We start from the raw sequence: 57671 nt of genomic DNA, 5'->3' as shown, positions 1-57671 counted from the left end.
GATCTGTTATTGTCCATTCATTTTTATCGTTTGCAGCTGACATTCCGATGGTCTCTGATGTTTTAGGTAATCCATTCTTCTAAGACAACTTCATTATAAAATTCCCAACCAACGCTTTAATCAACCAATGGAATATGTTTCCTTTAATGTGTCATTAATTATTTGTCAAAATGAAAATTAGAAGTTACGAGCTTTTTCAGGTTCCGCCTCGGTGGTTATTTCTTAAAATAGAGACGGATGAAGGCATTATTGGCTGGGGGGAGCCGGTGATCGAAGGGAAAGCGGCAACGGTGAAGGCAGCGGTGATTGAGCTGATGGATACGCTCATCGGAAAAGATCCGATGGACATTGAGGGGCATTGGAATACAATGTACAGAGGTGGTTTTTACCGGGGCGGACCCATATTGATGAGTGCAATCGCGGGTATCGACCAGGCACTTTGGGACATTAAAGGGAAATTCTATAATGCGCCTGTGCACCAGCTGCTTGGCGGGAAATGCAGGGATAAAATCAAGGTGTATTCATGGATCGGCGGCGACCGGCCTTCGGACGTAGCGATTGCGGCAAAGTTGTCACTCGATAGCGGTTTCAAGGCCATTAAAATGAATGCAACCGACGAAATGCAATACATTGATTCTTACGAAAAGATCGACCTCGTTTTGCTTCGCGTTGCATCGATCCGGGAAGCGGTGGGTTACGCTTTGGATATTGGTGTGGACTTTCATGGTCGTCTGCACAAGCCGATGGCAAAGGTTCTCGCCAAAGAATTGGAACAATTCCGGCCGATGTTTATCGAAGAACCTGTGCTCCCGGAGAATAATGAGGCGCTGCGCGAAATTGCGAACCATACCTGCATTCCGATCGCAACCGGCGAGCGCATGTTCAGCCGCTGGCAGTTTAAAGAACTGCTTACGCAGGGTTATGCGGATATTATTCAGCCAGATTTGTCCCACGCTGGGGGCATTACGGAATGTAAAAAAATCCTTTCCATGGCCGAAGCGTTTGACGTTGCCGCTGCGCCGCATTGTCCGCTCGGACCCATCGCGCTGGCTGCCTGTCTGCAAGTGGATGCAACCTGCCATAATGCATTTATCCAGGAACAAAGCCTGGGCATCCATTACAACCAGGGCAATGACCTGATGGATTACCTGGAAGACAAATCCGTTTTTACTTATGAAAATGGCTTCGTAAAAATTCCATCAGGCCCGGGCTTAGGCATTGAGATCAATGAAGAACAGGTGCGGAGAATGGCAGCAGTAGGTCACAACTGGAAAAATCCGCTTTGGACGCATGAGGATGGCAGCGCTGCGGAATGGTAAGAGCTAAAAGTTGCTTTTAACATGTTCCCAAAAGATTATCAGCGTGTCTGCAACATGACAATCTTCCCATCCATCGTAGTCATCAGCACCGTACGCTTGTCCACAGGCGTGATACCGCTGATCAGTGCGTTGGAAATTTTGTGTTTCCAGATCGTTTCGCCGCTGCTCCGGTCAATGGCGCACACCATTCCGGAGTTGCTGGGGACGTACAGGATGTTGTTGGTTTCGACCAATGCGGTGGGGGAGATTTCGTAGGGTAATTTCAATTTCGCTTTCCAGCTCAGTTCCATGGAATCAGCTTTGGTGGAGACGCCGTAAATGTCGCCGTCCATAGTTTTGACAAACACGAGACTGCTGTCTGAGGAAAGCCCGATGGACTCCCTCACGCGAACGGTTGGAATTTGCTTGCGCCAGACTACATTGCCGGTAGCTACATTGAGTGCGGTCATGTAACGGTCGGGGGCGACGATAAAGACGCGGCTACCGGAAGCGACGGGATAAACGGCGGCTGGCGAGAACATTCGGTTAGCAGCACCATTGTTCCACTTCCAAATCAATGCGCCGGTTTTCAGGTCGAGGGCATAGAAATCATTGGCCCAGCAGCCAAAAAAGATCTTTCCCTGATAAATCAACGGCTTGGTAACCACGAATCCTTTTACATCTTTAAAATCCCAGACCAACTCACCGGTTTCCAGGTCTAATGCGCGGAAATGGCCGTCCGAGCCGCCCGTAAACACTTTACCGTCAGCAATCACGGGATTGGCGACGATTGGTTTTTCGGCAGTAAATTTCCATTTCAACTTGCCGTTTTTTACATCGACACAATAGATGTTCTTATCACTGGAAGTCACGACTACACTCGAACCGGACGCGGCAGGCGTGGCGTAAATCTTGCCATTGGTTTTGTATTCCCAAATCTTCTTTCCCTTTTTATTTAAAGCAAACAGCACACCTTTTGTATCAGAACATAAAATGACTTTGTTATGCAAGGTCACACCGGAGCCTATATCGCTGTTGTCCTGGTAATTCCATAGCATTCTGACATTCTTAAACTGATCGTTCACCGCGTAAGTTGGCCTTGGGAATTTTTCAGTGCTTTTTAAAAATTGGTGATCCGTTAATGTTACTTCATTCCATGCTGTCAGACTGTCGGAAAATGGCTTTTTTATTGCAAAAGATGCTTTTCCATTGCTTATGGTCACAATGTTGTAGCCGCCAATATCTTCCTTTGCCCGGAGATTGGAACGGCCCATCACGCCCGGGATCTTTTCAAAATCAAATTCTTTATTACTATGCCCATGGCCGCAGAGGATAAGCTGAACATTATTCTTTTTCAACCTGTCCAAGGCATCGTACCAGTTGTTGAGCGCGGAGTCCTGCGGGTAATGGTTGAGGTAAATAACCGGCATTTTTGGATCGGGCAGCTTGCTTAATGTGCTGTCGAGCCACACCAGATGTTCCCTTGGAACCTGGCCGGGACCCATCCGCATGTTAGGCCCCGACGCTGTTCCAAGAAATGCGTAACCTTTGTGCTGAAAGTAAAAAGACTCAGCACCGAAAATGGTTTTAAAGCTATTACTCCCGCTTTCCGACCAGTTTGAATCGTGATTGCCGGGTATGACATGCCAGGGTTTTTGCAGACTATCCAATATCGCCTTGGCCAATGTCAGCTCGTCATCGGAGCCGAATTCCGTAATGTCTCCGGTTACCACTACGAAATCGAGCGATGGATTGGCATTAATGTCCTTCACCGTGCGCATGAGATCCTCGGCGCCTGTGGAGCCGCCCACGTGTGTATCGCTGACGAAAGCGAATTTGTAATTTTCATTTTGTCCAAAACAAAACGGGGCAATGCAAAGCAACAGGCAAAGTGCGAAGTATCTCATAATGTGATGATTATTCCCAGCCCGGATTCTGTTTCAGTTCAGAACCGGCATCCTGGTAAAGCTTGATCTGATCCAATGGGATAGGGGTCAGGTAAACTTTCGGGCTTTCAAATAAGCGTTGTGATTCGGGTTTAGAAGCGGGGATGATGTAGCCTTCCGCCGCACCGCCTTCGATGATGGCATCCGTGTTGGGATAGTCAGCTTTTTTGATCCATGCACCGCGGTTAATGTCTGCATTAATTTTTGTGTCAGTATATTCCATCTTTTTCCAGCGGGTAAGGTCATTTAATCTGAAACCTTCCATCATCAGTTCCACTCGACGCTCACGACGGATTTCCCATAATAGTGACGAGACTGTTTTGTCCCGTTTCGGGTCGTCATACACCTTTCCGTTAACAGCCGGTGAGCCTCCCAAAACTTGCAATGGGGGCAAAGCAACGCCCGGGCGGGCGCGCAGCAGATTTACCGACTGGTCCAGATCAGCCTGCACCATCGCGCCCAGTTCCGCAGCGGCTTCCGCATAATTTAGCAAAACCTCTCCATAGCGGATCACCGGGCCGTCTGTCTGGTTCAGCGAACCACTTCCTTCGGGCAACTCTTTGGTTTCTTCATTGAGAAATTTCAATGTTGCATAGCCGCTAGACGAAGCGTTAGGCGCATATTTGCTCACGCGCAAGGCATCCACAAATGTTGAGGTAATGCGTGGATCACGATTTGTCATCACATTTTTAATGTTTTTGTCCCCTAAATACAAAGGCGAAACAGCGATAGGCAATCCATCTTTAGACAAATAACTTTCCACGGCACTTTTAGACGCGCCGGATTGCGGTTCTTTGTTGTTATAGCTGTTCAAACTGTGCGTAAGCTGCCCCGTCTCATATTTTCGATACAGGATCATTTCCTTCGAACCCGCCAGCGAAATGGATGTAAACAGGGATCGGTAATTCTCCGAAATGGCATAGCGACCGGATTGAATCACTTCATTAGCAGCCCATTTGGCCGCTTCGAGATACGTTTTTGCCCGAGCCTGATCAATGTTGTGATATTTTAAATAAGTCCCTTCAAACAAGAACACGCGGGACATGAAAGCCAGAACGACCGACTTATTAACCGTCAGACCTTTTTCGCCGTCATCGGCACGAACGTTGGCAGCGGCAAACTGAAAATCTTCCAAAACCTTGTCCATCACTTCGGTACGCGGCTGGCGTTTCTTGTAAAGTCCCGCAGCATCCTTTTCGTCCAGGGCCTTGTCGTAAAATGGCACATCACCGTAAGTCCGCACGAGCTCGTGGTATTCCATCGCCCTGAAAAACCGTACAATCCCCGACCAGTGCGCGATGGCCTCCTGCTCCATGGGAACGATCTGGATGCGGTCCAGGAAAAGATTCGCTTTTCTGACCCAGGTAAAAGTCCAGGTTGTGGAAGTAGCGGGGACGTTTTTGATAAATTGCGTCGGACTCAAAGGGGCAAAATCATCATTTAATGTTTGTCCTGTAAAATATCTGCCGAATGTAAATCCAGAGCCATAAGCAGGAAAATAGTTGGGATAAAAGCCCCAGGCAAAGGTTCTTACATTCTTTTCATTGGTCCAGTAACTGTCATCCGTGAGCGCGTCCTGCGGCTCACGGGTGAGAAAATCCTCCTTACACCCCGTTATAACAAGCAGTGAAATGGAAAGGATGAGCAATATCTTTTTCATAATGACTGTGTTTTTGAATTAGAATGTAAGTTGAAGACCCATTGAAACGCTCCGGCGATAAGGATAAACCCGTCCGAATGTTGCGCGATCGATCGTAGAATTGCGGAAATCCACCTCGGGATCGATCGGGATATTGAGGTTATCAAACTCAAACAGGTTTTCGCCATTCACATAAATGCGCAGGTTTTGCATCTTGATTTTTTGCGTCAGACGCGCGGGCAACCGGTAACCGAAATTCACACTCTTCATTCTCAGGTAGGACATATCCAGCAGATATTTATCCTGGATCAGGAAGTTCTGCGTGTTATTGGACTGTCCGGTGTTGGTAGGTCTTGGATAAAAAGCACCTTGCCGTTCCGGCGTCCAGTAGTTCATCTGATGCGCGTACATGGCATCATTAGGGTTATTTCCTGGAATAAAAATGGAGCCGGAAGCCCAGAGATCGCGCTTACCGACACCTTGCATGAAGACATTCAGGTCGAATCCCTTCCAATCAGCGCCCAAGCGGATTCCGTACTGATAGCGTGGCGTGGAATTGCCGATCACTTTCAAATCACCATGATCGTCGAGGCTGCTGCTGCCGGTGAAAATCGTTCCGTCGCCGTTCAGGTCCTTGTATTTTACGTCACCCGGGCCATAGAAGAATGTGCCAGCTTCGTGCTTGGTCTGGTTGGGGATGCCATCTTTAAGAATGTAGTGACCGGCTGCGTCGGTAATTAATGTGCCGTCGGTATTTTGCTGGAAATCGTCGTTCCGGAAAAAGCGGTCTGTTTCATAACCCCAGATCTCACCCAGAATTTTGCCTCTGTAATTTCCGTTGACCAGATTCCCGTCGAACTTGGTAATTTTTTCTTTGAAATCAGACAATGATAAACCTACGCTGAAATTGAAACCGCTGGCCAGGCTTTGCCGCCAGTCGAGTGCGATTTCCCAGCCGGTTGTCTGCATTTGGCCATAATTTCTTCTCGGCGGCGTTGCCCCGAAGCTGCTGGGGAGCACGATGCCGCCCGTGATCATATCGCTTGTGGTGCGCTGATACCAGTCGTAAGTAACCGCAAGACGATTGTTAAATAGACTTGCATCCAGACCTAAATCCAATGTGCTGATCTTCTCCCAGGTGAGCGAAGGCGGCACAAGCGAAGGCGTTGCCACGGTCACCATATTGCTTGTTCCGATCCACCAGTTGGAAGCGGAAGAGGCCATAGTCGGCCGGAATGTGGTGCTACCCACGTCCGTATTGCCCAGCGATCCCCACGATCCACGGATTTTCAGATTGTCGAGGACAGGTTTGCTGAATGACATAAATGGCTCGGCAGTAAGCACGTAGCCGGCTGAAATAGAGGGGAAAAATGCCCACTGGCTGTTGTTTGGAAAAAATGACGAACCGTCATACCGACCGTTTACTTCCAGCAGAATTTTGTCATTGAATGTATAGTTGACCCGGCCAAAATAACCTTGCGTAGCCCAATGTCCCCTGAAACCATCCACATATTGGTCGCCCGTCGCAAGCGGCAGTTCTCCATGCGTTTGATCCAGTAACCCGCGTCTTTCGGAAGACTGGCCCCATCTTTTGAATAAATCAAGGTCCATACCCGCCAGGAATTTGAGCGAATGCTTTTCTACATCTTTCGAATAAGTTGCAAATGCCTTGAAGGTGTGCATCTCATTCCAGTTGGAATTGTATTTAACACGGTCGTAAGTGGCGCTCGTATAATTTTCATATTTCAAAGGCACACCGTTCCACTGGTTCCAGGCCGTAACGCTTCCTCCGACTTCGCGCACGTGATCGTTGGTGTTGGAATAAGTGTAATTGGCGTCAATAGTCAGGTCTTTTGCCAGCTTAAACTGACCACCTACCGTCGCCCGGATGAAATTGGACGAATAATTAAGCATATTAGCCTGCTGAACCTCCGTAACCACATTCCTGAACGGCTTGCCTTCGTAAGTCCCATACGGGTAGACCGAATGCCACCGATACAGATAGTAAAGCGGGTCATAGGTCGTTCCTCCAAAAGAAAACGGACTTTCCGCAACATTCTTTGAGAGTAATAGCTTGGCATTCAGGCTAAACCATTTGTTCAGATCAGAATTAATGCTGAATGTGCCGCTGTAACGCTTGAAAAGGTCTGTTTTTTCTTTCAAAACACCTTCCTGGCCCATATAACCTAAGCTGACGTTATAGCTGGTTTTGTCATTTCCGCCTGTAAAGCCCAGATTATGATTGCTTTGCGGCGCCCACTTACGCATATACATATCGCCCGCGTCCCACGGCCGGTAAAAGTAAAGGCGACCATCCTTAATGTCGAAATCGCGGCCCAGGACCATTTCATTACCCAAATCCTGACCGCCGTATTGCGCTTCCCAATCCCGGATTTTCTGGATGCTTTCGTCTGTGAAATACATGCCCACCGTCCCGAATGTGGTGGCCGAAGGGTTGTTGCGTTTCGCAGCTAGCAATGCATATTCAGGCCCATCGGCTGCGGGAGCGAGTTTGGGCGTGTTTGTAGGTGTGCTTTGTGAAAAATTGGCGGAGTAGGAGATTTGATTGCGTGTATTTTTCTTTCCGGATTTTGAAGTGATTAAAACTACACCCCAGGCGGCGCGGCTTCCGTAAATAGAAGTCGATGCAGCATCTTTGAGCACAGAAATGGATTGAATGTCGTCGGGGTTAACAAGCAGCAAACTTTGTATCTCAACATTATCCAGCAAAATAAGCGGTTGCGCGCCGTTGCCCGCATTCAGCGAACCAACCATTCCCCGTAGGCGGATCTGCGGGCTGCTGCCCAGATCACCGGTCGTTGTCGTGATCGTCAGGCCCGGAACGGCACCCTGCAAGGCCCGGCCCACGTCTGTTACCGGTCTGGATTGCATGGTTTTATCCACGTCTACAGTGCTCACGGCGCCGGTTAGGTTGGCTTTTTTCTGCGTTCCATATCCCACCACGACGACCTCACTCAGGCTTTTTGTATCTTCTTTTAATGCGATCGTCAGACTTGTGTTATTGCCGACGGGCACTTCCCTGGTTTGAAAACCAATGTAAGAAAAAATCAAAACGTCTGATTCTGAGTCTACACTGATCTTGAAATTACCATTTTCATCCGTCAAAGAACCTTCCGACGTTCCCTTCACGAGCACGCTAACACCAGGCAGCGGACTGTTTTCTGAATCCGTAACCTGACCTTTAATGACAATGTCCTTTTTTATATTTAAAGAAGACGCCTGACCCGTTATAAGTGGACGGTTTGACAGGCTTTCCATTGCTGCCGGCTGGTCTTTGGTTTTGAAAACCACAATGCTTTCATCCGTTTCCCTGAAAGAGTAGGGGGTTTCCGCCAAAACCGATTCCAGCACTTCTTTTACACTGGTTTCCTGGAAGTTACTGCTATGGACTTTTATCTTTCTGGCTTCTTTATTGTTGTAGGAAAAGTCGATCTGACTTGCCTTACTGATTTTTTCAATGGCTTTTTCGAGCGAAACGTCACTGAAACTGACCGTAACCTTCTTGCCCATGAGACGCTGGCTGTAACCATTTTCCGCCAGTAAAGTCCCCGCCGTAGTAATCAACACCCCAAACACGATCAATCCGGCCCTCATGACTCTGATTAGTTTAGTAGTTCTTCTTTTCATAAATTACCTAGGTTTAGTAAACACTTATTAAACACGGCAAAAGCCGGGGAGTGGATCTGTCAAAATCATCCCCCGGAATTGTATTTATTCTTTGCTGGGCCTGTTGGCGCAGGTCCAGCATTTCATGTTACTGACAGCCCTCTCCGCTTACGATCACCTCCTTTCCTTTTATTTCGTAACGGATCCCCTGGATGTCACGCACAAGGTCCATCACACTTTCGAGGCTCTGATGGGTACTAAACCGAATGCTGTTCTCGCATTCTTTAAATTTTTGCCTATCAAAGTGAATGCTCACCTGATAGGCATTTTCCACAGCTAATATCAAATCTTCAAAGCGCACTGACTTTAATATCACATTCCCCGATTTCCAGTCGACCGATTCGGCCGCTTCCACCAGCATTTCTTTTTCATTTCCACTGTTTTTGTCAAAAATTACTTCTTGGTCTTTTTCCAGAAGCGCCAGCGGTTCGGCACCCCGTGAAACGGCCACTTTTCCGCTCACCACAGTTACGATTTCGTGGGATAATTCTTTGTACGCCTTCACCCGGAATGATGTCCCGAGCACCCTTGTGTCGAGGTGGGAGCTGTGAACTGTGAATGGCGCCATTGTGTCCCTTTTAACCTGAAAAAAGCCTTCGCCTTCTTCAAGAAAGACTTCCCGTGTTTTGCCAAAGCTGGCCGGATATCGTAAAACGCTTGCTGCATTCAGCCACACCCGGGAACTGTCAGGCAGGATCACTTCACGGGTTCCGCCGGACGGAGCTGTGATGGTGATCATATCCTCGGACCAAGAATTGTGAACAGTATAATTATAAATGCCTGCTGCTGAAATGATCAGGAAGGCCAGCGACGCCGCAATCGCATACCATTTGCGCCAAAATATATTGCGGGTTTTGTTAAAATTTAATGTCTGGTCAATCCTGGCTTTAATGTGGTCTCCATCGGGTTGATGCTTATTTTCACCATCCGAAGGTCGTTCCAGTCCAAGGCTTTTATAGAGGTCGTCGATATCCATTGAGTACAATTTTTTGATGACCCTTTGATTTGGATCTCAATTGATGCTTACAATGACATGACGAATAGGAAATGCAGTGGTACTATGCCAAAAAGAAAATGTTAAAAAAATTTTTGCGATGTTGCTTTTTGTGCGTCGTTACATCCCTCGAGGGATTTCAAAAATTGCAATCAACCTGATGCTATCTATAAAGATGTCATTCCTCAGGCATTTGCAGTCCTAAGTCGAAGCGCGACGTTACATTGTTAGAAATCATTAGCAGCCGCCATGTTGAAAATGCCGGAGGCATGCAACAACATGCAATCCGCCAAAATTCAGAGATGCAGCTCTTTTAACCGGAGACGCCGGATCGCGTTACTGATCTGATTTTTGACAGTCTGGGGGGATAAGGATAGTTTTTGCGCTATTTCAATCGTAGATAAATGCTCCTGACGGCTTAGCAAAAAGATCTTTTTCATATCTGAAGGCAGGTTTTCCACTTCGGCCATCAACTGCTTTTCAATGTCGTCGGATGCAACGGCATCGAAAAACTGGTTTTCGTTCGCTGAAGTTCGTTCTAAAATGTCTTGCTGCACTTGAAGTTGAAAAGCATTTTTCCGGCTCTGGTCAATGAGCCGGTTTTTCAGCATTGTATGGAAATAGCCTATGAATGTGCTGTGAATGGTAATCTCCTGCCGCTTGTTCCAGATATCTACAAATAAGTCGTGAACAAGGTCTTCTGCAAGTGGGGCATTATGCAGTTTTTTGAAACCAATATCATAAATAACCTTCCAGTAGCGGACATAAAGCTCATTGAAGGCATTCCTGTCATCCCTATCCTTCAACAGATTCATTAACGCTATGTCTGATAAATCCTTCAAGTTATTGTGGCAGATGATGACGAAGTAAGTATTCAGGAAAAGAGGCCTCTAACTTATACAAAATGATTGCATGTTACAAACTGTCTTTTACCGAAAATATGTATTTTTATCGCATTCACTCACCTTCAACATTGGCTGTACGCCTGTTGGTACATTGCCTTGCAAAATCTTAGTTCAAACATTTGCCTGAGCATGGCATAAGCAAGCGTGTCAGAAACATGCCCGTTATCCGTCAATAAGCAGCAACGTTTTTATTCTGGAATTATCAGTTCTTGCAGATATGAAGCGATTTGATCTGCTGCCTGATTGTGTCCATAACAGGTCCAGTGGTGGTCGTAAACGAAAGTCCAGTTGTCCTGTCCGTCGGAGTCGAGGGAGATTGTTTTAAACCCGGCAGCCTTCACCTCATTTTTTATTGCATCGGGAAGTTTGGGATGGAATACTATAATTTTATCTTTCACATCATATTTTTGCTTTACAAATTCAAGAAGTGACTTTATAGAATTGGAGTGATCCGGTTGAACGGTTGGTTTGGCAGGGGCATGTTTTTCTCCGCCAAACTTAATCTGATTTAACGGAAACCGCTGAAACAGATAGTAGGCGAATTTAATGTTGTACAGTATCGTCTTCAACTTCGCTGACTTCATGATGCCTGGAATAACTTTCCTGTTACCAAGATCCACCTGGGTAATATCCGTTTGAACAGCGATATCCCTGATGCTTTCTGTGAAGTCGGCAGCATTTACATATATCAAATGCATTTGGGGGCTTAGCGAGTCCATGCTGGCTGCAATTTCCATGGCCTCAATAAAGGATACACCAGACCGGCCAGCTTCAACGAAATTCATCATAGGGACCCGGGATTTGAGAAGCATATCCTGATGGCAGTCACTGGGATTCATGAAATTCTCAATGAACGAATCCCCGATAATTGTCACAAGGTTATCATAGCTTACTGGTAATGTGCCTGTCCAGCCGAGTTCGTTCGTTGCCCAGCTATGATTTCCTCCTTTCCAACTGCCTTGTTGATCCGGATTATATCGCTGGATACCGTTGTCGTCTAAATATCTTTTAGGCACCTCACTTGTTAAATGGTAAGCCCTGACAATCGCTTCTCCTACGACAAACCCGCCCAGAAGGAAAATAAAAAATTTCAATAGTAATTTACCCATCTAAAACTGGAAATAAATGAATTGTTGCTGTTTTCCTGTGTAAACGAAGAGTGCAATAACCAAGCAATAATAGAATCCCCACTTAACCGTTTTTGGCCAGTTAAAACCGATTCGTGCGATGGCATAAGGATGCTCACGACCTATCCATTCCACGATAATGAATGCTGCGATGAGAAGCAAAAGCTCTTTCCTGAGCAAGTCAGGAACTGTAAAAAGACTTTTGGAGAAGATTTTACCAATGTATTCAGCAGCATGGCGAATGTTCTCTGCCCGGAATAAAATCCACGCAAAGACGGTCAGGGAAAATGTTCCCAGCATACGGAGCAGATCGCTAACTGTGGGAAATAAACGTCCCTTCGCGACGATCTCAATATGCTCCCGATTGCTTTTTGAAATTAACAATGGAAGAAAATAAATGGCATTGAGTGCGCCCCAGGCCAGGAACGTCCAGTTGGCTCCATGCCAGAATCCACTGAGTAAAAATATGATAAAGGTGTTCCTGATCTTCAATAACAAGCTTCCCCGGCTTCCACCCAGAGGAAAATATACATAGTCCCTGAACCAGGAAGAAAGGGATATGTGCCAACGTCGCCAGAATTCTGCAATGTCCCTTGAAAAATAGGGATACGAGAAATTGCGCAGCAGTTCAATGCCCATAATCCGGGCGACGCCCAAAGCAATGTCGGAATACCCTGAGAAATCGCCATAAATCTGCATTGTGAAGAAGAATGCGCCTAAAAGTAATGTGCTTCCGGAGTGGTCTTCATGGTTATTGAAGGCCAGGTTGGCCAGCTCGGCGCAATTGTCGGCTATGACGATCTTTTTGAAAAGGCCCCAGAGAATCTGTCTTAGCCCATCGGTGGCCTGGGCATAGTTAAACACTCTTTTTCGCTGAATTTGGGGCAAAAGGTGGGTCGCCCTTTCTATGGGACCAGCGACAAGAAGCGGAAAGAAACTGACGAAGACGGCATAATCAACGAGGTCTTTTTCCGGCTTGATTTGATTTTTGTAAATATCAATGACATACGACAAACCATGGAAAGTGTAAAAAGAAATGCCGACTGGTAAGACAAGGTTCAAGGTTTGGGGATTGACCGACAGACCCAGCAGAGAAAGTCCGTCTGCAAATGATTCAATGAAGAAGTTGTAATACTTGAGTACGCCTAGCAAAGAAAGGTTTATGCCGATACTAAGCACGAGCCAGAATTTCCGCACACGCGGATCTGTCGCATTCCCCATTTTCAGGCCCGTGAAATAGTCGAGTGCAATGGAGAAAATTAGTAGGAATACGAATCGATAATCCCAGCAAGCATAAAAAAATAAGCTCGAAACTAATAGAATAATGTTCTGCAGTCTTAGACTGTTTCGCGCAAGGATCCAGTAAAAAAATAGAACAACAGGAAAAAAGAGGGCAGAACTCAGAGAGTTAAAAAGCATTGCTCATAAGGGTTATAGTGTGTTTAAAAACAGCGACTTACATGCTGCTATAAACAAAATGAAGTCGGTGTAGGGCGTAAATATAGCTATTCCATGATGAGTTACAACATTCCAATGATTCAGCTCAATTTATTTTTTCACAATCACATAATATTGCCCGTCCAATTTGTCGTTTCCAGCTCAAACCTAAACCTTTGCCCGAACATTCTCCGCTGCTTTTTCTGCGGTCAGTTTCACGCGTTGCTGCCGTGTTTCTGGCCTTTTGGCATCTGAAATCCAGGTTAAAATTAGGCGCTTGGCTGACGAAGGGAAAGCGAGGAAGTTTTTAAGTGCGACCTCATTTTGATCGAGTAATTCCTGCAAATCAGCTGGAATAACGTTGTTTTCCGCGTCCACGAGGGCGTCCCAGGTTCCTGTTTTTTTCGCGAGGTCAATGAGTTCCTGCCCTTTTGGTGTCATCAGCCCGGCTGCTGTTAACCGCTCGACACGTTCCTTGTTCACAGCGCTCCATTTGCCCGCTGCTTTTCGCGGCGTGTACATTTGGTACGTGCTCTCTTTGTCGCGCTTCACGGATTTGGAGTCGATCCAGCCGAAACACAATGCTTCTTCAACAGACTCTGCATAGTATACGCTTGGCGTTTTGCTCGATTTGTGATAAATGATAAGCCAAACGGATTGCGCCGTTTGACCATTTTTTTGCAGCCATTCACGCCACTCCTTTCTGGTAGGTGCGTAGAAGGCTTTGATTTCATTTTTAGTTTCCATGATAGGCAAATGGGCTTGATCAGACATTTTTCTTCTCGTTTAACATTAATTATTATTTCCTTACAAAAATAAGAGCGGCCTGTGACAGCCTTATGTCAGGGGCGTCATGTTATTTCAAGAATTCTGTAAATATTCTTGCGAACAACACGTTCCGATTTTTATTATGATAATCCAATGCCTAAGACGACTAAGTTAATGACTGTCAGCCAAACTTAGCCGTCTTAGTGATCAGGAATTACGAGATTGCCATGCGAATCGCTCTTTCCACAGGACTGTTTCCGCTGGTATGCAGCTCATTTCGGGTCAGTAACGGCGGCTGCGCCATAAACTTCGGGTGCTGACCGCGATGCGGTTGAGCCGCATGGACGATAAATGGATGGCAGAGGTAAACCGTTCCCGCCTTACCCGTTGCCAGCACCTCGTCGCGGACAGGGAATTTATCCAACTCATTTGCCAGATCCATAAACCCAAGGCCTTCTTCGCCTTTTTTGGACAGTAACCGGGCAACATCCATATGCGAACCAACACGGATGCGTGTAGGCGCATCATTCTGACCAACATCTGAATACAGGAAAAGCATCAGCAACGCGCGGCCTCTTGAATTCACATTGACCCGCCATTCGAAAAAGTTAGCCGGATCGCTGCCCGGAAAACTGGCGTCCACGTGCCAACCCGTGTCGCCCGGATCTTCATCGGATGGAAAACGAACCGGAAAAGTGCCCATACTCATGCACGGGAGCCAATTACCGGCACCAACCAATTGATCAAAAGCGCTATGCAACACTGGCGTGTTGGCCGATTGGACAAAGGGCTCCTGCGAATACATGCCAAGCCGCACCACCGGCTTCGTCCAGCTCGCCGGATCCTGCTGGTTAAAGCCCAGATCGGCCCACAAAATATCCCTGGCAGCCTTGGCTAACTCCTCAGAAAATGCATTGTCCATGCGGACAAAGCCTTTATTTATAAAATCATGAATTTGATTATCATCTAATATCTCGCCCATAACATTGTTTAAAAGTGGATCAAAAAGCAGGACAAGCCGCCAGCATTCAGATCGCGTTTTGAAAATTATAAATGCACAATGAAATATTCCCTTCAAAAAAGGGAGCGCGCCGGGGTTGACGCTTGGAGAAATATCAGAGTGTTGGAGTCATCCTCATAGTGACAAATTTAAAAATCTACCCGAAATTTCACAAGAAAAAATTGGTTGAAACTCAGGCATGATTTGTTTGACATTTCTATTAATCGACCAAATTAAATTATTAGAAAGCATTTATGGAAGCTGATACGCAAGGAAAAAAGGCCATTATATTCGGAGCAAGCGGCTTCGTCGGCAATTATATATTGGAAGGACTTTTGAATGATCCCGACTACGACCAGGTAACCGTTGTAGTGCGCAAAAATTTAAATCTGTCCCATCCAAAGCTCGTAACATTGATAGGAGATTATCATTCTCTTCCCAGTCTGAAAGACCAGATCGTTGCAGACGAAGTATTTATTTCGCTCGGAACTACAAAAAAGAATACACCTGACCAGAAAACCTACTATGAGGTCGATCACGATTACCCGGTCCTGGCAACACAGATTGCGAAAGAAAAAGGAGCGAAATCCGTTTTTCTGGTATCAGCTGTCGGGCCGGATGCAGGTTCGAGCATTTTTTACGTCCGGACAAAAGGAGAGACAGAACGTGACGTCGTTGCCCAGGATCTGCTCCATACCCACATCTTCCGCCCGTCCATGATCATGGGAGACCGGCAGGAAAGTCGCCCAATGGAAAAAATATTCATCAAATTATTCTCCGTACTAAACCCCGTCCTCATCGGCCCTGCCCAGAAATACAGAGGAATCAAAGCAAAAGACATCGCCAAAGCAATGCTATCCGCCGCCAAAAAGCCTGCGGGAAAGGTGAAGGTTTATGAATGGAAAGAGATGAATGAATTGCTGTAAGCTTCGCTGATCATTTGCCCTTTCGCTCTTCGGCTAGCTGTTTATAAGCTTCGCCAAGCTCATATCGCAGCTCCTGAATCTCTTTGTCGCGTTTTTCGAGTTCAGCTTTTGACACTAAATCTTTTAGATACATGACTTCATCTGGATCACCTATAAATCCAAAAAGCCATTTAGGATGAATGTCAAACTCCTGTATAAGGGTGCCAACTGCGTTTGCAGGAAGCGTCTGCTCACCTGCCATTACCTTGCTCATTTTTGAATGGGATAACTTAAACATTTTTCCCAGTGCCGTTTGAGATAAACGGTGCGTCCTCAAGATAGTAAGAATACGTTTATTATCAATCATCCATGGTCAAGTTATATATTAAGCTTTGATGATATTATAAGTGAAAATAGTTTCCTATAATTTCATTAATGTTCCAAAAGTTTCTTAATTTTGAAGGTGTTCTATCAATAATTTCATCGGTTGTAAATATAACAACGACATGCACATGAACTTTAAAATCATCACACTTCCAGAAACTGAAACGCAAATTTGTCTACATCGTGACCGTAATGAAGAAGGAGAAGAGATCGTCCGGATAACAGCTTTCGTGACTACTTTGACAGGCAAAGAACCCATGTTGGAAGATGTAGTAAGGTTCACAGATGCCAAATCTGCCTGTTTCTTCGTAAAAGATTTTTCAATTGAATCAGCCAAGGGATTTTTGGATTTATGTTTAGCCGAAGAAAGAATAAATTTGCTAAACTAATCCAGCAGAGCAATATCCCCCGCAACAAAACGGCTATCACCTAGTAGACAAATCCCAGCGGTATAAAATATCGGTAACAAAGCCAACCATCAGGCAAACAAATCCCGGAGGGAATATTGGTAGCAAAGCCAACAAGCGAACAAATCCCGGAGGGATGAAATATTGGTAGTAAGGAATTACGACTCACAATGAATAAATCCCGGAGGGATGCAACGACTTGCAAGACGTTGCATCCCTCCGGGATTTATAAAGGGATACGTATTTTTGCTACCGATATGGTATCCCTCCGGGATTTAACAAGACCTTCTGTTTAACACAAATTGGATTTTGTTCATTAAATTGCCATCAGTTACTCGCCGTTCCGTTGGATGAAATTTGCAAATCATGAAAATCAAACCAATGAACATTACAATCGCAAAAAATGACCTCGCGTTGATGGATCTGGACGGAACGAGAAACTATCTGGATGGAATAAGCTACAACATTCGGGACATTTTCCATGGCACTAAAGGGACTATAAGCGACCAGGAGGGCAAACCCGTGGACATCGCTGAACATTTAATGAATGCGACGGATATCTTTACTTACGCTTTGGAAGAACTTACCCATCTCGAAGTTAGCGAAGAAGATCTGCCGAAAATAAACAGCATTATATCTTCCATCCGGTACGTAGTTGAGAGACTGCGATCGATAAGTATCAATTTAAAGCCCGGCATTTCAAGCGAATACTACGCCCTGTTTTTGGATAAGATCGAAATCCTTGATGAAACAATTGACGACGTTGAACATGTGTTTTTCGAGCTACGCAGCGACAAAGATTTTATCGCCGAAGCCCATCGATTACTCGGCTTATAATGGTCATTTATTGTACTGCACGTTTTAAGTTTGAATATCTCAAACTTATAAAACTGAATGCTTACCGACATTTGGAAGAAGAGTTCATTGAGACTTTTTTCAATAGAACCGATGACTTTGTATTTCATGGAGTGACAATTGTAGGAAATAAATCTCGCAGGGTTATCAAAAAAAGAATAGGTGGAAGAGGAGGGTTTCGTGTTTATTTCTATGCTTATATTTCTGACAGCAAGTTGTATTTGTCCTACATTTATCCAAAGGCTGGTCCTGAGGGTAAGGTTTCTTTAAATAAACAATTCGAAACCCTGATCATTTCGGAGACTGCGGACGCAATCCAGGAAGATGGGATTTTTGTTTTAACTGTTAGTGAAGAAAAAGTGATTTTTGGGTAGACGTTACATCCCTCCGGGATTAATAAAGGTTCTGTATTTTTTGCTACCGATATGGTATCCCTCCGGGATTTTCAGTTAACCAACATCGCATTTCGCCAAGATCATTCAATCCCAGCGGGATAAAATATTGGTAGCATGGCATTTCAACCCACAACGAAAAAATCCCGGAGGGATGCAACGACTTGCAAGTCGTTACATCCCTCCGGGATTAACAAAAGGATTTGTATTCTTTTTTGCTACCAATATGTTATCCCTCCGGGATTAATAACAGGTTCTGTATTTTTTGCTACCGATATGTTATCCCTCCGTGATTAATAACAGGCTTTGTATTTTTTGCTACTGATATGATATCCCTCCGGGGTTTTCAGGTAACCAACATTGCATCTCGCGAGCATCATTTCAGTTCAAGCAATGTTTCGTGGCCGTTGATGGCTACCCAGGTGCCTTTTCTTTTGATGTAGACATCTGAATAGACGTTTTTTCCTTTGAGGATTTTTTCTTTGTCTCTTAGTACGAAGCTGGTGTAAGCGGTGAGGAGGCCTACGTTATTGACGATTTGAAGATCCATGCTGTCGATGGCGACGTTGATGATCTGACGGTCTGGTGTCAGGAGGTCTTTGATAACGTCGTTTTTAGAGAGCTTTTTGCCGGTTTGTGATATCATGATGAAATCGTCGGCTAAAATTTTGCTTACTGCGGCGGTGTCGCGTTTTGGGTATGATTGCAGCCACTGGGTGTTCAGCTGCTTGATGAGCGCGCTGTCGTCGCCCTGCGCAAAAACAGGTGTTGCGGAAAGCAGCGAAAGGCACAGGATGATGTTTATGGATTTTTTCATTGTGATTTTGAGTTGGTTTTATCGAATGTAGCACATCTAAATGTAGTACATCTATCTGTATCTGCGCTGCCAAATTTTATACCAGTTCTTATTCTTGGGATAATGCCGGTGCGCGGCGCGGTTATTGACGAAGAGCGCAACCAGAAGCAAAACCAACACGCCGGTCAAAACGGGACTGAAAACGTATTTATATCCCAGACTCGTAATCTTTTCGGAACCAATGTTTGCGATCAACGCCGTAGCGCCTCCCGGCGGGTGCAGGGTTTTGGTGATCTGCATAAAAACAATGGATAGCGAAACGGCAAATGCAGAGGCGAGCCATATCTGGTCAGGCATGATCTTGTGGACTGTGACGCCAACGATGGCGCAGATTAAATGTCCGCCGATCAGATTGCGCGGCTGTGCCAGCGGACTATTGATAATGCCATAAATTAATACAGAAGATGCGCCGAAAGAACCGATCAGGAACACATTGTCGGCTTGGGTGAACTGGCTGTTGTTGATATAACCAATGAGTGCAATGCCTAAGAACGACCCGACAAATGTCCAGAAATGATCATTGAAATCAATGAGGGTTTCTTTGTAAATCACATATCGCGCCATGCGGACATGCTTTCTGAATCGCTTTCTCAAATTTTACTGATTAATTGCTCCCTTAAAAATGCAAATATAACGCCTGCTTCGCGCATTCGTTTATGCTTTACCTGGTTGTATGCAGTGAATATTTGGTTAAAAAAGCAAAGGGTCCCGAAGCCGGAACCCTTTGAAAGCACTATTTATGTTTAACTATTGAGATTTTATCCTTACTCCGGAATGGAAGTCAATGCTGGAACATTGTTCTGAAAACCAGTGTACCCTTTGTTCTGGTTGATACGTCCCTGGACATTACCATCGATAGCAGACTGAGGCACAGGCCATAGCACGTGATACGGGCTCATCGTGTACTCATCTGCGTGGCGTGTTTTCACCCCTTTGTTGTAAAAATCGCTTTTCTCCATGACGCGGTCATAGTAATAGTTGTTGTCGGAGAAGCTTTCCATGTTGTAGGTCTTGCCGTTCGGTGCGGGTTTCCCGGTCATGGCGAAAATGTAGGCTACGCGGGTCAATTCGGTTTTACGCGGTTCTTCGAAATACAATTCCCTTGCACGCTCATCCAGGATAGTACCAATGTTGATTTTCGCGGGTGCAAGCGGGCTGCAATTGGCACGCGTGCGTACGGCATTCACATCGGCTGCTGCTTTTACCAAATCACCTTTCCAGGCATAGGCTTCTGCCCTTAGCAAGTAAGTTTCGGCCAGACGGAACACATACCAATCGGTGTTTCCGCCCTGGGGCTGAATGCGTTGCGGATCTTCGACGAACAATTTATAATTCGGCCAGTCGAACCAGCAGCGGATCGTGTCAATGGTCAGTACTGCACCAGATGCATTGCGAAATTGCAGGTTTTTGCCATAAAAAGGATCATTAGCCTTGATAGCCGGGTTATTGTAAATGATGTCTTCCATACGCGTCCAGTTTCCCGGCGCGTGGCGCAAATCTTTTTTATCATCCCAAACACCTTCCTGCGAATAATAAGTAGGACGCACACGTCCGATCCCGCGACCAATTGTCGTGATCTGGTCGATTTCGATGCCATACGTGTCAATGGTGCCCCGGTTACCAGCCGGTGTATTAATGTTATTATGCCAAAACGGAACGGTGTTACGCATGATCTGAATGCCATCCGGTACATTTCCATCCATGTTAATGCGGTCAATCACAAGCATTAAGCCTTCGGTATTGGCGCCTAACGCCTTGTTCGCAGGGCGGTGCAAATCCCAGATCACATTGCGGTTTGCTTTGCTCGCGTCCACTCCAAAACGGCTGGTCATCAGCTTGTGCGTGCCCCCGTCGATCACGTTACTAGCGGACTTGATGGCATCGTCAAACAAGCCCAATGCCAGGTTGATCTTGGTCAGCAAATGGCTTACGGAACCTCTGTTAACCGATCCTTTGTCGGTCACGACCGGAACCCATTTTTCGGCAAATTCCAGATCTTCCTTCATTTTTTTCAAAATCACTTCCCGCTTCGTCGACTGGAAGTCGAGCTTGGGGCCAATGACTTCGTCCAGAATCAATGGTACATCACCAAACTGCTGGGTAAGCCGGTAGTAGCGTGCGGCGCGGTGGAAATATGCGGCACCAAGAATCTCATTTTTCTCCTGTTCGTTCTTATAAGTGGGCTGATCAATGCGGGATATGGCCACATTTGCATATTTGATCCCCTTAAAGCCTTCAATCCAGTACCAGCCGATACGGTTGTAGTCAATATGGTTGAGCTGCGCATCGGGGGTGATCAGCAGGTTCAGGTTTTGAGCCGGGCCTGATTTGTCCGTTGTTCCTTCGACGGCAATGTCGGAAAACACAGCTTCGGTCACCATCGGGGGCGCATCGCCATACCATTCCAGGCGCATATTCCGCTCGCAGGCAACCAATGTTGCGCGTAAGCCAGCCGGATCATTAAATGTAATGTCGGGATTGTAAAAAGATAGCGGCTCGGGTGCAAGCCAGTCTTTTTGGCAGGCGACCATTGTCATGCAGCCGGCAATCAGCGCAGGTGCAAATATTTGTTTTGATCTGTTATATATCGTTTTCATTTCGTCAATTTTTGGAAGAGAATATTACAGGGTTATATCCAGACCCAATGTGAAAATGCGCGGACTCGGTACGGAAATGTCCAGGTTCGTGTTCTTGTCGTTATCCGTTCCGTTTTCCGGATCCCAGAAACTCCAGCTCGATAAGTAACCCAGGTTACGCACGTTGCCATAGATGCGCAGGTTCTGAATGTTAACCTTCTGCACAATGTTCTTCGGGATCGTATAAGCCAGTGCTAAGCTTTCAAAACGGAGGAATGATTTGCTGCGGTAAACGGCGTAACCGGTTGCCGATCCTTCGCTTGAATACAGGCGTGCCCATTCGTTATTGCGGTTTTCAGCGGTCCAGTAAGGGAATACATACGAGCTCGAACGGTCAGGAAATCCGGGACGGTTCTTCATTTGGTTAAACTCGCCTTTTTGTCCCAGATACGAATACATCATAAATGAGGCATCGAAGTTTTTGAAGAGTTTGAACTCGTTACGGAATGTAAGCCTTACCCTTGGGGATTTGTAACCCTGGAAAACCTTGTCATCATTGGTATACTTTCCATCATTATTAACATCCAGGATCTTGTGATCGCCGGGTTTAACACCGTATTTGGCCGCCGCATCCGCTTCTTCGGTTTGCCATACACCCAGCACTTTGTAGTTCCAAAGCTCGTCCACCGCGTGGCCGATAAACCATTTGTTAGTGATATCGTCGGCTTCTTTTTGTCCCGTTACATTTCCTGAAGCATCTTTCACATCAACCATATTTCCATACAGCTTGGCGATCTTGTTGCGGTTCATCTGAACATTCAGTGTGGAGCGCCATGAGAAGTTTTCGCGCTTCATATTGTTCGAATTCAAGCTCAGTTCCAATCCTTTATTATCCACTTGCCCTAAGTTGTCCAGTACAAAATCGAAACCCAGCACATTGGGAAGCGCTCTTTTTACGAGCAGATCTTTGGTTGAGGATTTGTAAAGTTCCAGGCTACCGTCAATGATTGTGTTAAACAGCGCAAAATCGAGACCCAAATTGAGTGAGTTGGTGCGCTCCCATTTCAGATTAGGGTTTTGCATCCGGTCTACATAAAGCTGGCTCACCTGAACCACCGTCCCGCCTGAATTTACGTGCAGATATTTGCCTGTAGCCAGGTTGGATAATGCATCGTAACGTCCGATGTCCCTGTTCCCGTTGCTTCCGTAAGAGACACGTAACTTACCATAATTCAACCAGCTTACTTTAAAGAAGGGCTCATCCGTAAACACCCAGCCCAATGCGGCTGAGGAAAAAAGTGCTCTCGGATTTTTTTGTCCAAATGCCGAGTAACCGTCCCTTCTGGTTGAAAGCGTCACCATGTAACGGTCTTTAAACGAATAGAATAAACGCGCCATTAACGCATCCGCAGTGCTCGTTTCATCATTGCTCCACATGATAGGCGCACTACCGCCGCCAATGTTGTGGTAACCCAAAATGTCCGTTGGTGCAAAGCCCTTGTTCGATGTGCTGTCGTCCCACCTTCTGAAACGTTCAGCATTGGCGAGCAGCGTTACATCGATGTTGTGCTTTTCGGCAATGGTCTTGTTCCATTTCAGGATGTTGTCGATTTGCCAGTTAATGGTTTTCGTGTTCCGGCGTGAAGCGCGGCCACCCTCTGCTGCCCATTCCGCGTGCTTGGAAGACTCCGCATTATAGCGGTGATAAAATTCAAATCTCGGTGTAAAATTCGCCTGATAAGTAATGCCGAATGGCAGGCCGACTTTCGCAAAAATTACATTGTTAATGGTCGTAGAACCTTTGTCGCGGTCGGTGAAGCTGGGGGCATAGTAGGGGTGGTTTCCACCGCTGGCCTCCTCATTGGGCCGCCATTTGTAAGTCCCGTCCGGATTAAACTCCGATCCCCACGGTGAAAGGTTGGGAGCGAGGTTATAGTCAACAGGAACCTGGCTTTCGTCCCGGTCTGCAAACTGGGTGTTGATCCCGACGGTCAAAAATTTGTTCACTTTTCCTTCCAGGTTGATCCGGGCGCGGATCGTGCTGTACTTATCACCTACAACAATCCCTTCATTATTAAGGTAACCCAATGACATATAGTATGATACCTTGTCATTTTTACCCGAAAGACTGATCGTATGATCCTGGCGCAAGGCTTTTTGATAGATCTTGTTATACCAGTCCACGCTGCGGCCTTCTTTGTAATTTTTTATTTCAACAGATTGTAAACCAAGTCGTTGCAGCCAAATGGTTTCCGGGTCACCGGCAGATCCGTCAAATGCGAGCCATTGGTCCACTGTTACGCCTGCGGGCAGGTTGTTGGGATTTGTAAAACGGCTTGGCTGAGCGGCAGCATTAATGTTACGCATCACCTCGCCGCGCCAAGTGAGAAAACCGTCCGGACTCAGTACTTCTTGATTTTGAGCAACTTCGGCAAAACCAATGTTGGTGTTTACATTGATGATCGTTTTACCTTCTTTTCCTTTTTTGGTAGTGACGAGAATCACACCACTGGCTGCTTTTGCACCAAAAACAGCAGCCGAGCTGGCGTCCTTTAAAACGTCAACTGTCTCAATGTCATTAGGGTTAATGTCTTCCAGACCACCATAATAGATCGCTCCGTCCAGAACGACGAGTGGTGACGATCCCGCAGTCAGGGAGTTGGCACCACGCACACCCACATTACCACCGCCTTTTGCAGATGCCGAAAACCCTACGTTCATCCCAGGAATATTTCCTCTCAGAACATCCTGTACAGACTGCGGATTTTCGTTTTCAAGCTTCGTGGCGCTGATCTGGGAAACGGCGCCGGTAAGGTCGCGTTTCTTTTGTGTTCCGTAACCAACCACGACCACTTCTTCCAACGTTTTCTGATCAGTTGATAAAGTAATGTCCACCACGCTGGCTGTTCCCACTTCTTTTTCCTGTGTGAGATAACCAACGGCGGAAAACACGAGTACGGAGCTGTTCGCGGGCACATTGATCTGGTACTTGCCGTCAACGTCGGTGGTGGTGCCGTTTGTTGTGCCTTTAACCACAACGGTCACACCCGGGATGGGCGAGTTGTCTTCTTTTGACAAAATCCTTCCGGAAATTGCCTTGTCGATGGTGTGATGGGAACCGACCTTCCGGTTTTTAGGCACATTGTTGGCCATTGCAGGGGGCAGTAGCAGCGCTAGCAGCATACTTCCCGTCATCACAGGTCGAAGGAATACTGTATATCCTTTTCTCATTTGTTTGGGTTAGGAAATGTTTCACATTAGCTCGCATTCAGCTTCGCTATATCAATATTTCCAGACGAAATGCTACATTTCTACCCTTACATCCGAAGTTAACTAAGTATAAAGTAGTTTATTAAAACAAAAACCCCGGCAAGAGACGCGCTCTGGCCGGGGGTTTTAATACTTCATCTAAACTAAATCAGAATCAGTTCATTATCAAATCAGGATCAGTTTTTTGCTTCTTTAACAGCGGTGATCGGGAATTCGCCGTCCTGTGAAACAATGGTGCCTTTAAGCGACTCCCCTTCCTGCATCAGGGTAACATTGAGCAAGCCGCCCTGAAAATCCAGTTTGAATGTTATTTTTCCCTGATCAACCACCAATTCTTTCATTTCCATTTTTTCCGTAGAACCAAGCGTGCCGCTTAGCTTACCATCTTTTTCCTCAAAAGTCATTACGCCGGTTTCATATTCAGGCGGAACATTGGTCACTGTGTATTTCCAGCTTCCCACAAGGTCATTGGCTTTTAAAGTGCCCTGGGCCTGCACTGAAAACATACTGATTGCGAAGATCGCAAGAAAGAAGAACTTTACTTTCAACATAGCATTAGGATTAAGTTGTTTAACATGACTAATATACAGCAAATCTGTACGCGTCAAATTTAGGGAATCAATCCAGATTACTTCTACCCAATGTTCTATTTTTCCGCAAAATATTACTGAACGAGAGGCCTCACCAACAATGTAAACGGCTATTAATACGCAAATGCCTCATTGATCAGCGATTGCATGAGCTGCTCCGCACTTCCCGGTTTTAGCTTAACTGCATTCTGGCCCGACCAAAAAATACTGAGATCCGTTCGTCCCTGCGCCAGCGCTGCTTCCCGCAACGGTCCCATGAAGCGTGACTGCAACGGAAACGGAAGCACTTCGGTTGCGTAGGGAACTTCTTCGGTAACGCGGTTACGGATCATCCGTCCCATGCGGCCCGTGAGCGATTTGGAAAGAACAGTATAACGCGACTCGTCCGAAAGGAGCACGGCCCTATGCGCGGGGGTAGCATTGGATTCGTCGGTTACCAGAAACGCAGTTCCTAGTTGGGCGGCGTCGGCACCCAGGGTCAATGCGGCCCTTATGCCGGCACCGTCTGCAATGCCACCTGCTGCTATAATGGGGGTTTTGATCTTGGCTTTCAAATGCTGAATAAGTGCAAATGTGCCTGTTAATGACTCCGGGGCCGGTTTCAGAAACGAAGGCCTGTGGCCGCCAGCTTCGAAACCGGATGCAACTATGGCATCGACCCCGGCTTGTTCCAGCGCCAAAGCTTCGTCCAGCGTGGTCGCCGCGCCAACGGTTTTAATGCCCATTTTGCGCGCCTCATCGAGTATATCTTTGGACGGAATGCCAAAAATGAAGCTAAAAACCGCAGGCCGCGCTTCGAAAACTGCTTCCACTTGTTTCAGGAATTTGGAAGGAATGTTCGTGTCTAAATCCGGAAGCGGAATACCCAGCGAATCGAAATAGGGCTTAAAAAGCTGCTTTATTTTTTCCAGCTTATCTGCCGGAAAATGGTCCAGGCTTTGATCCACATCCGAAACCCAGAGGTTGATATTGTAAGGCTTGTTGGTCTTCGATTTAATCACCTTATCCACGGCCAAAATCTGCTCGGGAGTAAGCGTGTAAGCACCAAAACTACCCAGCCCGCCTGCATTTGACACTGCCGCTGTAAGTGCGGCATTTGAAAACCCGCCGCCCATCGGCCCTTGTAAAATCGGATATTGAATCCCCAGAAGCTCCGTTATTCTTGTTCGATTTTTCATTTTTTCAGACACTTAATGTTAAACGTTCCTTAACCCAAATGATGTCCCGCAACATGACCGCCATCCAGATTGATGATCTCGCCCGTAACAAAGTTGCTTCCTGCAAGGTAAAGTGCCAGCTCCGCAACATCACTTGTTTCACCAATGCGATCAACCAAGTGCAGCGCAGCAAGGCTGTCTGCGTTGCTAATGCCGTTTTTTGCCTGCAACGGACTCCTTATAATGCCCGGCGCGATGGTGTTTACGCGAATATTATTTTTGCCAAATTCCGTTGCCAGCTGTTTCGTCAGCGCGTGAATTCCAGCTTTGCTCACAACCGGCGCAGTTCCTGGAAACCCGCCAATGGCGTGATCAACCAGCACAGTACCGATGTTAATAATCGAACCTTCTCCTTGTTTCAGCATTTGCCTGATGGCCGCCTGACTTGTGAAGAAAGTGCCTTTCAAATTAATACTCAAAAAACCATCAAGATAGGCTTCATCAACATCCGTAAATGGCTTAGGCTCAAAGATTCCTGCATTATTGATCAACACATCCACCGCACCAAAGCGCGCTACTGCCGTCTCAACAAGCAAGCGACCCGTTTCCGGCTTGCTGATGTCACCCACTACCAATGCCAGCCGGTCGTGACGGCCCAGCTCCTGATATGTTGCGCTCAAATTTACTTCGTTTGCGGCGTTAATGACAACATTATGCCCGCTTTCCAAAAACAATGTGGCGATGGCCTTTCCTATTCCTGTTGACGCGCCTGTTACTATAACTGTTTGTGTTTTCATGATTTCTGAATTTATTTGTTTTGAGTTTTTGTTGAAATAATTCCTTTTTCCCGCAGCACGGAGACTTGTTCGCCGGCATGGCCCCAGTCGTCCAGGTCAATTTCCTGGATCACTACGAAGGTGAGGTTTGGATCTTTGTCCAAAACATCGGAAAGCAGGGTGGTAACCCCGGAGATAAGGGCTTGTTTTTGTTCGCGGGTAACGGCTTCACGGGTCACCTCAATTTTTACGTATGGCATTTTCCTGACTGTTTATGTTATCATTAATTGTTTGATGACACAAAGTAAGTCTGCCGGAAGGCGCCTGTTACGTGACCTAGATCACAAAATGTAAGTTCCTATCTGTGATGGTTGTACAGGCGGCTGAGGGTCTCGCGCGAGACGCCGAGATATGCCGCGATGAGATGCTTGGGGACAAGATTGTAAAGTTGCGGATATAAGGAGAGCAGCTCCTCATAACGTGCTTTTGTATCATTGTTCATGAAGGAAAGCAGTCTTTTTTGCGAGGCTACATAACCTCGGTTTGTGCGCCACCGGAAGAAACGTTCGATTTGGTGCAGTTCGCTGCAAAGTCTCTCGCGGTCATCACTGCAAAGGCAAAGGACTTCCGCGTCGGTAATGCAGTCTACTGTAATGGTGGCATTTGTATGGTTGTACATGGCGGCGTAATCCGATGTCCACCAGGTGGGCATGGCAAATTGCAGAATGTATGTCTTGATGTCGTCGTTGACAAAAAATGCTTTCAGGCAGCCTGAGATCACAAAATATTCATGCACAACCGGTTTTCCGGCCTGAATCAACGCTTCGCCTTTTTTGCAGGACAGGGATTTGAAATGGGAGAAGAAATAGTCGAACTGCTCGTCGGTGAGGCTGGCTGCCTGGGCGATATGTTTCCTTAAAATTTCTTTGGCTTCCATGTTTCCGCTCATAAATTGGTCTTTTTGCAGATCTCCCTTAAATTTAAATCCAAAAGTATTTTATATAATTAAACTGCGTTTTCCAAGCATGCATTTTTTGTTATTTTTAATAGGGCTCGCTTTTATATGCATTTCGTGCGGCGGAGAGCGCGGGCCTTTGAAAAATAAGAAAGAAAAAACCGTTGAGACCATTAATGCGCTGGGGGCATTGCCCAAATACGTCACAGATCCGCCGGGAAACAAATCTACTCCCGAAAAGATACGGTTGGGCAAACTGTTATTTTTTGATCCCATCCTGTCAGGAAATAAAGATGTTTCCTGTGCAACCTGCCACCAGCCTGAGTTCAATTATGCGGAGTTTTTGGAAACATCGATCGGCGTCAATGGCCACGGAACGGGCAGTAAGCGGAAGTTTTTGGAAAAGAATGACATACCATTTGTAAAGAGAAACTCGCAGAGCATAGTTAATACAGCGTTCAACGGCATTAAAAATGGAGAAAGTTATGATGCCGAGTCTGCGCCGATGTTCTGGGATTTGCGGGCGAAGGGTCTGGAAGAGCAGGCGCTTATTCCGGTCCGTACATTGGAAGAAATGCGCGGACATTCCTACCCGGAAGATAAAGTGATCGACCAGATTGTGGCGCGGATCCAAAAAATCCCGGCTTATGAAAGTCTCTTTCGCGAAGCATTCAGGGAGGACGCGAAGCCTGTTAATGTCGTGAATTTGTCCAAAGCCATTGCTTCCTACGAGCGTACCCTTATTGCGAATAACTCGCGGTTTGATCAGTATATGCGCGGAGACAGCAGCGCATTAACAACAGGCGAAAAGGAAGGGCTGAACCTTTTTCTGAAAACGGGCTGTGCCAAATGTCATTCCGGTCCCATGCTGTCGGACTACAAGCTGCATACACTGGGCGTTCCGGATTCGCAAAACAGGAAAGAAACGGACGCAGGCGCTAATAATGACTACGCTTTCCGGACGCCTTCGCTCCGTAACCTGCGTTACACCGGCCCTTATATGCACAGCGGAAAGTTCGCGACGCTTGAACAGGTTTTGCAGTTTTACGAAGACATTGCAGGCGGGAAAATCCCGAACCCGAATGTCAAGCCCAGCCAGATCGATACATTGGCGGCTGATATGGATGTTAATTTCAGGGATATTTCCCGGATCGTGGAGTTTTTGAATGCGCTAAATGACGATAATTTTGATAAATCCGTTCCGGAACACGTCCCCAGCGGTTTGCCGGTGTCGGGGTTATGAGGTAGAACTTCGCCGCCTGGTGCTTTACCATCATGTCAAACCAAAAACTCAGATCCCATGAATTATATTGACAGAAAGACATTTCTGAAAGAGTTATCTCTGCTGGCGGGCGCGTCTGTCGTATACGGGCAAGCGGGCGCGGCGGAGTTCCGGAACAAAGCGAACTTCAAACTTGGATTTGTAACTTATCTGTGGGGAAAAGATTGGGACCTGGCTACATTGATCAAAAACTGCTCGGATACGAAAATAAACGGCGTTGAATTACGCGTCGAACACGCGCATAAAGTAATGCCAGACCTCACTAAGGCAGAACGTGCCGAAGTAAAGAAGAAGTTTGCCGACAGCCCCGTGGAGCTGATAGGGCTCGGTACAAACCAGCAATATGATTATCCGGACCAGGCCAAATTGAAAGCTTCCATAGAACGCACGAAGGAGTTTATCAGGTTGAGTGCTGATGTGGGTGGCTCGGTCGTGAAGGTGAAGCCCAATGCGCTTCATGCTGATGTTCCCGTTGAAAAAACACTGGCACAAATCGGTGCTGCATTGCATGAACTGGCTGCTTACGCGAAGGACTTCGGTCAGCAGATCAGGCTGGAAGTGCATGGCGAAAAAACACAGGAACTGCCAAATATCAAGCAGATTATGGAAGCTGCTGACCATCCCAATGCCAGGATTTGCTGGAACTGCAACAAGGAAGATCTGATCGGAGACGGCTTCCAGCATAATTTCGACCTCGTAAAAAAGTGGTTCGGCGACACCATCCACGTCCGAGAGCTCGACCGCACGGATTATCCTTATAAAGACCTGCTAAGCAATCTTGGAAAAATGAATTACAAAGGCTGGGTCCTGCTCGAATGTCACACGAATCCCGATGACAAAGTGAAAAGCATGATGGAGCAGCGCGCCGTTTTTGACCGGATGGTGAAGGAAGTTTGATCATCAATGGTTTTGCAATAATTATACAAAGCACCGACTGAATTGTGTAAAACTTTACGGAGTGCGCTGTGATACATTTGTAAAAATGAAAACAGCGATGGCTACGATAGTTGAAAACAATATAAAAGAAACCTTTCCCGTGCTGGGCATGTCATGTGCAGCCTGCGCGGTGAGTGTAGAAAGTATGCTCAAATCCGTCGAGGGTGTGCATGATGCAGGTGTGAATTATGCGACGCAGACGGCCTGGGCGGAATACGAGGATACAGTTACGCCCCTGGAACTTCAGAATGCGGTCCGCTCCGTGGGTTATGACCTTGTTGTGAATGTAGAAGACCCGCAGCAAGTGCAGCAGGAAGCACAATTAGCACATTATAATGGTTTAAAAAAGAGGACAATCTGGGCGGCTGTCTTATCGCTTCCTATTGTCGTTATTGGCATGTTCTTCATGGAAGGTTCTGCCAGGGCGTTGCCTTATGGGAACTGGATTATGATGGTGCTGGCAGCGCCCGTTGTGTTTATTTTGGGCCGTAGCTTTTTTGTTAATGCATTCAAGCAAGCCCGTTACAGAAAGGCCAATATGGATACGCTCGTTGCGTTGAGCACGGGTATAGCATTCATTTTCAGCGCATTTAATACGATATATCCGGAGTTCTGGCATGCGCGTGGTTTGCATGCGCATGTGTATTTTGAAGCGGCTGCGGTTGTAATCGCATTTATTTCGCTGGGTAAACTAATGGAAGAAAAGGCCAAGTCCAACACGACTTCGGCCCTGAAAAAACTCATGGGTTTACAGCCTAAAACAGTTACCATCATCAGCGGCGGCACGGAAACGGAAATTCCGGTTGCAGGAGTGAAGGTGGGCGACATCATTGTAATCAAACCTGGTGAAAAGATCCCGGTGGACGGCATCGCGACGGAAGGCAGCTCGTTTGTGGACGAAAGTATGATCAGTGGTGAACCGGTTGCGGTGGAAAAAAAGGCTGGTGAAAAGGTGTTTGCGGGCACAATTAATCAAAAAGGAAGCTTTCTGTTTGAAGCCACAAAAGTTGGTGGCGATACGATTCTGGCGCAGATCATCAAAATGGTGCAGCAAGCGCAGGGAAGTAAGGCACCGGTGCAAAAGCTGGTGGACAAGATCGCCGGGATTTTCGTGCCGGTGGTAATTGGTATCGCTATTCTGACATTCATCGTCTGGATGGTTTTGGGTGGAGAAGATGCATTTACGCATGCATTACTGACGTCGGTGACCGTTCTTGTCATCGCTTGCCCGTGTGCGCTCGGCCTCGCTACGCCTACTGCTATTATGGTTGGGGTAGGGAAGGGTGCGGAAAATAATATACTTATCAAAGACGCCGAAAGCCTGGAACTTGCACACAGGGTGAATGCCATTATCCTGGATAAAACGGGAACGATAACCGAAGGCAAGCCTGCTGTCACGAAACTGGTTTGGAGTGCAGAAGCGCGGAATAAAGCGTTGTCCGAACAAATTTTATTAGCCATGGAATCGCGCTCGGAACACCCGCTGGCCGATGCGGTTGTCAATCATTTGAAGAAGGATCAAATCGAAAAAGTGCCTTTGACATCTTTTGACAGCATTACCGGTCAGGGTGTTCGGGCTGTAAGTGACGGGGTGACGTATTTTATAGGGAACAAAAAGCTGATTTCGGAAAGCGGCGTGGCGATTGGCGATGAGCTGGTAACATTGGCTGAAAAATGGCAGCAGGAAGCGCAAACGGTCATTTATTTTGCTGATAAGACACAGGTTCTGGCAATCATTGCCATTGCTGATAGGGTTAAGGCGACTTCAAAACAAGCCATTGAAAAATTGCAGAAAATGGGCATTGCGGTTTATATGCTCACCGGCGACAACAAGCAAACTGCCGCAGCCGTGGCTGAACAAATTGGTTTACAACATTATAAAGCCGAAGTAATGCCTTCGGACAAAGCAGAATTTGTAAAACAATTACAGGCAGAAGGAAAAATTGTGGCAATGGTGGGTGACGGCATCAATGACAGTCACGCACTCGCGCAGGCGGATGTGAGCATTGCGATGGGAAAAGGCTCGGACATTGCAATGGATGTGGCCAAAATGACATTGATCACCTCCGATCTTAACATGATCCCGAAAGCATTAAATCTGTCCGCCAGAACGGTTAAAACGATCAGACAGAACCTTTTCTGGGCGTTTATCTACAACCTGATTGGCATTCCCATTGCGGCTGGCGTGCTTTATGCCGTGAACGGGTTCCTGCTTGATCCGATGTTGGCAGGTGCCGCCATGGCGTTGAGTTCGGTTTCGGTTGTGGGGAACAGCTTGCGGTTGAAGGCGATGAAATTGTGAGTATAAGTTGCCTGATGGTCGGGACAACAAGAACCAAAACTTGCGGTAACCCGTTGTAAAAATGTGCATTTGCTTCATTGCGGTGCACATTTTGAACGTTCAGTTACTCGCACCTTGATGAATTCATTCCTTAATAAGAAATACGACAAACCGGTTTTAAAGAAAAATCAGCCGGATGATTCCTATAAATTCCAGCCATTGCCGGCACCCACAGGAAACTATCCTTATCACCTTGATTTAGAGTCGGTTCAGGAATTAAATGACCGTAATAAGCTGGCATTTCACATGCTCGGTGACACGGGAAGCATTCGTAATCCGGATTTTCAAAAGCTCGTGGTTGCCGAAATGATCAAGCAATATCAGCAGACTGATGGCACGGGGAAGGAACCCATGTTCCTGTATCATTTGGGCGACATTGTCTATAATTTCGGAGAAGCAAGTCAGTACAAAAGGCAATTTTTTGATCCCTACCAAAAATATCCCGGCCCTATCTTCGCCATCCCGGGAAACCACGACAGTGATGTAAACCCAGACAGCCGAGTTTCCTACCGAAGCCTGGATCCGTTTAAGGCCGTTTTTTGTGATAAGCAACCGCAAACCGTAAGTTTTAGCGGCGGGGCGGAACGAAAAAGCATGACGCAGCCTAACGTTTTCTGGTCGCTCATGACACCGGTTGCGCGCATTATCGGCATGTATGGCAATGTTACCAAGTTCGGCGTAATTACCCCGGACCAGCGTAAGTGGTTACTGGAAGAGCTCAGGAGTGCCGATGCTGATCGTCCTGAAAAGGCCATTATTCTATGTATTCACCACGCGCCCTATTCTGCGGATATTAACCATGGATCGAGCCTTCCGATGATCCAGTTTTTTGATGGGGTTTTCGAGCAGACCGGTGTCCGCCCGGATGTTGTTTTCAGTGGGCATGTTCACAATTACCAGCGGTTCTCAAAGCGATATTTCGATGGCAAAACAGTTCCGTTTATCGTCGCCGGTGGTGGTGGTTATGATGAGCTGCATCCTGTTGCGACCACTTCGGACAGCCGTTTTACAGCCAATAATGCGGCTTTTAATCATGTAACCCTTGAAAATTATTGCGATAACAAGCATGGCTTTTTGAAAGTCTCGCTCGAAAGAACAGAAAAAGGGATCCGCATTACCAGCGAGTTTTACACGCTTCCGCATGAAAAAACGGTCGAGCCAGGAATGAATGCCATCCTGGCCGACCGTTTTGTAATAGAAACCTAGGTTCTTACTGCTTGAAAGTGATCTTGGAAAGTGTCATCAATGGTTCGATGGGCTTCGCCGTTTCGTTTTTAAACAATATATAAATGTCATGTTTGCCGGTGGTTGGCTTAATGTTAACCAGAACCGGCGCGCGGGTAGGGCGACGCGGCGGTTTTACGGTTTCACCCGGCTTTTTCTGGCTTTCCAGTTCAGCCATCAGCTTGGCCATATCCACTTCCGGAGCAATTTCGACATTCTGTTCACCAATGAGCGTTCCGGTAGGTGAATCCAGCCGAACCTCGATCTTGCCGCCCATAGCGCCTTCCCGTTTCTGGGCCGCGGCATTCATTTCAAGTGCCTTTATATCAGTCAGATCAGTTTCTTTGAAAGCCAGAAAGCTGTTTGCAAAAGTCACCACGCTGAAACCAAGCCCTGCTGTTCCCAGTGCTTTCATATCTGCACCTTGCACAATAGGTGCCTCGGCCGCATTCAGTTCGGGGCTTCTCAGGACGATCATTTCTTCCGTTGTCTGGGCAGGGATAGCCTTGTTGCCGCTCATAGAGCGATCCGTAAATGCCGCCCTGATCAGTACGGAGCCTTTTCCATTATCCTGTGCAGGAATTTTCGGTGTAAATTCACCTTTGACAGGCAATGTACTCAATGTCTTGTCTGTGCTGTTGAGAATGTATTTGACAATGGTCTCGGCATCGGCCACAGGCAATGCGGGGTGGGCAGGCATAGCCACTTCGCCCCAAACCCCGGCTCCGCCTTTGAGAATTTTCCCTACCAATGCTTCCGTTACGCCCGGCTTACCTTTGTATTTGTTAGAAATGTCTGCAAATGAGGGTCCTACCGATTTTGCGTCCACCTGATGGCAGACTTTGCAATCGCTCTTGCCGATCAGGACCTGGGCAACGGCAAACTGCGTGCTCGCATCCACACTGCGCTGGCTCTGAATGACTTCGGCATAATCAAAACCCTCAGAGGCGTAGTCGATGCTCACCGCAATTTCCTCAGGTTTGATTTTTCCTTCCAATAAACTGCCGTCTTCCTTGTCGGTGACATCGATGGAGTAGGGAATGGGTTTTCCTGCGAAAAAGAATGTTTTATTTCCGTCCACGTTCACCGAAACCTTTGGCGGCTCGTTACCGGCAATAATTCTCAGAGATTGCGAATTGGAAGCGCCTTTGGCGTCGGTTACCGTCAGGCTGGCTGTGTAAACGCCTGGTTTGTCAAATGTTACAGTTGGCTCAGCTGTGGCAAATGTTTTCGCAGCGCCGCCGTTACCCGTGATTTTCCAGCTGTATTTCAGTTTATCTCCGTCAAAATCTTTTGTTCCGGCCGAAGAAAGCTTCGCCTGAAACGGAACTGTTCCGCCTTTTTTATCCGTAGAAACCTGAACAATCGGCTTGCGGTTGCCACCATTGTATTCAATGCGGATCAACCTCGAATTTTCACTCTTTCTGAACCAGTTGCTGCCGTATTCAAGCACATACAAGTCACCATTCGGGCCGAATTTGATGTCGATAGGCTGCACCGGATGGTAAGCCGGCAACACGCGTTCCATGGACTCATAATCACCATTCGGGCTCATAGAAATGGCCATAATCCAGCCGCGGGAGAAGTCGGCCGCTATCCATTTGTTCTCATAATAAGCCGGCCATGGTCTTTTTGGTGATTTGAAATCCGCACGGTGATAAATGGGTCCGCCTGTTGCGCTCCTTGAACCGGAACCCACGGCCGGGAATTTTTCAGAAATGCCGTAAGGATAGTAAATAAAACTAGGGGCAGTCGGTAAAAGCTCTTTCAAGCCCGTGTTGTTTGGTGAATTGTTGACCAGATTTTTCGGGTCTTTTTTTGCCAAAGGCTTGTTGGCGGCATAATCATACACCGGAAATGCCTGATCATCGCCCACAAACCAGGGCCATCCAAAATTACCCGGCTTTCTGGCCTGGTTCAACTCATCATAACCCCGCGGCCCGATCTCCGAATCTTCGCTGGCATCGGGACCCACTTCACCCCAGTATAAAAAGCCCGTTTTGCTGTCAACCGCAATGCGCCACGGATTCCTGTGGCCCATTGAGTAAATCTCAGGACGCGTTTTTGCCGTTCCTTTGGGATAAAGATTGCCTTCCGGAATGGTGTACGAGCCGTCTGGTTCGGGATGGATTTTTAAGATTTTCCCTCTCAGGTCATTCGTATTTCCCGCATGTCCCTGATCATCCCAGCTGGCGCGTCCCTCGCGCTCGTCGGTTTGAGCGGCTTTCTGGTTTCCGGTGTTGTTACCAACCGTCAGATACAGGTTACCACCTTTATCCCAGGTCATCCCGCCGCCCGTGTGGCAGCACACCTCGCGTTGTGTAACCACCTCGATCACATCCTTTTTTGAGCTTTCTATGAGTTTGTCATCCCGCAATTCGTAACGTGAAAGAATGTGTTTTTTCTCGGTCGGATGCGCGTAATAGAGATAGATCCAATGGTTCTTTTCAAAATTGGGGTCCATAGTAAAACCCATCAGTCCTTCTTCGGCTTCCCGGGAAACACCTTCTGCGCTAACGTATTTGGTGTTAACGGGGATCATTGCGATCAGGTCGGTGGACTGGGTGGACGCATTGTATTTTTTCAAAGCGCCCTTTCTTTCAATAATGTAAGCCGAACCGTCGGGAAGCACTTCAAACACCATGGGTTCGTCCAGATTCTCCGCCACCACAATGGGCGTGAAGCGGCTTTCATCCGGCTTGGGCGGACTATCTTGAATAGTGAATGCTGCAATCAGCAAAAAGGCGGGAATCTGGGCGGTGTTTTTCAGGACACGCGAAATTCGCCGTAAACGCGGGGAAAAGTTTGTCATAGGTAGTAAACAAGAGTTTACTGGAAATATAACAAATTATCGTTAAAAATTCTTATTCCTATTTTCCCATCCAATGTTTAAAATCACCCACTTTTTCACGGCTTACCAGCGCTTCCTTATTATGCGACGGTCGCAGGCTCAGCGCAAGACGGCTTCCGAAATATGGATCGATTTTGTCAACCGCTTTGTGCGTCACCATCATCCCGCGGTTAATGCGGAAAAAACGAGTGGGATCCAGCACGTCGGCGAGCTCATCCAGGGTATAATCCACCAGCAATTTCTGGTTGTTGTCCGTTACAAAGAAGCTGTAACGTTCTTCTGTGAAGAAATAGGCGATCTCGCTTACCTCGATGGACAGCATTTTCTGCCCTTGTTTTACCAAAAATCGTTGCCGGTATTCTTTCTTGCTCGTTTTCTGAAATCCTTCCAGCAATTTCTTAATCCCTTCGAGCGAGTCTTCGGCTGGTAATGCACGCATGTTTTCATATTTCTGCAGGCTCCGCTGCAAATCGTCGCGGTGTACGGGTTTCAGCAGGTAGTCAATGCTGTTGAGTTTGAAAGCCTGTAATGCATATTCATCGTAGGAGGTTGTGAAAATGATGGTGCTGGTCACCTGCACGCGGTTGAATATTTCAAAACTCTGCCCATCCGACAACTCAATGTCAAGAAAAATGAGGTCCGGATCGGCACGGCCTGCCTTCTGGTTGTTTCTCAGCCATTCCACGGTTTCTTCAATGCTGTCGGTCACGCCGCTGATGAGCAGGTCGGGCGCGGTTTCTGTCAATAATTTTCTTAATCTTCTGACAGAGAGGTCTTCGTCTTCTACGATTAGTGCGTCCATAATTTTAATTTTCAGGCTATTAATGGCAGTATTACGGTAAAGAATTCGTGATTACTCTCAACGACAGGCTGTGAAATGTCCTTTTGCTGTTCGTTGAGAAGCTTATATTTGGTAATGATATTGACGAGTCCCACGCCGGTCGATTCCAGGTTTTCGGCGCCGGCGGTCAATGTCTTCGTCTGCAAATTGTTACGCACCATTAAATTCCCGTCCTGCGTGCTTAGTATGAAAATGGTGAGCGGCCGGCTGGCGCGGATCACATTGTGCTTGACTGCATTTTCAACCAGTAATTGCAAAGTTAATGGCGGAATTCTGCGGTTCATCAAATGCTTCTCCACATGTACATACAGCTTCATTCCGTCTCCATAGCGCGTTTTTAGTAAATGTCCGTATGATTCAATGAAGGAAAGTTCTTTCTGCAATGTGGTGAGCTGGCTGAAATCGCTGTCGTCCAGAGAAGCGTGATTGGTTTGCAGCAAGTAACGGTAAACGCGCGCCATTTCATCCACAAACTGCTCGGCCTTCCGTGGGTCTTCGGCAATTAATGTAGACAATGAATTTAATGTATTGAACAAAAAATGCGGGCTGACCTGTGCTTTCAGACTTTCCAGTTGTCCGTTAACATTTTCCTTCATCAACCTTTCGCGGTTCACTTCATGGTGTTTCCATCTGCCGATGGCATTAAAAGATTCCTGAATGCCCATAACCAGCATAATTGCGCCCATATTGATCAGGTAAATGGTGAGGATCTTCTGGACGGTGAGCGTGGACCCGAACAGCGCGAAACCAATGTATAACCAGGCGATCAGCAACAAAAAAACACCGGAAATTGCCGCGTGTGCGGCTATGGATATGAAAATGCGCCTGATGGTCTGGTCCAGTCTGGGATGGCGCTGCGCAATGTTGTCACTGATTTTGGATTGAATAAAAAACGTGACGGTCAGTAGCGAACCATTCAGTAATGTGCTTCCCGCGAATGTTTTCCAATTGCTGTAAAAACCCGGCCCTACCATGAGATAATTGAAGAAAAGCAGGAAAACCGGCATCGTCAGCACGTACGACCAGCGCGTTTTGGGGCTCAATGCACCTGACATTCCTGCTATCAATTTTCCGTTGTTCATTGTGCGCCGGCCCGGGGACTCTGGCCGCGATTTCAGTTTGTTAATGAATTCAAAAGTATACCCGCAGTGCCAAACGCGGGAATGTATGTTGTATCAATTGAATGAACAAATACATGAATTGTAACGTTTCGCATCTGTACATCAAGCGCGCACCCGGGCGGAAAGCAACGGAACGGTGACTGTAAAATGCTCGTCCGTTTCGTCCACGCGCAGCTCGCGGTTACTAAGCGCATGATATTTTACGCGCAAGCCGGACAGCCCGCCCTGCTCGGTCGCCATCGTCCTGACTTTGTTCTGAATGTTGTTCCGGACCATAAGTCGCTGACTAAATGCAATCCCTATTTCGATAGTCAGCGGTTTCGCTTTGCTCATTGTATTAAATTTGATCGCATTATCAATCAAAACCTGCAACACCAGTGGCGGGACGAGCAGTTCGCCCGCATAAGGTTCCGGCTCTATAATGTGCAGGCTCTCGCCGTAGCGCGCACCCAGCAGCCGTGCATAGGTGTGCAGGAAAGTGAATTCAGCCTGGACCGGGACGAGCTCCGTTTTGGAGGCCTGCAAAATGTAGCGGTAAATTTTGGCCAGATCTTCGACAAATTCTTCCGCCTTATCCTGGTCGTCGCCGATCAGTGCGGAAAGTGTATTGAGGCTGTTGAACAAAAAATGCGGGTTAACCTGTCCTTTGAGCGCATCAAACTGGTGTTGCAGCGATTCCCTTTCCAGCTTTTCACTCTCCGTCTGATTTTTTTTCCATTGTTCCAAAGAGTAAAAGAGGCCCAGCATGGAACAAAGAAAAATGTCGAAAAAGCCGCCCAGGATCATGATCGGCCAGATATTCTGCCAGGTAAATTGCACTTCGAGGCCAGGCGTAACGCTGTACGCCCAGACATCAAAAGCAGCAAGTCCCATTGTAAGCGTCCCTACTGCCAGTAACATGGCCAGCAAGCGCGGCCGTGTCTCATCCACATGCGGAAACCTGCTGATGATCCAGCGGACCACAATGGTAAGCATCACGATCGAAAACCAGTAAAGCGCCAGCACAAGCAATGTCGCTTTCACGAAGACCGGAAATTCCCGGAAATAGACAGTGCCTATAAAGTAATAATTGCCGACAGCGCAGAACACAGGCATAATCGCCAGATGATACCACCATTCGTATTTCGAAAAAAAACGCGGCCTCACGATAATTCAGGAAGGGTTTTGCAAGATAAATTCAAAAATAGCGAACCCTAAATAATTACTTATCAGGCCGCCGATGTTTTTTGCGTCCATCGGTTTCTTTTTCAGCGCCAGGCCATGGCGAGCCCCACGCCGGCCTGGGAAGCGATTGGATTGGAAACTAACGGTGGCGTGTATCTGATCTTTAAAATATAAATCCATCGGTCGGTTACCAGGTTAAAACGCAATCCTGCAATTCCCGACGGTGTTAATGCTGGCTGTCCGTTGACTCCCGAATGCAAGCCCCTGTCATAGCGATCGACGAAGAAGGAGGCAATTCCTGCTTCAAGGTAGGTTTCGATGGCATAATGATCGGGATGCGGCGTGCACGAGTTTCGTTTATAGGGATTTAAGATAAAACAATGCGTTAATGCTGCCGAAAATGCAGGGCTGCGAAATTCCGGCTGGCTCACCGCACCAATTCCCGCCTGAACGTCCCAGAACGACCGCTTCGTATATCCAAATGCAGCCTCGGCAACGAAGGCGCCTTTGGGAGCAATGCCAAAAATTTCTGCGCCAAAAGCCCCGCGAATGCGCGTATAGTAAGGCTGCGCGGCAGCGCAGGATGCACAAAGGATGAAGATCAGTAATAGTCTGGCGAACACGGAGTAAGGCTTTGCCTTTCAACGGTTAAATGTGCTCTATAAGTATGTCAGAAGTTACATTTGGAAAGTTACATCTGAAATGTTACCAGGCTTCGCGTCAATGATTCGGCAGGATTTTGGAATTCGATCCTAAGTCCGGTTTTCAGGGATAATTCGTCTACGAGTTTCAATCCCAGACCTGAAAGGCCTTTTCCGGCATCTTTTTGGGCGAGGATACGCTGGTAATCTTCCTCACTGAATGCTTTTCCGCCGTTTTCGATGAAAAAGGTAAGCCGGTTTTCGTTGCCATTGATGCCAAGCCGGATCAAACCGTTTTCGTCAGATGCTTTCACTGCATTTTGAAGCAGGTTACGGATAATGGCCTGTAAGTAGTAAGGATCGGTTTGGACCATTGTCCCGGATGGAACATTGTTTTCGACGCGCAGGTTTTTGGAATCAATGTTCAGTTGCAGCAATTTCAAGCTTTGTGAAGCGATGTGGGAAACGTCAACAGGCTGGATATCAGCTTTAAACTGGTTCATCTGCGTTTTGGACCAAAGCAGCAGATCTTCCATTGTTTCCAGTAAAGATCCTGTGGCGGTCTGGATTTTTTCGCTCAATTCGGCCTTTTGCAGGTCAGAAAGCAGTTTAGGGTTCAGTTGCTGCAGTTTCAAAAACTGGTAAACCTGGCTGATCGGTGAACGCAGGTCGTGGCTGATAATGCTGAAAAGTTTGGCTTTCGTATGATTGGCCTCTTCCAACTCTGCGATCAGCTTGGCGAGTTCTTTGTTTTTTTGATCTAAAATTGCTGCATTTTTTCTTTTATTCCTGTAAATAATGCCTAGCAACACCAATGATAAGGCTAGCAATGCGAGCCCGGAAATAAGCCAGATCCGCTGCTTTTGCGCTTTATCGATCTGAATATTCTTCATCTCGATCTGCTGCTGCTTGTCCTTGTTCTGGTATTGCGCTTCCGCGTCCGCAATGCTTTTCCTGGACGATTCCAGATACAGCGAATCACGGATGGGTGCATATTTATCATAATAGGCATACGCCTGCTGCCACTGACCGGTTGCAGCGTAACATCTGGCCAGTGATTGTAAAAGAAAAGCATGAATTTCAAGGCCGAGGCCCGTGCTGTTCGGTTCGGCTGCCTTTAACAATGGTAGGGCTTTCGCATATTGCTTTTGCGCCATATACAATTCCCCGGTCATATAGTTCACCTGCGACATTAGGAATTCACCTGCCCACTTTGGTGCGAGATCATTGGCACGTTTGATGAATATGGCTGCACTATCCAGCTGTTTGTTAGACATATAATAGTCTGCAAAAGTGAGGTCTGCTGCTATTTTATTGGAGCGTCGGCCCGAATTCTGGTTGTCGGGCGTGATCATTCCGGCGAGGCTGTCGTAGTAAATTTTTGCCATACCCGGTTGTTTCAGCAGAATGTAAACATCCGTCATGTCTTTGTAATGGTGATTGAGATACGGTTTGTAAGCCACAATGTATTTTCGTGCTTCCTTACCATAGTACAGACCTTTTTCACCCTGCGCCATTTGGATATAGATTTCCGAAAGGCTCATCAGATCTACTACCACATCTTCGCGGTCTTTGGTCACACCTTGCTCTATCAGCTTCTTTTTAATGGCGATGCCTTTCAGCAAATACTGTATCTGCGTGTTGTATTGTCCCTTTACAGAATAATAATTCCCAATTGTGGCATACAGGGAGGCTTTGCTGTTCTCATTTTTGGTAGTATCAATACTGGCCAGCATTTCCCGGAGCGCATTGTCGCTTTTGTGGGTGTGCCCCGGCGTATTATAATAGGAAAACAAGAGCCGTTGCAGGACAGTGAGAATGCGGATCGGCAACTTTCCCTTGCGTGCGTCTGCGAGAGATTGCTCGTGGAAGTAAATGGAGCTGTCGGGATCGGCGCTTTCATAGGCGAAGCCCAGATTGTAATGGAATATGGACCGGTAATACCAATCGTTGGCGGGCGCCAGTTTTAATGCGTATTTGGAAACCACTTTTTCACGTTCAACATTCTCGGCGAGGGCCAGTGTATCGCAAAGGTCAGCCAGTGCTTCGAGCTTGTCCTTTGTGGTTTTGTAACCAGACAAGTCGGGGATTGACTGGGCGTAAATGTTTGAAAGTAAGGCGGTTGAAACTAATAGAGTCAGTAGAATTTTTTTCATATTCAAAGTCTGAGCTTTGCAATGGCTGATCGATAAGTCTTTCCAACTGGGATAATGGTGTTGTTGCAGACCACTTCCGAATGCCGCAATTCTTTGATCTGATTTAAAGAAACGGCATAGCTCCGGTGCACGCGCATGAAGCGGTCGGAGGGAAGCTGCTCCATGAAGCACGTGAGCGTGGATAATGTGATGTAGTTTTTTTGCGGTGTGATGATTTTGGTATAATCCTGCATGGCTTCCAGATAAATAATGTCCTTTTGCGACAATTTTACCTGGTTATGGCCTTCTTTGATCATGAGCACATCTTTCTCGAAAAGCACTTCGTAAGCCTCGGAACGGTGCTTCATCAACGCGTATTCCCGGATTCTGCGCGCAGTTGCCTCGAACCGCTCCTGGGTAAGCGGTTTCAGAATGTAGTCCAGGGCGGACAGTTCATACCCGTCAATCGCAAATTCGGGATGTGACGTGATGAAAACGGCCATATCCACCTCGGCCCGGATCTTGCGCAATAATTCAAGCCCGGTGAACCCAGGCATTTCAATGTCCAGAAAAACCAGATCCGGCTTAATGTATTGCTGCGCTTCATAACCTTCCAACGCGCTCGAAAAAGCGCCGCAGTTTTGCAGGAACGGGAATGCTTTCGCGAATTCGGTAATAAAAAGAAGATCCAGTGGATTATCGTCGATTGCAATAAAACGTACATGCGGGACCGTACTGCCGTTCATAAAGGAATGAGTAAATATCGGCTCAATATATGCAAAAGGATCGGCCTGATATATCCACAAAATAAAAAGGCAGGTCAGGTTTTTGCCCGTCATTCATGCCGCAAACTTTTCACAGGGTCGGCGAGAGCTGCTTTCATGCTTTGATAGCTCACAGTAATGATGGCAATGCTGATGGTGCCGAGGCCGCACAGGACGAAAATCCACTCGTTGATGCGCGTGTGGTAGGCGAATTTTTCCAGCCAGAGATTCATCATATACCAGGCCGGGTAGGCAGCCAGGAGCAGGGATAGCAACACAAGTCTGACGAAATCCTTGTTCATTAATACAAAAATTTCCGCGACCGAAGCGCCTGAAACTTTCCGGATGCCGATTTCTTTGGTCCGCCTTTCCGCTGAGAATGATGCAAGGCCAAAAAGTCCGAGGCACGAAATAATGATGGCAATAGCCGAAAACCAATTGGCCAACGTCCCCACCTGTATCTCGCTCTGATACATGCGCTCGTATTCCTGATCCACAAACTGGTAACTGAAAATAGCGCCGGGAAGCAGCGATTCGTATTTTTCTTTAAGCTGTTCCAAAGTGGCAGCTCTGTCATTTTTATTAATCCTGGCAAAGAAAAAGCGGGTTTGGAATGGTCGGAACAAGATTACTGTGGGCTCGATCATCTGGTGAACGGACGCGATATGGAAGTTCTCAACTACGCCCGTAATGGTCATTTCCATTCCGTTTACCTGGATTTGCTTGCCAACCGGGTCTGCCAGGTTCATTCTGCGGGCTGCTTCCTGATTAATGATCACGCCGGCACTGTCCGAAGCCAGCAACGGGGAAAATTCCCGGCCCGAATGGATTTTCATTTTCAGTGTTGATGTCAGATTATGATCCCCGCTGATGACTGCGAACATATTCCTTTCCCGCTGCTGGCCATTCATCCATTCCACATAGTTGCGCCCGAATGTTCCCTGAAAAGTGGCGCTCGCGCTGGAAAATGCTTCCACGCCCGGCACTTCGGATAATGTTGTCCGCGCCTGTCTGTAACGGTTTACTTGGGACAGTTCCCTGGCTTCTATCCGGACCAGATCGCGCTGGTCGTAGCCTGGATTACGGTTTTTGATAAATTCAATTTGCTGATATACAACGCCTGTGCCTACCATCAGAATGCTCGTAATAGTAAACTGCACTATGATAAGCGCCTTGCGCTGCCATGCGGGGCCTGCTGAATTTCCCAGACCAGCGCCTTTCAACACCAGAACCGGCTTGAACGCCGACAGCACGAACGACGGATAAAATCCAGCCAGTAAGCTGGTAAGCAACAGCACGCCGAGCAGGCTCACGGAGTAGGAGGGGTCCAGCCAGTTGATGGTGATTTTTTTGTCCAGAAAATCATTAAAAAATGGCAGTATGGCATATATCAAGCCTATGCTGATTAGCCCGGCCAGGAATGTGAGGATAAAAGACTCACCCAGAAACTGCGCGACCAATGCGGATTTTTTTGCGCCGATTGCTTTGCGTATACCCACTTCTTTGGAACGCCCGGTTGCCCGAGCAATAGATAGGTTTGTAAAATTGATGGCAGAGATAATCAGGACAAAAATGGCCACTACGACAAACAACCGCACGTAACTGATACGCCCGCCGCCTGTGTAAACGCCATTTTCGAAGTGGCTCCGCAAATGCCAATCGTTGAGGCTGTATGGGAAATAGCTCCATCCGGTGACAAATTCAGGCATATGGCGTTTGGTGATGGGTTTCATCTGATCCCGAAGCTTTTTCATGTTCACGCCCGGTTCCAGAAGCGCAAACACATGGGCTTTCACTTCCACCCAGGAGGCCGTGCTCATCGAATCGGGCATCGATCGGATGAAGTCGAATTGAAGCGAAGAGTTGGAAGGCACATTTTCCAGGACGCCTTCGATATAACAATGTTCGGCATTCCCGATCCGGATCACTTTCCCGACAGGATCAGCCTGTCCAAAATATTTTTCAGCAAATTTTTGCGTGATCAAAATGACATTTGGCTCGCTCAGCGCAGTTTCTGCATTGCCTTTTAAAACGGGGAAGTTGAATATTTTCAAAAATGTCCGGTCCGCCATGAGACCGGTTTCTTCATTTGTTTTTTCTCCATATGTGAACACCGCTTTGTTTTGCCAGGAGCAAGTGGCATCTACCACGCCAGGGATTTCCCGTTTCATGGCCTCGGCAACGGGCGGCGCGGTAAGCTCGTAGGTCTGGGTGGTCTGTGATTCGGTCGCAATGTTGAGCATAACCTTCACAATGCGGTCGTAATTGGGATGGAATTTGTTAAAACTCATTTCATCTTTGACCCAAAGCAAAACCAGCAGCGAGGTCGTCAGCCCGATGGCTAGTCCGCCAATGTTTAGAAACGTGTACAGGCGTTGTTTGAGCAAAACCCGGAGGGCGATCTTTAAGTAATTCTTTATCATGGCATTTAGATTTTGGGAATTGGATCAATATGATTTCTCAAATATAGAACTAACTTATACGTTTAAAAACTAAAAGCTTAGTTTTTAAATTTTTGCGTGCATCCTTTTTTGTTCGTTTCTTAGTAAAATATACATCTATCCTCTATGAGACCGCTACTTTACCTGATCACCACGGCGCTGCTGTCCGTTGCGCACATCTCAACCATTTTTGCCCAGTCCGACAAACTTTCGCCCAAGCTTTCGGCCAGGGCTGATTCGCTGTTTTCGGAATGGAACAAGCCGGGCAGTCCCGGGGCGGCAGTGGGCGTGGTTCATCAGGGTAAACTGATATATGCCAAAGGTTTTGGAGAATCGGATGTAGAAACAGGCGCAAAAATCGGACCGCAGACCATATTTCACGTCGCATCTGTGTCTAAACAATTTACAGCTTACGGCATTGTATTGCTGGCCCAGCAGGGTAAAATTTCGCTGGATGACGACATTCGGAAGCACATTCCGGAAGTGCCGGATTTTGGTAAAACCATTACAATTCGTCACCTGATCCACCACACAAGCGGACTGCGCGACCAATGGAACCTCCTGGTTATGGCGGGCTGGCAGCTTGATGATGTCATTACAAAGCAACACGTTTTCAACCTGATCAAAAGGCAAAAAGAGTTGAATTTTGAGCCAGGCTCTACCTTTGCGTATTGCAACACCGGTTATACTTTGCTGGCTGAGGTGGTCAGCCGAGTTGGTAAAAAGCCGTTCGCCGAATGGATGCAGCAAGAGGTTTTCAAGCCGCTCGGAATGAAAAATACATTGTTTTACGATAACCAGGAGCAGATTGTAAAAGGGCGCGCCTATTCCTTCCATAAATCACAGGAAAAAGACGGCGGATTTGAGAAAGCCATTCTGAGCTATGGTAATGTGGGTGCAACGAGCTTGTTTACAACGGTTAATGATCTGTTGTTCTGGATAAACAACTTCCGCACTTCACAACTGGGCGGACCTGCTGTGATGAAACAAATGCTCGAACGCGGCCGTATTACCAAGGGCGATACATTGCCTTACGCTTTCGGCCTGGCCCACGGAACATACAGAGGTTTGGCTTATTATGGCCATAATGGTGCGGATGCCGGTTTCAGGTCGTCTATCACGTATTTCCCGAAAGAAGATTACGGCTTTATTGTGCTGAGTAACCAGGCGGAATTTGCGCCGGAAAAGAAGGCATTTGACGTGGCGGGAATTTATATGGGGTCTTTGTTTAAAGAAGATAAATCGGTGGCGAAAAAATCTGCTGAAAGTCCGAAAAACGAAAACTATAAATTTGACTCAACCCTTTTCGGGCAGTATGCAGGCTCCTATGAGCTCGCGGAAGCACCCGGATTTATATTGAATTTCACGAAAGAGGGCGACCGTTACATGACCCAGGCCACGGGACAGCAAGCGGTTGAAATGTTCGCTTCTTCGGATTCCACTTTTTATCTGAAAGTTGTAGAGGCTTCGATCGTTTTTCAAAAGCCGAAAGAGGGTAAGGTGACCAAAATCACCTTACGGCAAAATGGTGAACATCCGGGTAACCGCGTGGAGCCAAAGCAGGATAAGGATGTCAGCAAAGCGGATTTTGCAGGACAATATTACAGTCCGGAACTTGAAACCCTTTACACCATCAGTTTCAAAGACGACAAGTTAAAGCTCGTCCATGTGCATCACGGCGAGGTGGATCTGAATGTGGTTAATAAGGACCGCCTGAATGCGCCCTGGTGGTTTGTCCAAAATATTGAAATGGTCCGCGGCAAAGCGGGGGAGATTACCGGGCTTCGCATGACAAACGGACGCGTGGCCAATTTATGGTTTAAAAAGCTGCCCGAGAATTTCGCAAAGGAATGATCCTGCGAGCTTCTACTTGCATTTATACTGCATAGCAAGCGCCCGCTGGTTCATGTAAAATCCATCTTTGGGAAATCCGGCGGCATCGTAGTTGAACTTGTAATCGAGCACCGAAACCTTCCCGCTCATGGAATTGGTCGTGGTGACTTTCGTCCTGTTATTGGTAGAAAGTAAATGTTCCTGATCGTCGAAAAACGCCGCCTGGATTTTGTATAGTCTGGCAAATGGGTTCGGATTATTGTCGTATTCGTAAGCGTTGGTCGAAATGAGCTCATTTTTAGTGGAGTATCTTTTCAGTGTCGCCAGATTTCCTTTTGCATCGATTTCCAGTTCAATGTAATCGTGCGCCTTTTCCACATAGCTCTTCGGGTCGTCGGCGGCGCCGGTCCGCTCGAAAAGGCTTCTTTTGACCCGGGCGATCTTGCCGCCGGACCATTCGAGATTTATTCTCTGGCGGGGAATCGTTTTCTTTTCGTACCAGGTTTTTTGAGATAACAGTCCTTCATTATTGTATTCAAATCGAGTGACATTTTCGTTCTCAGAATTGCTGATGGACGACGGCTTGTCCTCATTGTAATAATAGCTGATGGTGCTCTTTATCTTCGTCGTATCCCCAAAATAGCCGGTATAGGCGTATGTAGTTCCCGTTATGAGATTTTGTTTGTCATAATTGATCTCAAATTTTGCCCCGCTGCCGGTTGTATCTGTTACATAGCTCAGAAGCATGCAGGGTTCATTTTCTAAGGATGTTTTGTCAACTTCCTTGTCCTTGCAGGCAATGAATGTGAATGTAAGAATGATCAGGAAGAGCGTTTTCATTTGCGGCAAAGTTGAGCGGATGGAGTTAGCACACAATTAGTTAACAAAGACGTGAACCACATTGATATACCATTCCGCACTTCCGCATTTATGAGCAAGGCCGTTCAAATAGTATAATCCTGCGTTCAAAGCCTTAACACTATTGATAAAATGCATTCAGTAGAGAATCCCAAAGGCATGAAACCACAATTGGCGCAGGTAAGATGGTACCGGATCATTCCCGTTGTTTTCATTACATACAGTCTTGCTTACCTGGACAGGGCCAATTTCGGTTTTGCGGTTGCCGGCGGAATGGCCGACGACCTGAACATTACACCCAACACGTCAACATTACTGAGCTCGCTGTTTTTCCTGGGTTATTTCTTTTTCCAGATTCCCGGGGCTCAATACGCGGCGCATAAGGCGGCTAAGAAGCTGATTTTCTTTTCATTGATACTTTGGGGAGCATTAGCCGCAGCTACGGGGATCGTTAATGATACCACTACACTCATCGTGATCCGTTTTATGCTCGGCGTTGTGGAAAGCGCGGTTATGCCTGCTATGCTGATCCTGTTGAGCCAATGGTTTACCAAAGAAGAGCGCTCCCGCGCAAACACTTTTCTGATCCTCGGAAATCCCGTAACGGTGCTTTGGATGTCCGTACTTTCGGGTTACTTAATCGATTCAGTGGGCTGGCGATGGATGTTTATCATTCAGGGGGTGCCGGGAATTCTGTGGGCTTTTATTTGGTGGAAATTGATTGACGAACGTCCGATGGAAGCGAAGTGGCTTACGGACAGCGAGAAAACGGAACTGGAAAGACGATTGCAGGAAGAACAGGTGGGTATTAAGCCAGTCAAAAACTATGCAGAGGCGTTCCGTTCCAGGAAAGTCATTTTATTATCGCTGCAATATCTTTTGTGGAGCGTGGGCGTTTACGGATTTGTGATGTGGCTGCCCTCTATCATTAAGGCTGCGCCGGATATGAATATGGTTACCACGGGCTGGTTGTCGTCTGTTCCTTATTTGCTGGCGGTGATCGGGATGCTGAGTGCCTCTTATTTTTCTGATAAATCCGGCAACAGAAGTATTTTCATCTGGCCTTTTCTGCTGGTTGCAGCCATTTGTTTATTTGCGACCGTATGGCTCGGACCCGAGAAGTTCTGGCTGTCTTACGTATTGCTGGTGATTGCGGGCGGGGCGTTATACACACCTTACGGGCCTTTTTTCGCGGCTATTGCGGATGTTTTGCCCAAGAATGTAATCGGCGGGGCGATTGGGCTTATCAATAGTCTGGGTGCGCTGGGTTCGTTTGCCGGGTCCTATCTGGTTGGTTATCTGAATAGCGAAACGGGTAATTTCAATGCTTCCTATACATTAATGTCCGGGGCGCTGGTGCTTGCCACGATCATTACATTACTTGTGATTCCAAACCCTAAGAAACTAAGTGTTGCCCCGGCAAAGACTTTTTAAGTAGTTATTTAAATGGTCAATGACTGCGATATAGCATCTCCTTCCCGGACGATGCCGGTTTCCAGTCCTATGACATTTTGCCCGAAAAATATATCCTTTCCCTCTTTTCGGTAACCCATTAGTGCTTTCAGTGTCTCAGGGCTCTTGATCCCTGTGTTGGGATCAATGTTGACCATAACACATCGTTCACAGGGTTTTGCAACCTCAAAGCGTGTATTTCCGATCGTTATGTTTTTCCAAAGATCTTCCTCAAATGGTGCAGTGCCCGAAACAACGAAGTTGGGGCGGAAGCGCTTCATTTCTACGGATTGTGAAAGCCTGCCGTTCAGATCGTCCAGCGAAGCCTGGGATATGAGCAGAAACGGAAAGTCGTCTGCAAAGCTCACCGTACGGTCGGTTTCGGCATAAACCGAGCCCATTTTGCGATGTGTATCAGGCGTCATTTCCACGATCCTGACAGCCTTACCAAGCCTTTCGGATAACCATTCGTCGGCAAGTGTAGAAACTGTTCTTGCTGTAATAATGTCATCCCAGATCTTCACCTCCAAATCCTCGTCGTCTTCACGCAGAAATGGAATAAGCATTTGGTTAACAGGGTCATACCGGTGTGAAATGACCAGGCCTTCGTTTGTTATTGCCACGTCCAGCAGGGCCATTTGGGCGTTGGTGCGTTGGGTGAGAAAAGTGCCTTTTTCGTCGACGATCACCCATCGCCTGTCGTATTTCAATCCCCGTTCTTCAACAAGCGATTCTCTCAAACGGATCCCTCCCAGGGATTTAATGGGATATACCCATATTTCGGATAAATGCATTGACGAAGATCGGATGTATGAGCTGATATGTGATATAATTAAGTAATTCAGGTAAAAAACCATTCCCAGAATGTTACTGGTACAATTGTTTATTACATTGGAAAATAAGAGTCGGATTAATTACACCTAACGTTTTGTAAAGCATTGAAGACGCGTATCGCTATCCTCGGCGGAGGCCCAAGTGCATTGTTTGTTTTTAAAAGATTTGTAGAGGCAGGTCAGAAAGATCTTGAAATACACATTTTTGAAAGTAAAAAACTATTAGGCGCCGGGATGCCTTATAGTTACCAAGGCTCTAACCAAGAGCATGTTACCAATGTATCTGACAACGAAATTCCCGAAATTGTTACTTCCATCCAGGAATGGATCCAGACTGTCCCTGAGGACGAGCTCATCCGTTTTGGGGTTGACAGAGATCGATTTAATGAATATAAAGTGCTTCCCCGTCTGTTGTTCGGGCAATATTTATCAGCTCAATTTGATCTGCTCCTGAAAAAGGCTGAACGCATTGGATTACAGACACATGTCCATAAAGGTTGCCGCGTAATTGACATTATCGACGTACCCGGGGAGAAGAAAGTGGATGTCGATATCGAACGATCGGGCTTGTCACGTTTTAACCGTGTCATTATTTGCACCGGGCATAACTGGCCGGCTAAGCACGAAGGAACAACGCCCGGTTATTATGATTCCCCATATCCGCCTGCAAAGCTCAAACTGGTTCTAAATCATCCCATAGCGATCCGCGGATCATCTTTGACTGCTATTGATGCCATGCGCACATTGGCCCGGAATAATGGGTCATTTCATACGGATGAGGACGGAAAAGTTGTGTTCCAACCATCAGAAGAAAGTCCTGATTTCAGGCTGGTTATGCATTCCAGAAATGGACTTTTGCCTGCCATACGCTTCCATTTGGAAGATCCGCTGCTTTCTGAAGAAGCATTGCTGACCAAGGAAGAAATCGAGCAAAACCGGGAAGCAAACGATGGTTTTCTGGAACTGGACTATATTTTTGAAAAAGCCTTTAAAGACCTGTTCCGCGACAAGGATCCGAAGTTTTACGAGAGGATCCGGGAGATGAACATAGAGCAGTTTGTAGAGTCGATGATGGCTGTGCGGGAAAAAACGGAACCATTCAAGCTTTTCAGGAAAGAATATGCAGAGGCGGAAAAGTCCATCCGGAATGAGGAGTCGATACATTGGAAGGAAATTCTGGCGGTTTTGAGTTATGCAATGAATTATCCTGCCAAATATTTGTCAGCGGAGGACCGTATGCGGCTGCAAAAAGTTCTCATGCCGCTCATATCGATCGTTATCGCATTTGTCCCGCAAAGTTCCGCCAAGGAAATGCTGGCGCTGGACGACGCAGGTAAGCTCGAAATCGTGTCGGTAGGGGATGATAGCAAGGTTGTTCCGGAAAGTAAAGGCGGTATAACTTACCATTATAAGGACGAGTCGGGTGAAGAGAAGGCCATTTATTACAACACCTTTGTGGATTGTATCGGTCAGCCGCATTTGCCTTTTGAAAGTTTTCCGTTCAAAAGCCTCATCGCCGATGGAACGGTGATGCCTGCACATTTAAAATTCAGGTCTTCGACAGAAGGCGGTGCAGCCATTGCAGACGGCAACGAGAATGTGGAGCAAACGGCCAGAGAAGATTTTTACCTGAAAGTGCCGGGGATTGCCATTACAGATCATTTTCAGGTTTTGGAGCGTTCAGGTTCTACGAATCGCCGGATTTATGTGATGGCCGTCCCCTACATTGGAGGTTATAACCCGGATTACTCTGGCCTGGATTTCTGCGAGCAGGCATCTTTGACGATTGTGGAGAGCATTTTAAAAGAGTAGGGTGTTTTACAAAAGTTTCTATGCCAGATATTTTGTGAATAAATAAGTATTTTATCTGAGTGACGCGCTTGTTCTCTAACAATAATCTTAGATCTGAAATGTTCAAACCTACCTTATTTGCTTTGCTTTTGAGTATCGCCTATATAAGCGCGCATTCACAAGCTCTTAACACGCTGTCTGCCACAGAAAAAAAGGACGGCTGGAAACTGTTGTTTGATGGAAAAGACTTCAAAGGCTGGCATGCCTATGGCGGCAAGCAGGTGGGGACAGCCTGGATTATCGAACAAGGTGCGATTAAATTGAATGTGCCTGAACGAGCTGGAAATAAAGCAAAGAATGGCGGAGATATCGTTACGGATGAAGTTGTGAACGGTGATTTTGAATTTAAGGCAGAATGGAAAGTTAGCAAATATGCCAACAGCGGCATTTTCTTTTTTGTAACAGAAGCACCCAAATACCCGAATATGCATACGACCGGCCTGGAATTACAGGTGATCGATGATAAAATTTATGAAGGTGCCAAAGAAAATACACATCGCGCCAGCGACTTTTTCGGCATTGCCAATGCCCGTCTACGCGAAGGAAATCCGGAAGGTGAATGGAATAAAATCCACTTCATAGTGAAGAAAGGAAAGCTTACGGTGTACCAAAACGAATTCATGGTCCAGGAACACGACCTCAACAGCGCCGACTGGAAACAAAAAGTAGCAAACAGCGGACTCAAAGCGGCACCCATCTCCAAAGGATCCTATGACGGACGGATTGGGTTGCAGGACTGGGGAAGCACGGTTTGGTATCGCAACATTAAATTAAGAAAGCTCTGATCAGCAGCATTTAAGCAATGCTGCATTGATCAGAGCTTTATTCAGCAGCAGCAGGCAATGCTCACATTAATCCAAGGGTTTTGTTATAATATTGGACCGTCTGAATTACGGATTGCAGATTGCTCGGCTTTTCCTGGCGGTCGCGTTCGATAATGATGTGGCCGTTGAATCGTTGTCTTTCCAGCTCCTTGAACACCGCCGGAAAATCGATGACGCCGGTTCCTACGACTACATCCACAAGTTTTGGATCATTATAGGCGGCAATGTCTTTTAGGTGGATTGCAATGATATGCCCTTCCAGCTTTTTCAATGCTTCCACCGGTTTAATGCCACTTTTGGGCATGTGTCCAAGATCGGCACATACACCAAAATTCGGATGTCCTTTTAGCGCTGCCAACACAGAATCGGGATGCCAGTAAGCACTTGTTCCTTTCCAATGATTATGAATGGCCAGTTTTACGCCGTAAACGCCGGCAAGGCTGTCGATGCTATCCCACATTTTCACGGGCGGTTCGGCAGTCACATATTTCACATTAAACTGTTTCGCTATCTCAAATTCCTTTTTCCAATCATTTACCGTCGGGCCGCCTACGAGGTAAATGCTTTCCATTTTGAGGTCGGTTTTGCCAAGAATCGTTTTCAGTTTTGCTATGCCGGAAGGCGATAATTTCATCATGGCTGAATCCTTCAATTCCGGACCGGCTTTCGCGAATGTGAAACCTTCCACATATTTTAAGCCGGCACTATCCGCTTTTGCCAATTGGCCTTCAAAGGAATAGGGGTTAAATGTATAAAGTGCCACGCCTAATTTCCAATCCCGCGGAGCCAAACGACTCATAGCCAGAAAAGTGAAACAAGTAACAAGTAATAAGGAAGATTTTAGCAGAACAGATCGTGTCATAGGATTTGATTTTGAGAGAATAAGCACATTATTCGTTCTTTTTACTAGTCGGACTGTGTTTAAGTGAATAATGCCTGATCGAGCATAGGAGCTGTATTTTTGACAATTACATCCATTAATCAGGCATAAAATCAAAAAATGTTTTGCGGTTATAAAAGTTAAATGGTACTTTTGGGATCATAAAATTGTTATCAATAATAACAATTACTCAACTTCCATCATGAACCAGACGACGCCAAAAAGCGATCTTGCCAAGCGGCTGCAAGACGAGATCCTTTCTTTGCAGGGCTTTAAGACCGCATCGGAGGGGGCAAAAAGCTCGTTTGATTATGGGGCATTGGAAAAGGCATTCCCGAACCAGGTTTTCCCGACTGGTGCGGTTCATGAGTTTTTGAGTGGTGCCAGGGAAGACGCAGCGGCAACCACGGGTTTTATGATGGGGCTGCTGGGCAAATTGTTGCAAAAGGGCGGGGCTTGTTTATGGATCAGCATGAACCGCACCCTGTTTCCTCCGGCCATGAAGTTTTTCGGCATTGAGCCGGACAGGGTCATTTTTATAGATCTCCTGAAAGAACAGGACGTGTTATGGGCTGTGGAAGAATCGTTAAAATGTGAAGCGCTCACTGCCGTAGTAGGAGAGCTCAATGAAATCACATTAACCCAATCCCGCCGATTGCAACTTGCTGTGGAGCAAAGCCGTGTGACCGGTTTTTTGCATCGTTGCAATCCTCGGAGCCTGAATACATTAGCTTGCGTTTCGCGCTGGAAAGTGACACCTATTCCTAGTCAGCTGGAAGATGATATGCCTGGTGTAGGCTTTCCCAGCTGGCACGTACAGCTTCTGAAAGTGCGCAACGGGGAACCCGGTGAGTGGAAAATGGAATGGTCGGACGGGCGGTTTAATTATCTGGAACAAGAAGTAAAAATGGCAACTCCTTTCCGCAAATCTAATTCGCCATCTGCCGCTTAAAGAATGCCCAGGTTTCTTCGAAAATGTCGAAATCGGTCAGGAATTCGTGTTTGCCGTTGATGACTTTTAATAAGGTTACTTCGGGTTTTCCCTTCTTCTGGTAGGTGTATTTTTCGACCGTAACATCGTTGGTTTTGTCGCCATCCGGCATCATTGATTTGACAGGCTCACCGCTGTAACCATCCAGTTTTGCCCAATATTGAAATGACTGATCTGTCGCGCGTACAGTGCCTAGCGTTACACCCGCAGTCTTCACTTCACCGCCATTATACGGGTTGGTTTCATCGGCCGTTCCGTTGGTAATCATGACCGGCAGCGGTTTGTTCATAGCCGCACAATCCATATTCTCATCCGTCGGAAGGTTGGCGACAATCGCCGAAATGGCCCGGATCTTATCAGGCATGGTCAGCGCCAGTTTGTACGACATATGCCCGCCACCCGAAAAACCGGTTGCAAAAACGTTTGCTTTGTTAATCTTGTATTTATCGGAAAAGAAGTCGATCATTCCGGAGAAAAATGCTTCTTCATTCAAATTTTCCTTGTTGGCAATTGCTGTTGAGGCTTTTCTGCATTCATTCCAATATCGCTTATAACCAGCCGGATAAACCAGCACAAGATTTTCAGCCTCGGCCCTGGCTTGCAGCTTAGCAGCTCTCGGCGCAAATCCCATCGGTTCACCACCCGAGCCATGCATCAGAAAAACAAGGCTTGCACCCGGCTTGACCTTCACGGATTTATCATAAACAAAAACGCGGTGATGGCCTTCAATGAGCAGGGAATCAGAAACCAACTGCGCATTTGCAGCCATGGAAATTGAAAGCAGCGAAGGAAGAATGAACTTCAACATATTGGAAATAGGGGCTAAAATGTTATGGCGCAAGTTACCTTTTAGCCGATGTTTTCTCTACAAATCCTTGAAATAAACTCAGCAGCCCTGTCTTATGCATTTTCAAGCGCAGCGATATCGAATTTACTCATCTGCATAAAAGCCTCGATCACCCTAGGCGCCTTTTCAGGATCTGACATTAATTTGGACAAAACACTTGGCACAACTTGCCACGACATCCCGAATTTATCATCCAGCCACCCGCACTGATTATATGATCCGCCTTCACCTAATCTCTCCCAGTAATAATCTATTTCCTCCTGCGTATCGCATTCAACCACGAAAGAAGTTGCCGGAGAGAACTGGTAATGGGGACCGCCGTTCAGCCCCATAAATTTGAACCCGTTCAGCTCAAATGTCACCACCATCGGGTTCTCAGAAGTGATCTTGGAACTTTTAAAAATAGAACAATAGTAATCCGCAGCTTCCTTCGCATTTCCATTATACCAAAGGCAAGGATAAAGTGGCTTGATCATGTTGTTGGGTTTTAATTTCAAGTGGTCAGTTTTTACCTTATTAAGCTCAAAATTCCATTTGCTACTGATTTAATGATTATGGATGTGCTCGGAATCATTCGTGCAAGCTCTGTCGATGCTTAGGTGCTAATACTTTGAGGAATAAAGATTTTGAATATCTTTGAATTTTCAGAACACACTATAACTAAAATGAATATTGAAAGTTACACGACCGAGCTAGTCGGTGAAACGGAGTTTAAGTTTTTCAGTGAAGGCAAGAACGGTCGTTTTGAAATGAGAATCCGTTTTGAGCGGATTGGCTTTAATTTTTATAACCTCGCTTTTGGATTATGGAATGCTTCCTTGATGAACATTGAAGATAGCGTTCAACTGCTCAACGGAGATATGGATAAAATACTCGGCACAGTAGCTAATGTTGCAATGGCTTTTCTACAAAATAATCGGAACATTAGCATTGCAGCCAGCGGTATAACATTGCCTGGCGAGCAACCTCTAAGAACTCGAAAATACCAGATGGGGATCAGCAAATATTTGTTTGAACTAAATACAATTTGTAATGTATTTGGCTTTAAAGCCATCAGAAACGAAAACAAGGAAATATCAGGAACATGGCCATACGAATGGGAAGGAGAATGGGAGGAATTTCGAATTGGCTCTAACTATGATGCTTTTTTGATTAACTTAAAATAATGGCTAAATTTGATAAGCACGCAAACTATCTTGTTATGAAAGATTTAATGCTCGAAAAAGAAATTAAGGAAGGGACACAAAAGCCAGCGGATCGAGTGGAGACCAAGGATGATTCATGGGATCAAACCAGGCCACTAAGTAAAAAAGCTCAGGAAATGAAGATCTTCCTGGAGAGAAATCCTGTTCCCAAGGAGTTTTTGAAACAAAAATGACGGTCCGGAATGCGGATGGTCATTTTTGTTTTCAGCTTTGATCTCACCCTTGCACCTTAGCCAGATACGCATCCAACTGGTCGAATGTTCCGTTGAATCCTTGGTGCATGTTGTCCATGATTGAAAAATAGGTTTCTTCCTGGGCGGGTGTTGCGTTGATGGGGTGGCCCTGGATGGTTAAGGTTGTTATGCCGTCATTTTCTTCTAATATAATCTTGTTGAAAATTTCCAAAGGAAAATCCATAGGAAATGGCGAGGT

The 57671-nt window shown here is 46.6% G+C and carries 49 protein-coding genes (1 of these 49 running past the window's edge); 16 read left to right on the top strand and 33 right to left on the bottom strand.

All coding sequences use genetic code 11. The features are described 5' to 3' along the window. Positions 1–170: 170 nt before the first annotated feature. Positions 171–1319 (top strand): galactonate dehydratase, encoded by a 1149-nt coding sequence (gene dgoD / locus LZG74_RS21660; protein WP_233798580.1) that lies wholly within the window; start codon positions 171–173, stop codon positions 1317–1319. 38 nt (positions 1320–1357) lie between these two features. Here dgoD and LZG74_RS21655 read toward each other — a convergent pair whose 3' ends face one another. The 9 genes from LZG74_RS21655 to LZG74_RS21615 all read right to left on the bottom strand — a co-directional run bounded on the left by LZG74_RS21655 (position 1358) and on the right by LZG74_RS21615 (position 14783). Further along, positions 1358–3205, bottom strand: a complete 1848-nt coding sequence (locus LZG74_RS21655; protein ID WP_233798579.1) for a PQQ-binding-like beta-propeller repeat protein — start codon at positions 3203–3205, stop codon at positions 1358–1360. 10 nt (positions 3206–3215) lie between these two features. After that, the gene (locus tag LZG74_RS21650) at positions 3216–4904 is read right to left on the bottom strand and encodes a RagB/SusD family nutrient uptake outer membrane protein (RefSeq protein WP_233798578.1); all 1689 of its coding nucleotides are present in this window, start codon (positions 4902–4904) and stop codon (positions 3216–3218) included. Positions 4905–4922: 18 nt separating this feature from the next. Then, on the bottom strand, positions 4923–8531 hold the full coding sequence (locus tag LZG74_RS21645; RefSeq protein WP_233798577.1) for a TonB-dependent receptor: 3609 nt from the start codon (positions 8529–8531) through the stop codon (positions 4923–4925). Between the two features lie 127 nt (positions 8532–8658). Next, entirely contained in the window at positions 8659–9546 is an 888-nt protein-coding gene (locus LZG74_RS21640; protein WP_233798576.1) for a FecR family protein, read from the bottom strand. Positions 9547–9860: 314 nt separating this feature from the next. Next, complete coding sequence (locus LZG74_RS21635; RefSeq protein WP_233798575.1) at positions 9861–10379, bottom strand: RNA polymerase sigma factor; 519 nt, start codon at positions 10377–10379, stop codon at positions 9861–9863. Positions 10380–10657: 278 nt separating this feature from the next. Next, positions 10658–11578 (bottom strand): hypothetical protein, encoded by a 921-nt coding sequence (locus LZG74_RS21630; protein ID WP_233798574.1) that lies wholly within the window; start codon positions 11576–11578, stop codon positions 10658–10660. Beyond that, a complete protein-coding gene (locus LZG74_RS21625) occupies positions 11579–12817 on the bottom strand; it encodes an MBOAT family O-acyltransferase (RefSeq protein WP_310589361.1) in 1239 nt (412 codons plus the stop codon). A gap of 384 nt (positions 12818–13201) precedes the next feature. Then, on the bottom strand, positions 13202–13807 hold the full coding sequence (locus tag LZG74_RS21620; RefSeq protein ID WP_233798572.1) for a YdeI family protein: 606 nt from the start codon (positions 13805–13807) through the stop codon (positions 13202–13204). Between the two features lie 208 nt (positions 13808–14015). Continuing rightward, on the bottom strand, positions 14016–14783 hold the full coding sequence (locus LZG74_RS21615; protein ID WP_233798571.1) for a phytanoyl-CoA dioxygenase family protein: 768 nt from the start codon (positions 14781–14783) through the stop codon (positions 14016–14018). 272 nt (positions 14784–15055) lie between these two features. Between LZG74_RS21615 and LZG74_RS21610 the strand changes: the two genes are divergently transcribed. Further along, the gene (locus LZG74_RS21610; RefSeq protein ID WP_233798570.1) at positions 15056–15727 is read left to right on the top strand and encodes an oxidoreductase; all 672 of its coding nucleotides are present in this window, start codon (positions 15056–15058) and stop codon (positions 15725–15727) included. 10 nt (positions 15728–15737) lie between these two features. Here LZG74_RS21610 and LZG74_RS21605 read toward each other — a convergent pair whose 3' ends face one another. Continuing rightward, entirely contained in the window at positions 15738–16073 is a 336-nt protein-coding gene (locus LZG74_RS21605) for an XRE family transcriptional regulator (protein ID WP_233798569.1), read from the bottom strand. A gap of 145 nt (positions 16074–16218) precedes the next feature. Here LZG74_RS21605 and LZG74_RS21600 point away from each other — a divergent pair, with 145 nt between their 5' ends. The 3 genes from LZG74_RS21600 to LZG74_RS21590 all read left to right on the top strand — a co-directional run bounded on the left by LZG74_RS21600 (position 16219) and on the right by LZG74_RS21590 (position 17726). After that, positions 16219–16479: a hypothetical protein gene (locus LZG74_RS21600; protein ID WP_233798568.1), complete on the top strand. Its 261-nt coding sequence runs from the start codon at positions 16219–16221 to the stop codon at positions 16477–16479. Positions 16480–16863: 384 nt separating this feature from the next. Continuing rightward, on the top strand, positions 16864–17334 hold the full coding sequence (locus LZG74_RS21595) for a hypothetical protein (RefSeq protein WP_233798567.1): 471 nt from the start codon (positions 16864–16866) through the stop codon (positions 17332–17334). 71 nt (positions 17335–17405) lie between these two features. Next, complete coding sequence (locus LZG74_RS21590; protein WP_233798566.1) at positions 17406–17726, top strand: hypothetical protein; 321 nt, start codon at positions 17406–17408, stop codon at positions 17724–17726. 394 nt (positions 17727–18120) lie between these two features. On the opposite strand, the gene LZG74_RS21585 is transcribed toward LZG74_RS21590, so the two are convergent. The 9 genes from LZG74_RS21585 to LZG74_RS21545 form a co-directional block, all read right to left on the bottom strand. Beyond that, the gene (locus LZG74_RS21585; RefSeq protein WP_233798565.1) at positions 18121–18561 is read right to left on the bottom strand and encodes a nuclear transport factor 2 family protein; all 441 of its coding nucleotides are present in this window, start codon (positions 18559–18561) and stop codon (positions 18121–18123) included. Between the two features lie 51 nt (positions 18562–18612). Further along, positions 18613–19164, bottom strand: coding sequence for an HPP family protein (locus tag LZG74_RS21580; RefSeq protein ID WP_233798829.1), 552 nt, complete (start codon positions 19162–19164; stop codon positions 18613–18615). A gap of 200 nt (positions 19165–19364) precedes the next feature. Next, on the bottom strand, positions 19365–21197 hold the full coding sequence (locus LZG74_RS21575; protein ID WP_233798564.1) for a RagB/SusD family nutrient uptake outer membrane protein: 1833 nt from the start codon (positions 21195–21197) through the stop codon (positions 19365–19367). A gap of 24 nt (positions 21198–21221) precedes the next feature. Next, positions 21222–24407: a SusC/RagA family TonB-linked outer membrane protein gene (locus LZG74_RS21570; protein WP_233798563.1), complete on the bottom strand. Its 3186-nt coding sequence runs from the start codon at positions 24405–24407 to the stop codon at positions 21222–21224. Positions 24408–24622: 215 nt separating this feature from the next. Further along, positions 24623–24997, bottom strand: a complete 375-nt coding sequence (locus LZG74_RS21565) for a hypothetical protein (RefSeq protein ID WP_233798562.1) — start codon at positions 24995–24997, stop codon at positions 24623–24625. A gap of 152 nt (positions 24998–25149) precedes the next feature. Further along, complete coding sequence (locus LZG74_RS21560) at positions 25150–26214, bottom strand: nitronate monooxygenase family protein (RefSeq protein WP_233798561.1); 1065 nt, start codon at positions 26212–26214, stop codon at positions 25150–25152. 29 nt (positions 26215–26243) lie between these two features. After that, positions 26244–26990, bottom strand: coding sequence for an SDR family NAD(P)-dependent oxidoreductase (locus LZG74_RS21555; protein ID WP_233798560.1), 747 nt, complete (start codon positions 26988–26990; stop codon positions 26244–26246). An 11-nt stretch (positions 26991–27001) separates the two neighbouring features. Next, positions 27002–27229 (bottom strand): 4-oxalocrotonate tautomerase family protein, encoded by a 228-nt coding sequence (locus tag LZG74_RS21550; RefSeq protein ID WP_233798559.1) that lies wholly within the window; start codon positions 27227–27229, stop codon positions 27002–27004. A gap of 98 nt (positions 27230–27327) precedes the next feature. Further along, positions 27328–27918, bottom strand: coding sequence for a Crp/Fnr family transcriptional regulator (locus LZG74_RS21545; protein ID WP_233798558.1), 591 nt, complete (start codon positions 27916–27918; stop codon positions 27328–27330). Between the two features lie 76 nt (positions 27919–27994). Here LZG74_RS21545 and LZG74_RS21540 point away from each other — a divergent pair, with 76 nt between their 5' ends. The 4 genes from LZG74_RS21540 to LZG74_RS21525 all read left to right on the top strand — a co-directional run bounded on the left by LZG74_RS21540 (position 27995) and on the right by LZG74_RS21525 (position 33689). Continuing rightward, on the top strand, positions 27995–29167 hold the full coding sequence (locus LZG74_RS21540; protein WP_233798557.1) for a cytochrome-c peroxidase: 1173 nt from the start codon (positions 27995–27997) through the stop codon (positions 29165–29167). Positions 29168–29224: 57 nt separating this feature from the next. Beyond that, on the top strand, positions 29225–30103 hold the full coding sequence (locus tag LZG74_RS21535; RefSeq protein WP_233798556.1) for a sugar phosphate isomerase/epimerase: 879 nt from the start codon (positions 29225–29227) through the stop codon (positions 30101–30103). A gap of 97 nt (positions 30104–30200) precedes the next feature. Continuing rightward, positions 30201–32444, top strand: coding sequence for a heavy metal translocating P-type ATPase (locus tag LZG74_RS21530; RefSeq protein WP_233798555.1), 2244 nt, complete (start codon positions 30201–30203; stop codon positions 32442–32444). Positions 32445–32561: 117 nt separating this feature from the next. Then, on the top strand, positions 32562–33689 hold the full coding sequence (locus LZG74_RS21525; protein WP_233798554.1) for a metallophosphoesterase: 1128 nt from the start codon (positions 32562–32564) through the stop codon (positions 33687–33689). A 4-nt stretch (positions 33690–33693) separates the two neighbouring features. Here the strand turns inward: LZG74_RS21525 and LZG74_RS21520 are convergent, their stop codons facing one another. The 8 genes from LZG74_RS21520 to LZG74_RS21485 form a co-directional block, all read right to left on the bottom strand. Then, positions 33694–36519 carry a PQQ-dependent sugar dehydrogenase gene (locus LZG74_RS21520; RefSeq protein ID WP_233798553.1) on the bottom strand — a complete coding sequence of 942 codons (2826 nt, stop codon included), beginning with the start codon at positions 36517–36519 and terminating at the stop codon, positions 33694–33696. Between the two features lie 58 nt (positions 36520–36577). Next, on the bottom strand, positions 36578–37360 hold the full coding sequence (locus LZG74_RS21515) for a LytTR family DNA-binding domain-containing protein (RefSeq protein ID WP_233798552.1): 783 nt from the start codon (positions 37358–37360) through the stop codon (positions 36578–36580). An 11-nt stretch (positions 37361–37371) separates the two neighbouring features. Continuing rightward, positions 37372–38481 (bottom strand): sensor histidine kinase, encoded by a 1110-nt coding sequence (locus LZG74_RS21510; protein ID WP_233798551.1) that lies wholly within the window; start codon positions 38479–38481, stop codon positions 37372–37374. A gap of 141 nt (positions 38482–38622) precedes the next feature. Further along, positions 38623–39666, bottom strand: coding sequence for a sensor histidine kinase (locus LZG74_RS21505; protein ID WP_233798550.1), 1044 nt, complete (start codon positions 39664–39666; stop codon positions 38623–38625). Between the two features lie 101 nt (positions 39667–39767). Next, complete coding sequence (locus LZG74_RS21500; protein ID WP_233798549.1) at positions 39768–40307, bottom strand: hypothetical protein; 540 nt, start codon at positions 40305–40307, stop codon at positions 39768–39770. Positions 40308–40375: 68 nt separating this feature from the next. Further along, entirely contained in the window at positions 40376–42481 is a 2106-nt protein-coding gene (locus LZG74_RS21495) for a HAMP domain-containing sensor histidine kinase (protein ID WP_233798548.1), read from the bottom strand. A 2-nt stretch (positions 42482–42483) separates the two neighbouring features. Then, positions 42484–43206, bottom strand: a complete 723-nt coding sequence (locus LZG74_RS21490) for a LytTR family DNA-binding domain-containing protein (RefSeq protein ID WP_233798547.1) — start codon at positions 43204–43206, stop codon at positions 42484–42486. A gap of 89 nt (positions 43207–43295) precedes the next feature. Then, positions 43296–45647 (bottom strand): ABC transporter permease, encoded by a 2352-nt coding sequence (locus LZG74_RS21485; protein ID WP_233798546.1) that lies wholly within the window; start codon positions 45645–45647, stop codon positions 43296–43298. A 144-nt stretch (positions 45648–45791) separates the two neighbouring features. Here LZG74_RS21485 and LZG74_RS21480 point away from each other — a divergent pair, with 144 nt between their 5' ends. Continuing rightward, entirely contained in the window at positions 45792–47519 is a 1728-nt protein-coding gene (locus LZG74_RS21480) for a serine hydrolase (protein ID WP_233798545.1), read from the top strand. A gap of 12 nt (positions 47520–47531) precedes the next feature. On the opposite strand, the gene LZG74_RS21475 is transcribed toward LZG74_RS21480, so the two are convergent. After that, on the bottom strand, positions 47532–48338 hold the full coding sequence (locus LZG74_RS21475) for a hypothetical protein (RefSeq protein ID WP_233798544.1): 807 nt from the start codon (positions 48336–48338) through the stop codon (positions 47532–47534). 150 nt (positions 48339–48488) lie between these two features. Between LZG74_RS21475 and LZG74_RS21470 the strand changes: the two genes are divergently transcribed. Further along, entirely contained in the window at positions 48489–49790 is a 1302-nt protein-coding gene (locus tag LZG74_RS21470) for an MFS transporter (protein WP_233798543.1), read from the top strand. A gap of 8 nt (positions 49791–49798) precedes the next feature. Here the strand turns inward: LZG74_RS21470 and LZG74_RS21465 are convergent, their stop codons facing one another. After that, positions 49799–50602 (bottom strand): MOSC domain-containing protein, encoded by an 804-nt coding sequence (locus LZG74_RS21465; protein WP_233798542.1) that lies wholly within the window; start codon positions 50600–50602, stop codon positions 49799–49801. Positions 50603–50746: 144 nt separating this feature from the next. On the opposite strand from LZG74_RS21465, the gene LZG74_RS21460 reads away from it, so the two are divergent. Together LZG74_RS21460 and LZG74_RS21455 are read left to right on the top strand one after the other, a co-directional pair. Then, complete coding sequence (locus LZG74_RS21460; protein ID WP_233798541.1) at positions 50747–52453, top strand: FAD/NAD(P)-binding protein; 1707 nt, start codon at positions 50747–50749, stop codon at positions 52451–52453. Positions 52454–52551: 98 nt separating this feature from the next. Continuing rightward, positions 52552–53277: a DUF1080 domain-containing protein gene (locus LZG74_RS21455; protein ID WP_233798540.1), complete on the top strand. Its 726-nt coding sequence runs from the start codon at positions 52552–52554 to the stop codon at positions 53275–53277. A 61-nt stretch (positions 53278–53338) separates the two neighbouring features. Here the strand turns inward: LZG74_RS21455 and LZG74_RS21450 are convergent, their stop codons facing one another. Next, complete coding sequence (locus LZG74_RS21450) at positions 53339–54178, bottom strand: sugar phosphate isomerase/epimerase (RefSeq protein WP_233798539.1); 840 nt, start codon at positions 54176–54178, stop codon at positions 53339–53341. A 220-nt stretch (positions 54179–54398) separates the two neighbouring features. On the opposite strand from LZG74_RS21450, the gene LZG74_RS21445 reads away from it, so the two are divergent. Then, positions 54399–55148: an ImuA family protein gene (locus LZG74_RS21445; RefSeq protein WP_233798538.1), complete on the top strand. Its 750-nt coding sequence runs from the start codon at positions 54399–54401 to the stop codon at positions 55146–55148. Here the strand turns inward: LZG74_RS21445 and LZG74_RS21440 are convergent. Further along, positions 55126–55995, bottom strand: coding sequence for a PHB depolymerase family esterase (locus LZG74_RS21440; protein WP_233798537.1), 870 nt, complete (start codon positions 55993–55995; stop codon positions 55126–55128). The genes LZG74_RS21445 and LZG74_RS21440 overlap by 23 nt on opposite strands. A 92-nt stretch (positions 55996–56087) precedes the next feature. Continuing rightward, entirely contained in the window at positions 56088–56510 is a 423-nt protein-coding gene (locus tag LZG74_RS21435) for a VOC family protein (protein WP_233798536.1), read from the bottom strand. Positions 56511–56699: 189 nt separating this feature from the next. Between LZG74_RS21435 and LZG74_RS21430 the strand changes: the two genes are divergently transcribed. Continuing rightward, positions 56700–57200: a DUF6934 family protein gene (locus tag LZG74_RS21430; protein ID WP_233798535.1), complete on the top strand. Its 501-nt coding sequence runs from the start codon at positions 56700–56702 to the stop codon at positions 57198–57200. Further along, entirely contained in the window at positions 57200–57412 is a 213-nt protein-coding gene (locus LZG74_RS21425; protein WP_233798534.1) for a hypothetical protein, read from the top strand. Before LZG74_RS21430 ends, LZG74_RS21425 begins: the two co-directional genes overlap by 1 nt. 43 nt (positions 57413–57455) lie before the next feature. Here LZG74_RS21425 and LZG74_RS21420 read toward each other — a convergent pair whose 3' ends face one another. Then, on the bottom strand, positions 57456–57671 hold the end of the coding sequence (locus LZG74_RS21420) for an SRPBCC domain-containing protein (RefSeq protein WP_233798533.1). Its footprint extends 294 nt past the window's final position; only the last 216 of its 510 coding nucleotides appear in the window; the start codon falls outside the window, past its right edge — the gene reads right to left on this strand; the stop codon is at positions 57456–57458.

Origin of the sequence: Dyadobacter sp. CY327, assembly GCF_021390415.1 — a bacterium.
Lineage (GTDB): Bacteria > Bacteroidota > Bacteroidia > Cytophagales > Spirosomataceae > Dyadobacter > Dyadobacter chenhuakuii.
This window is presented reverse-complemented; position numbering and strand designations above follow the sequence as displayed.

Bases quoted from the DNA above. Each gene is read 5' to 3' on its own strand.
- LZG74_RS21525 (WP_233798554.1), top strand. From the start codon at position 32,562: ATGAATTCATTCCTTAATAAGAAATACGACAAACCGGTTTTAAAGAAA.
- LZG74_RS21600 (WP_233798568.1), top strand. From the start codon at position 16,219: ATGAACTTTAAAATCATCACACTTCCAGAAACTGAAACGCAAATTTGT.
- LZG74_RS21495 (WP_233798548.1), bottom strand. From the start codon at position 42,481: ATGAAAAAAATTCTACTGACTCTATTAGTTTCAACCGCCTTACTTTCA.
- LZG74_RS21575 (WP_233798564.1), bottom strand. From the start codon at position 21,197: ATGAAAACGATATATAACAGATCAAAACAAATATTTGCACCTGCGCTG.
- LZG74_RS21520 (WP_233798553.1), bottom strand. From the start codon at position 36,519: ATGACAAACTTTTCCCCGCGTTTACGGCGAATTTCGCGTGTCCTGAAA.
- LZG74_RS21635 (WP_233798575.1), bottom strand. From the start codon at position 10,379: ATGAATCTGTTGAAGGATAGGGATGACAGGAATGCCTTCAATGAGCTT.
- LZG74_RS21455 (WP_233798540.1), top strand. From the start codon at position 52,552: ATGTTCAAACCTACCTTATTTGCTTTGCTTTTGAGTATCGCCTATATA.
- LZG74_RS21530 (WP_233798555.1), top strand. From the start codon at position 30,201: ATGGCTACGATAGTTGAAAACAATATAAAAGAAACCTTTCCCGTGCTG.
- LZG74_RS21650 (WP_233798578.1), bottom strand. From the start codon at position 4,904: ATGAAAAAGATATTGCTCATCCTTTCCATTTCACTGCTTGTTATAACG.
- LZG74_RS21565 (WP_233798562.1), bottom strand. From the start codon at position 24,997: ATGTTGAAAGTAAAGTTCTTCTTTCTTGCGATCTTCGCAATCAGTATG.
- LZG74_RS21490 (WP_233798547.1), bottom strand. From the start codon at position 43,206: ATGAACGGCAGTACGGTCCCGCATGTACGTTTTATTGCAATCGACGAT.
- LZG74_RS21470 (WP_233798543.1), top strand. From the start codon at position 48,489: ATGCATTCAGTAGAGAATCCCAAAGGCATGAAACCACAATTGGCGCAG.
- LZG74_RS21465 (WP_233798542.1), bottom strand. From the start codon at position 50,602: ATGCATTTATCCGAAATATGGGTATATCCCATTAAATCCCTGGGAGGG.
- LZG74_RS21435 (WP_233798536.1), bottom strand. From the start codon at position 56,510: ATGATCAAGCCACTTTATCCTTGCCTTTGGTATAATGGAAATGCGAAG.
- LZG74_RS21655 (WP_233798579.1), bottom strand. From the start codon at position 3,205: ATGAGATACTTCGCACTTTGCCTGTTGCTTTGCATTGCCCCGTTTTGT.
- LZG74_RS21560 (WP_233798561.1), bottom strand. From the start codon at position 26,214: ATGAAAAATCGAACAAGAATAACGGAGCTTCTGGGGATTCAATATCCG.
- LZG74_RS21620 (WP_233798572.1), bottom strand. From the start codon at position 13,807: ATGTCTGATCAAGCCCATTTGCCTATCATGGAAACTAAAAATGAAATC.
- LZG74_RS21580 (WP_233798829.1), bottom strand. From the start codon at position 19,164: ATGGCGCGATATGTGATTTACAAAGAAACCCTCATTGATTTCAATGAT.
- LZG74_RS21425 (WP_233798534.1), top strand. From the start codon at position 57,200: ATGGCTAAATTTGATAAGCACGCAAACTATCTTGTTATGAAAGATTTA.
- LZG74_RS21640 (WP_233798576.1), bottom strand. From the start codon at position 9,546: ATGGATATCGACGACCTCTATAAAAGCCTTGGACTGGAACGACCTTCG.
- LZG74_RS21630 (WP_233798574.1), bottom strand. From the start codon at position 11,578: ATGGGTAAATTACTATTGAAATTTTTTATTTTCCTTCTGGGCGGGTTT.
- LZG74_RS21610 (WP_233798570.1), top strand. From the start codon at position 15,056: ATGGAAGCTGATACGCAAGGAAAAAAGGCCATTATATTCGGAGCAAGC.
- LZG74_RS21615 (WP_233798571.1), bottom strand. From the start codon at position 14,783: ATGGGCGAGATATTAGATGATAATCAAATTCATGATTTTATAAATAAA.
- LZG74_RS21480 (WP_233798545.1), top strand. From the start codon at position 45,792: ATGAGACCGCTACTTTACCTGATCACCACGGCGCTGCTGTCCGTTGCG.
- LZG74_RS21570 (WP_233798563.1), bottom strand. From the start codon at position 24,407: ATGAGAAAAGGATATACAGTATTCCTTCGACCTGTGATGACGGGAAGT.
- LZG74_RS21585 (WP_233798565.1), bottom strand. From the start codon at position 18,561: ATGAAAAAATCCATAAACATCATCCTGTGCCTTTCGCTGCTTTCCGCA.
- LZG74_RS21550 (WP_233798559.1), bottom strand. From the start codon at position 27,229: ATGCCATACGTAAAAATTGAGGTGACCCGTGAAGCCGTTACCCGCGAA.
- LZG74_RS21545 (WP_233798558.1), bottom strand. From the start codon at position 27,918: ATGAGCGGAAACATGGAAGCCAAAGAAATTTTAAGGAAACATATCGCC.
- LZG74_RS21515 (WP_233798552.1), bottom strand. From the start codon at position 37,360: ATGGACGCACTAATCGTAGAAGACGAAGACCTCTCTGTCAGAAGATTA.
- LZG74_RS21450 (WP_233798539.1), bottom strand. From the start codon at position 54,178: ATGACACGATCTGTTCTGCTAAAATCTTCCTTATTACTTGTTACTTGT.
- LZG74_RS21595 (WP_233798567.1), top strand. From the start codon at position 16,864: ATGAAAATCAAACCAATGAACATTACAATCGCAAAAAATGACCTCGCG.
- LZG74_RS21475 (WP_233798544.1), bottom strand. From the start codon at position 48,338: ATGAAAACGCTCTTCCTGATCATTCTTACATTCACATTCATTGCCTGC.
- LZG74_RS21625 (WP_310589361.1), bottom strand. From the start codon at position 12,817: ATGGGGAATGCGACAGATCCGCGTGTGCGGAAATTCTGGCTCGTGCTT.
- LZG74_RS21485 (WP_233798546.1), bottom strand. From the start codon at position 45,647: ATGATAAAGAATTACTTAAAGATCGCCCTCCGGGTTTTGCTCAAACAA.
- LZG74_RS21445 (WP_233798538.1), top strand. From the start codon at position 54,399: ATGAACCAGACGACGCCAAAAAGCGATCTTGCCAAGCGGCTGCAAGAC.
- LZG74_RS21555 (WP_233798560.1), bottom strand. From the start codon at position 26,990: ATGAAAACACAAACAGTTATAGTAACAGGCGCGTCAACAGGAATAGGA.
- LZG74_RS21430 (WP_233798535.1), top strand. From the start codon at position 56,700: ATGAATATTGAAAGTTACACGACCGAGCTAGTCGGTGAAACGGAGTTT.
- dgoD (WP_233798580.1), top strand. From the start codon at position 171: ATGAAAATTAGAAGTTACGAGCTTTTTCAGGTTCCGCCTCGGTGGTTA.
- LZG74_RS21605 (WP_233798569.1), bottom strand. From the start codon at position 16,073: ATGATTGATAATAAACGTATTCTTACTATCTTGAGGACGCACCGTTTA.
- LZG74_RS21535 (WP_233798556.1), top strand. From the start codon at position 29,225: ATGAATTATATTGACAGAAAGACATTTCTGAAAGAGTTATCTCTGCTG.
- LZG74_RS21440 (WP_233798537.1), bottom strand. From the start codon at position 55,995: ATGTTGAAGTTCATTCTTCCTTCGCTGCTTTCAATTTCCATGGCTGCA.
- LZG74_RS21510 (WP_233798551.1), bottom strand. From the start codon at position 38,481: ATGAACAACGGAAAATTGATAGCAGGAATGTCAGGTGCATTGAGCCCC.
- LZG74_RS21645 (WP_233798577.1), bottom strand. From the start codon at position 8,531: ATGAAAAGAAGAACTACTAAACTAATCAGAGTCATGAGGGCCGGATTG.
- LZG74_RS21540 (WP_233798557.1), top strand. From the start codon at position 27,995: ATGCATTTTTTGTTATTTTTAATAGGGCTCGCTTTTATATGCATTTCG.